This is a genomic window from Silvania confinis (assembly GCF_025564085.1).
GTDB lineage: Bacteria > Pseudomonadota > Gammaproteobacteria > Enterobacterales > Enterobacteriaceae > Enterobacter > Enterobacter confinis.
Genome location: NZ_JAMGZJ010000078.1, coordinates 1 through 56,925 on the forward strand (window position 1 = coordinate 1; position 56,925 = coordinate 56,925).

The 56,925-nt window shown below is 53.7% G+C and carries 55 protein-coding genes and 7 tRNA genes (1 of these 62 only partly in view); 14 read left to right on the forward strand and 48 right to left on the reverse strand.

What is annotated here, in order from left to right:
* Positions 1-152: 152 nt before the first annotated feature.
* The gene (gene mtnK / locus M8013_RS17695) at positions 153-1,352 is read right to left on the reverse strand and encodes an S-methyl-5-thioribose kinase (protein WP_271270145.1); all 1,200 of its coding nucleotides are present in this window, start codon (positions 1,350-1,352) and stop codon (positions 153-155) included.
* A gap of 105 nt (positions 1,353-1,457) precedes the next feature.
* Between mtnK and mtnA the strand changes: the two genes are divergently transcribed.
* Positions 1,458-2,477, forward strand: coding sequence for an S-methyl-5-thioribose-1-phosphate isomerase (gene mtnA / locus M8013_RS17700; protein ID WP_271269111.1), 1,020 nt, complete (start codon positions 1,458-1,460; stop codon positions 2,475-2,477).
* Between the two features lie 58 nt (positions 2,478-2,535).
* Here mtnA and M8013_RS17705 read toward each other — a convergent pair whose 3' ends face one another.
* From M8013_RS17705 to M8013_RS17715, 3 genes are read right to left on the reverse strand one after another with little or no spacing between them, the layout of a single operon-like run.
* Entirely contained in the window at positions 2,536-3,078 is a 543-nt protein-coding gene (locus tag M8013_RS17705) for a 1,2-dihydroxy-3-keto-5-methylthiopentene dioxygenase (RefSeq protein WP_271269112.1), read from the reverse strand.
* Positions 3,075-3,764 (reverse strand): acireductone synthase, encoded by a 690-nt coding sequence (mtnC, locus tag M8013_RS17710; protein WP_271269113.1) that lies wholly within the window; start codon positions 3,762-3,764, stop codon positions 3,075-3,077. The genes M8013_RS17705 and mtnC overlap by 4 nt, the downstream gene beginning before the upstream one ends.
* Positions 3,761-4,375 (reverse strand): methylthioribulose 1-phosphate dehydratase, encoded by a 615-nt coding sequence (locus M8013_RS17715; protein WP_271269114.1) that lies wholly within the window; start codon positions 4,373-4,375, stop codon positions 3,761-3,763. Before M8013_RS17715 ends, mtnC begins: the two co-directional genes overlap by 4 nt.
* Positions 4,376-4,500: 125 nt before the next feature.
* Here M8013_RS17715 and M8013_RS17720 point away from each other — a divergent pair, with 125 nt between their 5' ends.
* On the forward strand, positions 4,501-5,661 hold the full coding sequence (locus tag M8013_RS17720) for a pyridoxal phosphate-dependent aminotransferase (protein WP_271269115.1): 1,161 nt from the start codon (positions 4,501-4,503) through the stop codon (positions 5,659-5,661).
* Positions 5,662-5,763: 102 nt separating this feature from the next.
* Here M8013_RS17720 and citR read toward each other — a convergent pair whose 3' ends face one another.
* A complete protein-coding gene (gene citR, locus M8013_RS17725) occupies positions 5,764-6,678 on the reverse strand; it encodes a DNA-binding transcriptional repressor CitR (RefSeq protein WP_271269116.1) in 915 nt (304 codons plus the stop codon).
* Between the two features lie 364 nt (positions 6,679-7,042).
* Here citR and ahpC point away from each other — a divergent pair, with 364 nt between their 5' ends.
* On the forward strand, positions 7,043-7,606 hold the full coding sequence (ahpC, locus tag M8013_RS17730) for an alkyl hydroperoxide reductase subunit C (RefSeq protein ID WP_271269117.1): 564 nt from the start codon (positions 7,043-7,045) through the stop codon (positions 7,604-7,606).
* 119 nt (positions 7,607-7,725) lie between these two features.
* On the forward strand, positions 7,726-9,285 hold the full coding sequence (ahpF, locus tag M8013_RS17735; protein WP_271269118.1) for an alkyl hydroperoxide reductase subunit F: 1,560 nt from the start codon (positions 7,726-7,728) through the stop codon (positions 9,283-9,285).
* A 59-nt stretch (positions 9,286-9,344) separates the two neighbouring features.
* Here ahpF and uspG read toward each other — a convergent pair whose 3' ends face one another.
* Positions 9,345-9,773, reverse strand: a complete 429-nt coding sequence (gene uspG, locus M8013_RS17740) for a universal stress protein UspG (RefSeq protein ID WP_271270146.1) — start codon at positions 9,771-9,773, stop codon at positions 9,345-9,347.
* 216 nt (positions 9,774-9,989) lie between these two features.
* On the opposite strand from uspG, the gene M8013_RS17745 reads away from it, so the two are divergent.
* A complete protein-coding gene (locus M8013_RS17745) occupies positions 9,990-11,231 on the forward strand; it encodes a zinc-dependent alcohol dehydrogenase (protein ID WP_271269119.1) in 1,242 nt (413 codons plus the stop codon).
* 62 nt (positions 11,232-11,293) lie between these two features.
* On the opposite strand, the gene rnk is transcribed toward M8013_RS17745, so the two are convergent.
* Positions 11,294-11,704, reverse strand: a complete 411-nt coding sequence (gene rnk / locus M8013_RS17750; RefSeq protein WP_271269120.1) for a nucleoside diphosphate kinase regulator — start codon at positions 11,702-11,704, stop codon at positions 11,294-11,296.
* 289 nt (positions 11,705-11,993) lie between these two features.
* Here rnk and M8013_RS17755 point away from each other — a divergent pair, with 289 nt between their 5' ends.
* Both M8013_RS17755 and M8013_RS17760 read left to right on the forward strand, forming a co-directional pair.
* Entirely contained in the window at positions 11,994-12,824 is an 831-nt protein-coding gene (locus M8013_RS17755) for an alpha/beta fold hydrolase (RefSeq protein ID WP_271269121.1), read from the forward strand.
* 102 nt (positions 12,825-12,926) lie between these two features.
* Positions 12,927-13,544, forward strand: a complete 618-nt coding sequence (locus M8013_RS17760; protein ID WP_271269122.1) for a flavin reductase family protein — start codon at positions 12,927-12,929, stop codon at positions 13,542-13,544.
* On the opposite strand, the gene rna is transcribed toward M8013_RS17760, so the two are convergent.
* Positions 13,538-14,347: a ribonuclease I gene (gene rna, locus M8013_RS17765; protein ID WP_271269123.1), complete on the reverse strand. Its 810-nt coding sequence runs from the start codon at positions 14,345-14,347 to the stop codon at positions 13,538-13,540. The genes M8013_RS17760 and rna overlap by 7 nt on opposite strands.
* 89 nt (positions 14,348-14,436) lie before the next feature.
* Positions 14,437-15,810 (reverse strand): anaerobic C4-dicarboxylate transporter DcuC, encoded by a 1,374-nt coding sequence (gene dcuC / locus M8013_RS17770; RefSeq protein ID WP_271269124.1) that lies wholly within the window; start codon positions 15,808-15,810, stop codon positions 14,437-14,439.
* A gap of 196 nt (positions 15,811-16,006) precedes the next feature.
* Between dcuC and M8013_RS17775 the strand changes: the two genes are divergently transcribed.
* The 3 genes from M8013_RS17775 to cspE all read left to right on the forward strand — a co-directional run bounded on the left by M8013_RS17775 (position 16,007) and on the right by cspE (position 17,702).
* Positions 16,007-16,153 carry a hypothetical protein gene (locus tag M8013_RS17775; RefSeq protein WP_271269125.1) on the forward strand — a complete coding sequence of 49 codons (147 nt, stop codon included), beginning with the start codon at positions 16,007-16,009 and terminating at the stop codon, positions 16,151-16,153.
* 513 nt (positions 16,154-16,666) lie between these two features.
* On the forward strand, positions 16,667-17,302 hold the full coding sequence (gene pagP / locus M8013_RS17780; RefSeq protein WP_271269126.1) for a lipid IV(A) palmitoyltransferase PagP: 636 nt from the start codon (positions 16,667-16,669) through the stop codon (positions 17,300-17,302).
* 190 nt (positions 17,303-17,492) lie between these two features.
* Complete coding sequence (gene cspE, locus M8013_RS17785; protein ID WP_000034825.1) at positions 17,493-17,702, forward strand: transcription antiterminator/RNA stability regulator CspE; 210 nt, start codon at positions 17,493-17,495, stop codon at positions 17,700-17,702.
* 221 nt (positions 17,703-17,923) lie between these two features.
* Here cspE and crcB read toward each other — a convergent pair whose 3' ends face one another.
* A complete protein-coding gene (gene crcB / locus M8013_RS17790; RefSeq protein WP_271269127.1) occupies positions 17,924-18,307 on the reverse strand; it encodes a fluoride efflux transporter CrcB in 384 nt (127 codons plus the stop codon).
* Between the two features lie 66 nt (positions 18,308-18,373).
* Here crcB and M8013_RS17795 point away from each other — a divergent pair, with 66 nt between their 5' ends.
* Positions 18,374-19,162: a deaminated glutathione amidase gene (locus tag M8013_RS17795; protein WP_271269128.1), complete on the forward strand. Its 789-nt coding sequence runs from the start codon at positions 18,374-18,376 to the stop codon at positions 19,160-19,162.
* A gap of 127 nt (positions 19,163-19,289) precedes the next feature.
* Positions 19,290-19,493: a twin-arginine translocase subunit TatE gene (tatE, locus tag M8013_RS17800; RefSeq protein ID WP_271269129.1), complete on the forward strand. Its 204-nt coding sequence runs from the start codon at positions 19,290-19,292 to the stop codon at positions 19,491-19,493.
* An 85-nt stretch (positions 19,494-19,578) separates the two neighbouring features.
* Here the strand turns inward: tatE and lipA are convergent, their stop codons facing one another.
* The 14 genes from lipA to leuS form a co-directional block, all read right to left on the reverse strand.
* Positions 19,579-20,544: a lipoyl synthase gene (gene lipA / locus M8013_RS17805; protein WP_271269130.1), complete on the reverse strand. Its 966-nt coding sequence runs from the start codon at positions 20,542-20,544 to the stop codon at positions 19,579-19,581.
* 207 nt (positions 20,545-20,751) lie between these two features.
* Positions 20,752-21,705, reverse strand: coding sequence for a YbeF family transcriptional regulator (locus tag M8013_RS17810; RefSeq protein ID WP_271269131.1), 954 nt, complete (start codon positions 21,703-21,705; stop codon positions 20,752-20,754).
* Between the two features lie 285 nt (positions 21,706-21,990).
* A complete protein-coding gene (gene lipB / locus M8013_RS17815) occupies positions 21,991-22,635 on the reverse strand; it encodes a lipoyl(octanoyl) transferase LipB (RefSeq protein WP_271269132.1) in 645 nt (214 codons plus the stop codon).
* A 93-nt stretch (positions 22,636-22,728) separates the two neighbouring features.
* A complete protein-coding gene (gene ybeD / locus M8013_RS17820; protein WP_003022706.1) occupies positions 22,729-22,992 on the reverse strand; it encodes a DUF493 family protein YbeD in 264 nt (87 codons plus the stop codon).
* 106 nt (positions 22,993-23,098) lie between these two features.
* Complete coding sequence (gene dacA, locus M8013_RS17825) at positions 23,099-24,310, reverse strand: D-alanyl-D-alanine carboxypeptidase DacA (protein ID WP_271269133.1); 1,212 nt, start codon at positions 24,308-24,310, stop codon at positions 23,099-23,101.
* Positions 24,311-24,449: 139 nt separating this feature from the next.
* The gene (rlpA, locus tag M8013_RS17830; RefSeq protein WP_271269134.1) at positions 24,450-25,559 is read right to left on the reverse strand and encodes an endolytic peptidoglycan transglycosylase RlpA; all 1,110 of its coding nucleotides are present in this window, start codon (positions 25,557-25,559) and stop codon (positions 24,450-24,452) included.
* A gap of 10 nt (positions 25,560-25,569) precedes the next feature.
* Positions 25,570-26,682: a peptidoglycan glycosyltransferase MrdB gene (gene mrdB / locus M8013_RS17835; protein ID WP_271269135.1), complete on the reverse strand. Its 1,113-nt coding sequence runs from the start codon at positions 26,680-26,682 to the stop codon at positions 25,570-25,572.
* A gap of 2 nt (positions 26,683-26,684) precedes the next feature.
* Positions 26,685-28,586 (reverse strand): peptidoglycan DD-transpeptidase MrdA, encoded by a 1,902-nt coding sequence (mrdA, locus tag M8013_RS17840; RefSeq protein ID WP_271269136.1) that lies wholly within the window; start codon positions 28,584-28,586, stop codon positions 26,685-26,687.
* Between the two features lie 30 nt (positions 28,587-28,616).
* Positions 28,617-29,084, reverse strand: coding sequence for a 23S rRNA (pseudouridine(1915)-N(3))-methyltransferase RlmH (rlmH, locus tag M8013_RS17845; RefSeq protein ID WP_095281219.1), 468 nt, complete (start codon positions 29,082-29,084; stop codon positions 28,617-28,619).
* A 3-nt stretch (positions 29,085-29,087) separates the two neighbouring features.
* Positions 29,088-29,405, reverse strand: coding sequence for a ribosome silencing factor (gene rsfS / locus M8013_RS17850; RefSeq protein ID WP_271269137.1), 318 nt, complete (start codon positions 29,403-29,405; stop codon positions 29,088-29,090).
* Between the two features lie 270 nt (positions 29,406-29,675).
* Positions 29,676-30,329, reverse strand: a complete 654-nt coding sequence (gene nadD, locus M8013_RS17855) for a nicotinate-nucleotide adenylyltransferase (RefSeq protein ID WP_271269138.1) — start codon at positions 30,327-30,329, stop codon at positions 29,676-29,678.
* 1 nt (position 30,330) lies between these two features.
* Positions 30,331-31,362, reverse strand: a complete 1,032-nt coding sequence (gene holA, locus M8013_RS17860) for a DNA polymerase III subunit delta (protein ID WP_271269139.1) — start codon at positions 31,360-31,362, stop codon at positions 30,331-30,333.
* A complete protein-coding gene (gene lptE, locus M8013_RS17865; protein WP_271269140.1) occupies positions 31,362-31,931 on the reverse strand; it encodes an LPS assembly lipoprotein LptE in 570 nt (189 codons plus the stop codon). Before lptE ends, holA begins: the two co-directional genes overlap by 1 nt.
* A gap of 14 nt (positions 31,932-31,945) precedes the next feature.
* Positions 31,946-34,528: a leucine--tRNA ligase gene (leuS, locus tag M8013_RS17870; protein WP_271269141.1), complete on the reverse strand. Its 2,583-nt coding sequence runs from the start codon at positions 34,526-34,528 to the stop codon at positions 31,946-31,948.
* Positions 34,529-34,742: 214 nt separating this feature from the next.
* Between leuS and M8013_RS17875 the strand changes: the two genes are divergently transcribed.
* Positions 34,743-35,225 carry a zinc ribbon-containing protein gene (locus M8013_RS17875; protein WP_271270147.1) on the forward strand — a complete coding sequence of 161 codons (483 nt, stop codon included), beginning with the start codon at positions 34,743-34,745 and terminating at the stop codon, positions 35,223-35,225.
* A gap of 93 nt (positions 35,226-35,318) precedes the next feature.
* Here M8013_RS17875 and M8013_RS17880 read toward each other — a convergent pair whose 3' ends face one another.
* From M8013_RS17880 to miaB, 12 genes are all read right to left on the reverse strand, one after another.
* A complete protein-coding gene (locus tag M8013_RS17880) occupies positions 35,319-37,100 on the reverse strand; it encodes a two-partner secretion domain-containing protein (protein ID WP_271269142.1) in 1,782 nt (593 codons plus the stop codon).
* A gap of 64 nt (positions 37,101-37,164) precedes the next feature.
* On the reverse strand, positions 37,165-38,841 hold the full coding sequence (locus M8013_RS17885) for a ShlB/FhaC/HecB family hemolysin secretion/activation protein (RefSeq protein ID WP_271269143.1): 1,677 nt from the start codon (positions 38,839-38,841) through the stop codon (positions 37,165-37,167).
* Between the two features lie 336 nt (positions 38,842-39,177).
* Positions 39,178-40,113 carry a pyrimidine-specific ribonucleoside hydrolase RihA gene (gene rihA / locus M8013_RS17890; RefSeq protein WP_271269144.1) on the reverse strand — a complete coding sequence of 312 codons (936 nt, stop codon included), beginning with the start codon at positions 40,111-40,113 and terminating at the stop codon, positions 39,178-39,180.
* 119 nt (positions 40,114-40,232) lie between these two features.
* Positions 40,233-40,958 (reverse strand): amino acid ABC transporter ATP-binding protein, encoded by a 726-nt coding sequence (locus M8013_RS17895; protein ID WP_271269145.1) that lies wholly within the window; start codon positions 40,956-40,958, stop codon positions 40,233-40,235.
* A complete protein-coding gene (gltK, locus tag M8013_RS17900; RefSeq protein ID WP_271269146.1) occupies positions 40,958-41,632 on the reverse strand; it encodes a glutamate/aspartate ABC transporter permease GltK in 675 nt (224 codons plus the stop codon). The genes M8013_RS17895 and gltK overlap by 1 nt, the downstream gene beginning before the upstream one ends.
* Positions 41,632-42,372: an amino acid ABC transporter permease gene (locus M8013_RS17905; RefSeq protein ID WP_271269147.1), complete on the reverse strand. Its 741-nt coding sequence runs from the start codon at positions 42,370-42,372 to the stop codon at positions 41,632-41,634. The genes gltK and M8013_RS17905 overlap by 1 nt, the downstream gene beginning before the upstream one ends.
* Positions 42,373-42,528: 156 nt before the next feature.
* On the reverse strand, positions 42,529-43,437 hold the full coding sequence (locus tag M8013_RS17910) for an amino acid ABC transporter substrate-binding protein (protein ID WP_271269148.1): 909 nt from the start codon (positions 43,435-43,437) through the stop codon (positions 42,529-42,531).
* 395 nt (positions 43,438-43,832) lie between these two features.
* Positions 43,833-45,371 (reverse strand): apolipoprotein N-acyltransferase, encoded by a 1,539-nt coding sequence (gene lnt, locus M8013_RS17915; protein WP_271269149.1) that lies wholly within the window; start codon positions 45,369-45,371, stop codon positions 43,833-43,835.
* A 5-nt stretch (positions 45,372-45,376) separates the two neighbouring features.
* Positions 45,377-46,255 carry a CNNM family magnesium/cobalt transport protein CorC gene (gene corC / locus M8013_RS17920; protein WP_271269150.1) on the reverse strand — a complete coding sequence of 293 codons (879 nt, stop codon included), beginning with the start codon at positions 46,253-46,255 and terminating at the stop codon, positions 45,377-45,379.
* Between the two features lie 105 nt (positions 46,256-46,360).
* A complete protein-coding gene (gene ybeY, locus M8013_RS17925) occupies positions 46,361-46,828 on the reverse strand; it encodes an rRNA maturation RNase YbeY (protein WP_271269151.1) in 468 nt (155 codons plus the stop codon).
* Complete coding sequence (locus M8013_RS17930) at positions 46,825-47,871, reverse strand: PhoH family protein (RefSeq protein WP_271269152.1); 1,047 nt, start codon at positions 47,869-47,871, stop codon at positions 46,825-46,827. Before M8013_RS17930 ends, ybeY begins: the two co-directional genes overlap by 4 nt.
* Before the next feature lie 150 nt (positions 47,872-48,021).
* Positions 48,022-49,446 (reverse strand): tRNA (N6-isopentenyl adenosine(37)-C2)-methylthiotransferase MiaB, encoded by a 1,425-nt coding sequence (miaB, locus tag M8013_RS17935; RefSeq protein WP_271269153.1) that lies wholly within the window; start codon positions 49,444-49,446, stop codon positions 48,022-48,024.
* Between the two features lie 136 nt (positions 49,447-49,582).
* Between miaB and ubiF the strand changes: the two genes are divergently transcribed.
* Positions 49,583-50,758, forward strand: coding sequence for a 3-demethoxyubiquinol 3-hydroxylase (ubiF, locus tag M8013_RS17940; protein WP_271269154.1), 1,176 nt, complete (start codon positions 49,583-49,585; stop codon positions 50,756-50,758).
* Between the two features lie 82 nt (positions 50,759-50,840).
* On the opposite strand, the gene M8013_RS17945 is transcribed toward ubiF, so the two are convergent.
* The 12 genes from M8013_RS17945 to nagB form a co-directional block, all read right to left on the reverse strand.
* A tRNA-Gln gene (locus M8013_RS17945) sits at positions 50,841-50,915 on the reverse strand.
* A 41-nt stretch (positions 50,916-50,956) separates the two neighbouring features.
* A tRNA-Gln gene (locus M8013_RS17950) sits at positions 50,957-51,031 on the reverse strand.
* Between the two features lie 45 nt (positions 51,032-51,076).
* Positions 51,077-51,153, reverse strand: a tRNA-Met gene (locus tag M8013_RS17955).
* Positions 51,154-51,170: 17 nt separating this feature from the next.
* Positions 51,171-51,245 (reverse strand) — tRNA-Gln (locus M8013_RS17960).
* Positions 51,246-51,277: 32 nt separating this feature from the next.
* A tRNA-Gln gene (locus tag M8013_RS17965) sits at positions 51,278-51,352 on the reverse strand.
* 23 nt (positions 51,353-51,375) lie between these two features.
* A tRNA-Leu gene (locus M8013_RS17970) sits at positions 51,376-51,460 on the reverse strand.
* Positions 51,461-51,469: 9 nt separating this feature from the next.
* Positions 51,470-51,546, reverse strand: a tRNA-Met gene (locus M8013_RS17975).
* Between the two features lie 224 nt (positions 51,547-51,770).
* Positions 51,771-53,435 carry an asparagine synthase B gene (gene asnB / locus M8013_RS17980; protein ID WP_271269155.1) on the reverse strand — a complete coding sequence of 555 codons (1,665 nt, stop codon included), beginning with the start codon at positions 53,433-53,435 and terminating at the stop codon, positions 51,771-51,773.
* 250 nt (positions 53,436-53,685) lie between these two features.
* Entirely contained in the window at positions 53,686-54,438 is a 753-nt protein-coding gene (locus M8013_RS17985; RefSeq protein ID WP_271269156.1) for an HAD-IIA family hydrolase, read from the reverse strand.
* Between the two features lie 44 nt (positions 54,439-54,482).
* Positions 54,483-55,703: a DNA-binding transcriptional regulator NagC gene (gene nagC / locus M8013_RS17990; protein ID WP_271269157.1), complete on the reverse strand. Its 1,221-nt coding sequence runs from the start codon at positions 55,701-55,703 to the stop codon at positions 54,483-54,485.
* An 8-nt stretch (positions 55,704-55,711) separates the two neighbouring features.
* The gene (gene nagA / locus M8013_RS17995; RefSeq protein WP_271269158.1) at positions 55,712-56,860 is read right to left on the reverse strand and encodes an N-acetylglucosamine-6-phosphate deacetylase; all 1,149 of its coding nucleotides are present in this window, start codon (positions 56,858-56,860) and stop codon (positions 55,712-55,714) included.
* Positions 56,861-56,915: 55 nt separating this feature from the next.
* Positions 56,916-56,925, reverse strand: partial view of a glucosamine-6-phosphate deaminase gene (gene nagB, locus M8013_RS18000; RefSeq protein ID WP_271269159.1) — the 3' portion only. It continues 791 nt past the right edge of the window; 10 of the gene's 801 nt are visible here — the last part of the coding sequence; its start codon lies off the right edge, out of view; it ends in the stop codon at positions 56,916-56,918.

Consider the following 56,925-nt stretch of genomic DNA (forward strand, 5'->3'; position numbering starts at 1 on the left):
GTACGTAATGACATGGTATCTCTCGCATCCCACGGCATAAGCGACTCCATATACGGGTTCTTATGCCTTAGTTGTAAGTGTCTACCATGTCCCCGAACAAGCGTTCACTATGTCCCCAGTCTGTACACCCACGGGGAGAGGGAGAAAACCGGTTAACTGTACTGACGCACCCGCGCCAATAGGGCTTCCACGCTGTCGATCCGGTCGGCTATTACAATCAGCGCTTTGCCGAGTGTAATGGCATGGCGCAGGCATTCGTGGCGCATCTCGTCATCCTGAATGGTGTCGATATCCGCCACGTGTGACAGCCCCACGCTGCGGCGGATAAGCTCGGTGCCGCAGAAACCAATCGCGTCCTGCCACACTTTTTTCAGAAACTCGCTGGCGTAGCCCGGCACGCTGAGCGCGGCATCGCGGGACTTTTCTGCGGCCAGCGCCTGGAAGCGTTCAGCGAAGGTAGTCCACAGCTGCTGGATGTCGAGCAGCCGCTGTTCACGTCCGGCGGCGGCATCACGAATACCGAGATGGCCCGGCAGGCCACAGAAGTTAAGCAGCAGGTTGCCGATCGCGGTGCCAATATCAAAGCCAATCGGGCCAAAGTAGCCAAATTCGGCGTCAATCGCCTTCAGGCTGCCCTCAGCGACAAAAATCGACCCGCTGTGGATATCGCCGTGCAGCAGCGCCTCGGCCTGCGAGAAGAAGCGGTGCTTCAGGGAGGCGACGGCGATTTTGAGCTGGTCGTCATTGCGCAGGGCGGCAACGTCGTTTTCCAGCGCGGCCGGGTAGTTATTGCGCTCGTGGATCTGGTACGGATCGTTGAAGAACAGATCTTCGGTGATCTCGCACATCTCCGGGTTGATAAATTGCGCCACCCGCACTTTTTTGGTGTGCGGATGCAGATAAAAATCGCTGGTGTGGAACAGGGTATGTGCCAGGTATTCGCCCAGCTGACGCGCGGCTTGCGGGTAGTAAACATTGCCGATCAGCTCGCCGCGCCAGATTTTATGGCTGGAGAGATCTTCCATCACCATCACCGCCAGTTCGGGGTCGAAATGATGGATTTTCACCGTGTGCTGGGGGCTGTGCTGATAGTGCTCGACCAGCGTTTCAGCTTCAAGACGCGCGCGATCCAGCGTCAGTGGCCAGGATTCGCCCACGCAGCGCACATAGGGCAGCGCCTGTTTGACGATAATGCGGCTTACGCCCTGGCTGTCGAAAATTTTAAACACCAGATTGAGGTTGCCGTCGCCCACCTCCTGCGCCTCCACCAGTGACGATGGGTTTTCAAGGCCGCCAAACTGCTGGGCATACGCCACGGCGTCCTGAGCGGTAAAGGTACGGTATTGCGACATTGCCGGTTCCTCATGGGTTTTCATAATAAAGACATTCAGACGTCTATACATCTGGAATTCATCCTGACACAATGTGACACAACAACGCAACAGAGAATTAACGACATGCAGACATTACAGACGACCAGCCTGCGAGTGGCGAACAATCAGTTATTTATTCTCGATCAGCAGGCGCTCCCGCAGGAGAAACGCTGGCTGGATGCTTCAACCGTAGAGGCGCTGGTGGGGCATATTCACGCCCTGAGGGTGCGCGGTGCGCCGCTGATTGGTCTCTCTGCCAGTCTGCTGCTGGCGCTGCTGGCGGAAAATGGCCACAGCCGGGATGAGCTGGCGGTTGCGCTGGAGACGCTGCGTGCATCGCGCCCGACGGCGGTGAACCTGATGAACAACCTCGATCGCATGAAGCTGGCGCTGTGGCAGGAGGATTTTGTCCCTGAGCTGGTGAGCGAAGCGCTGCGCCTGATTGAAGAAGACAAACAGCTCTGCGAGGCCATTGCCCTGGCAGGCAGCGCGCTGGTGCAGCCGGGCAGCCGTCTGCTGACCCACTGCAACACCGGCGGGCTGGCGACGGCGGGCGTTGGCACCGCGCTGGGGGTGATTGCCCTCGCGCATCAGCAGGGCAAAGTCAGTAATGTCTGGGTGGATGAAACCCGTCCGCTGCTGCAGGGCGGCAGGCTGACGGCGTGGGAGCTGGGCGAGCTGGGCGTGCCGTATCAGCTTATCGCTGACTCGATGGCTGCCAGCTTAATGGCCAAAGGGCAGGTGGACGCCATCTGGGTGGGAGCGGACCGCATTGCCGCCAATGGTGATGTGGCGAACAAAATCGGCACCTATTCTCTGGCGGTGCTGGCGAAATTCCACGGTATTCCGTTCTATGTAGCCGCTCCGCAAACCACGCTCGACCCGCACTGCCCGAACGGCGATGCCATCCCGATTGAACAGCGCGATCCGCGCGAAGTGACCGGCGTGGCGGGGAGTTTCGGTGCGGTACAGTGGGCGCCGGTTGATGCCCAGGTCTATAACCCGGCGTTTGACGTTACGCCTGCGGCACTGATTAGCGGTTGGGTGCTGGATACGGGTGTGGTGTTGCCGGAAGCGGTAGAGCAGGGGATATTTGGGGGGTAGTGCGGTCTGATGCCCTCACCCTGGCCCTCTCCCACGGGGAGAGGGAACAAACGTTTATCTAGGGCAATCGTGGATACGCATCCGCAATGGCGTCACCGGTAAACTGAGCGACCCAGCCTTCCGGGTTATCGAAAATACGAATGGCGGTAAAGTTCGGCTCGGATCCCATATCAAACCAGTGCGGCGTTCCGGCGGGAACGGAGATCAGGTCGTTCTTTTCGCACAGCACCTGATACACCTGGTCGTCAATGTGCAGGCAAAACAGCCCGGCACCTTCAACAAAGAAACGCACTTCGTCTTCGCCGTGGGTGTGCTCATTAAGGAACTTCGCGCGCAGGGCGTCTTTCTGCGGGTTGTCCGCGCGCAGGCTGATCACATCCCAGCTCTGATAGCCTTTTTCTGCCACCAGCTTATCAATGGCGTGCTGATAGGCATTGATCACCGTTTCGGCAGCCGGATCACGGCCTAAATCGCGGTCCGCTTCCCAGCGTTCAAAACGCACGCCACGGGCGTTTAACTTCTCGGCAATCGCGGCGGCGTCAGTGCTGTGCCATTCGGGCTGGCTGGCTTCGTTATCAGAAAAAATGGTCAATGCGCTCATGAAGGGATCTGCTCCGGATTAATGTCATCGAACTGATGCACCTGGTGATGATGGCTGGCGCCGTCGTCGTCGCCGCGAATCAACTGCAGGGTGCGAAAACCTGCCTGTTCAGCGGCGTCCAGTTCCTGATAAACATCAGACAAAAACAGGATCTGCGACGGGGCAACGCCAATTTGCGTCGCAATATTCTGATAAGACTGCGTTTCTCGCTTGGCCCCGATGTGGGTATCAAAATAACCGCTGAACAGATGAGTAATATCACCTTCGTCGCTGTAGCCAAATAACAGTTTTTGCGCGGCAACGGAGCCCGAGGAATAAACATATAAATCAATACCCTGCGCTTTCCATTTCTCAAGAGAAGGCAGGACGTCCGGGTAGAGGTGGCCGGTGAAGTCGCCGTTGAGGTAGCCCTCCTGCCAGATGATGCCCTGTAACGCCTTGAGCGCGGTGGATTTGCGATCCTGGTCTATAAACGCAAACAGGGTCTCAACCAGGTCGCTGGCGCTGGCGTGCGGCTGGTCGATCTCTTCACGCAGATTGTCCAGAATGGTGTTGACCGGTTCGGCGTACTGTTGCGCACTGACAAACGCGGCCAGGCGTTCGCGCGCATAGGGGAACAGGACATTATGGACAAAACGGATATCGCTGGTGGTGCCTTCAATATCCGTCACAATCGCGCGAATCATACTCTCTCCAGTTGTCGTAAACGCATCTCGCACTCGAACAAGAATTCGAGGCCTTCAAGGTGACGCCGGGCTTCTGCCACATCGCGTCCCCAGCAGGTTAAGCCATGACCGCGCAGAAGAAAACCATAATTAAACGGATGCGTCTGTGCGTAATCGGCGATACGTGACGCCAGCGCGTCAATATCCTGGTCGTTATCAAAAACAGCGATGCTAAGGGTATCGAGATGGGTGGTCTGCCCGCTGAGCGATTTCTGCATTTCAAAGCCGCTGATCTGCAGTTCTGGCCCTTTGATTAACCGTGAGAGTACCGTCGCATTGACCGTATGGACATGCAGCACCGCATTGGCTTCAGGGAAGAGACGATAAACCAGCGTATGCAGCCCGGTTTCGGCCGAGGGCTTACGCCCGGAAGGGGCGCGGTTGGTGGCAATCTCAACCTGCAGGAAGTCATCGGTGGTCAGGCTGCCTTTATCTTTGCCCGATTCGCTGAGCCAGCACCAGCTGTCGTCCTGGCGGATGGACATGTTGCCGCCTGTCGCGGGCGCCCAGCCTTTGGCACCGATCCAGTGACAGGCGTCGACCAGGAATGTGAGTTGCAGGTTGTCTGTCATGGTCCTTATTACCTCTGTCGGTCAGGCATATCGTTATGGTTTAGACGTCTAAGCGTCTTGATTGCCAAATACTAACATCGTGTTATAGTGGCAGCAACATATGGATTACATACAGGCCCGGCATAATGACTAATAACGTATTGATTCCTGACAGTAAACTTCCCAATCTTGGTACCACCATCTTTACGCAAATGAGTGCGCTGGCCCAGCAGCATAACGCCATCAATCTGTCGCAAGGATTCCCGGATTTTGATGGCCCTGACTATCTCCAGCAACGGCTGGCTTATCACGTGGCCAACGGTGCGAATCAGTATGCGCCGATGACCGGCGCACAGCCGCTGCGCGAAGCGATTGCCGATAAAACCGCCGAACTGTATGGCTACAAACCGGATGCGAACAGCGACGTGACAGTCACCGCAGGGGCAACCGAAGCCCTGTTTTCGGCCATCACTGCGCTGGTACGCACCGGTGATGAGGTGATTTGCTTTGACCCAAGTTACGACAGTTATGCGCCCGCGATAGCGCTGTCGGGCGGCGTGGTGAAACGGGTGGCGCTGCAGCCGCCGCATTTCCGCCCCGACTGGCAGGCCTTTGCCGCCCTGCTGAGCGATAAAACCCGGGTGGTGATTTTGAATACCCCGCATAACCCGTCGGCCACGGTGTGGCGGCAGGACGACTTCGCCGCGCTGTGGCAGGCAATTGCGCAACGTGAAATTTATGTGCTGAGCGACGAAGTGTATGAGCATATCTGTTTTGCCGAAGAGGGGCATGCCAGCGTGCTGGCGCACCCGCAGCTGCGCGAGCGGGCGATCGCCGTTTCATCCTTCGGCAAAACCTTTCATATGACCGGCTGGAAAGTGGGCTACTGCGTGGCACCGGCGGCGATCAGCGCCGAGCTGCGCAAGGTGCATCAGTTCCTGACCTTCGCGGTCAATACTCCGGCACAGCTGGCAATCGCCGATATGCTGCGCAATGCGCCGGAACATTACCGCGAGCTGCCGGACTTCTATCGCGCCCGTCGGGATCTGTTTATTTCGGCGCTGGGTGCCAGTCGGCTGGAAGTGTTGCCCTGCGACGGGACCTATTTCCTGCTGGCGGATTACAGCGCGATTTCCGATCTCGATGATGTCCGTTTCTGCCAGTGGTTAACCACGGAGGTGGGCGTGGCGGCGATCCCGTTATCCGTATTCTGCGCTGATCCCTTCCCGCACAAGCTTATTCGACTCTGTTTCGCCAAGCAGGAAGCCACATTGCTGGCGGCGGCAGAGCGGCTTAAAACGCTGTAACGACAGGCCGAGGGTAATCATTTAAATACACTGGAGCAATACAATAGCTCCGGTGTACTTATTTTCTCTGGGAAATAAAATCAACTAAAATTATTTTTAGTGTCAATCATATTTAAACCCTTCCGTGCTTATTTGATTAATAAACCCGGCGAAAATCTTACTGTTTAACGCCGCACGGTTATACATCATATAAATATCTGCCATTGGTAACGTAAAGGGTGTATTGACTTTCTTCAGCTTTAAAATATCCCGATATTGTTGATATGCGACCTCAGGAATATATCCCAGTAAATTGGATGCGCTAATCATGGTAATCAGTGAGAAAAAGGAGTCGCAGCGAAAGCCAATTTTTCTGTCGGGTAAAGTTTGCTCTGCCGCGGCCTGGAACGTGATTAAACCGGGGGACAAGGATATAAACTGGGCGAATTTTTCCTCCCTCAGCTGTTCAAGTGTGGCCGAATCACCCATGCGCGGATGATCCTCCCGGCAGACAGTAACAATGGGCACGTTCATAAAGTGATTGCAAACAATTGAGCGATTCGAAACGGCGGACAGCGAAAACACCAGATCGGCTTTGCGGTAGGCCAGCAGGTCCTCAGCGGAGTCTTTGGAAAGCAGCAGATCGTGATATTCGACTTCGTAGTTGTGCTCGCGCATCAACAATTTCATCGGGGCCAGCAGCCGGTCAGGGGTCAGAATTTGTGGCGAGTAGATAACGATATTCTTCTCAAGCGTCGAGCCATGCATAACGTTAATCGTCTGCTCAATCTGATTGAGGTTCTCTTCGAGATGTTTATGCAGGTTCATGCCCACGGTTGTGGGGGTAATTCCTTTACCTGATCGAATAAACAGCGGATCGTTCAGCTGGTTGCGCAAGCGCTGTAACGACTGGCTAACCGCAGAGGGGGTAATAAAGAGCGTTTCAGCTGCCTTGCTGATGCTAAGGTGCTGATAAATGCATTCGAAGATAACCAGTAGATTAAGATGAAATTTTTTCAGATCGTAGAGATTAGCCATAATTCATCCTGATAAGCTGTGTCGCCATCGTGAAGAGATACACGATTACTATAGAAGTAAGTGAGTCATTCACAATCCCTTTAAGTGAATAACTTAACTAAATTTAAATTACAACTTAATATATCATGGCTGCAGATTAATGAAATAATCTATCAGTTGTTATTGGAATACTTTTATCCGAAATAAATGACGGCGGCTGTTGAAATTCTGCCTGCAGTCACGTATCAAGGCGGCCATTCCAGCGCTAATGGTGCGGTTCAGCGGTTGTAAGGTATTGCTGATTGATTTGATAATGAAAACGCATTAGCCCCGTTTCGGAAAGTTGGGTAACTTAGCCCTCAACGAAACCACGGAGGAAGTGCAGATGTCTTTAATTAATACCAAAATTAAACCTTTTAAAAACCAGGCATTCAAAAACGGTGACTTCGTCGAAATCACCGAGAAAGATACTGAAGGTCGCTGGAGCGTGTTCTTCTTCTACCCGGCTGATTTTACCTTCGTCTGCCCGACCGAACTGGGTGACGTGGCTGACCATTACGACGAGCTGCAGAAGCTGGGCGTAGACGTTTATTCTGTTTCTACCGACACCCACTTCACCCATAAAGCGTGGCACAGCAGCTCTGACACCATCGCCAAAATCAAATACGCGATGATCGGCGACCCGACTGGCGCCCTGACCCGTAACTTTGAAAACATGCGTGAAGACGAAGGTCTGGCCGATCGCGGCACCTTTATCGTTGACCCGCAGGGCATCATCCAGGCCATCGAAGTTACCGCTGAAGGTATTGGCCGTGACGCATCTGACCTGCTGCGCAAAATCAAAGCCGCACAGTACGTCGCTTCCCACCCAGGTGAAGTGTGTCCGGCGAAATGGAAAGAAGGCGAAGCAACGCTGTCTCCGTCTCTGGACCTGGTCGGCAAGATCTAAGACTGATAAAAACGGGTGCATCGCACCCGTTTTTCTTCCCAACACCATAATGCAAGCTTCATCCAGGTCGCCCGCGAGGCAGCTTGCATGATGATGTTTTAATTAGCAGGAGATTAACGATGCTCGACACCAACATGAAAACCCAGCTCAAAGCCTATCTTGAGAAGCTGACCAAACCTGTTGAGCTGATTGCCACGCTGGATGACAGCGCTAAATCGGCAGAAATCAAGGAACTGCTGGCGGAAATTGCCGAACTGTCACCAAAAGTGACCTTCACCGAAGACAACAGCCTGCCGGTGCGCAAGCCGTCTTTCTTGATCACTAACCCAGGCTTGAATAACGGCCCGCGCTTTGCCGGTTCGCCTTTGGGACATGAATTTACCTCGCTGGTGCTGGCCCTGCTGTGGACCGGCGGTCATCCGTCGAAAGAGGCGCAGTCGTTGCTGGAGCAGATCCGCGACCTCGACGGTGATTTTGAGTTTGAAACCTACTATTCGCTCTCATGCCATAACTGCCCGGACGTGGTGCAGGCGCTGAACCTGATGGCGGTGCTGAACCCGCGCATCAAACATACCGCGATTGACGGCGGCGTATTCCAGAATGAAATCACAGATCGTAACGTAATGGGCGTTCCGGCGGTGTTTGTGAACGGCAAAGAGTTTGGTCAGGGTCGCATGACGCTGGCGGAAATTGTCGCCAAAGTGGACAGCGGCGCAGAAAAACGCGCGGCAGCCGAGCTGAACAACCGTGAGGCTTATGATGTGCTGATTGTTGGCTCCGGCCCGGCGGGTGCGGCAGCGGCGGTCTACTCCGCACGTAAAGGGATCCGTACCGGCCTGATGGGCGAACGTTTTGGCGGCCAGGTGCTGGATACGGTGGATATTGAAAACTACATTTCAGTACCCAAAACCGAAGGGCAGAAGCTGGCTGGTGCTCTGAAAGCGCACGTCAGCGACTATGAAGTGGACGTGATTGACAGCCAGAGCGCCAGCAAACTGGTCCCGGCGGCGCAGGAAGGCGGCTTGCATCAGATTGAGACTGCGTCAGGCGCTGTGCTGAAAGCGCGCAGCATCATCATTGCCACCGGTGCCAAATGGCGCAACATGAACGTGCCGGGTGAAGATCAGTATCGCACCAAAGGTGTCACTTATTGCCCGCACTGCGACGGCCCGCTGTTCAAAGGCAAGCGCGTAGCGGTGATCGGCGGCGGTAACTCCGGCGTAGAGGCGGCAATCGATCTGGCCGGTATCGTTGAGCACGTCACCCTGCTGGAGTTCGCGCCAGAAATGAAGGCTGACCAGGTGCTGCAGGATAAAGTGCGCAGCCTGAAAAATGTCGATATTATTCTCAACGCGCAGACCACTGAAGTGAAAGGCGACGGCAGTAAAGTGACCGGGATTGAGTACCGCGACCGCGTGAGCGGCGATGTGCACAGCGTTCAGCTGTCCGGGATCTTTGTTCAGATTGGTTTGCTGCCGAATACGACCTGGCTGGAGGGCGCCATCGAGCGTAACCGCATGGGCGAGGTCATCATCGACGCCAAATGTGAAACCAGCGTGAAGGGCATTTTTGCGGCGGGCGACTGCACCACCGTGCCGTATAAACAGATCATCATTGCTACTGGCGAAGGGGCAAAAGCGTCTCTGAGTTCATTCGATTATCTGATTCGCACCCAATAACATAAGAAAGTAAGTCGACACCTGCAATGCAGAGGCTACCCGAGGGTAGCCTCTTTTTTTTATCTCACCACCAGCACCGGAATGTTGGCGTGGCGGACTACGCTGGAGGCATTCGACCCCAGCAGATGGGTGGAAATTGAAGGGTTACGCGAACCGATCACCACGATATCTGCATGCATTTCGGTAGCGAACTCGTTCACCACATCGCGCACATGGCCAAAACAGACATGGGTTTTAATGCGTGACGGATCGAGGCTGAAATGGCCGACCATCGACTGCAGCCGGGTCTTCGCTTCGTGCTGGATATGCTCTTCGAAACGGCGCATATCGGCGGCAAAGCGGTGCAAGCCAAAGCTGGCCGAGCCCGGCAGAACATGAATTAAGTGAATAATGCCATCCTGCTGTGCCAGAAATTCCGCGTGGCGAATCGCCTTATCGCTGAGCTCCATCTCAAAAACATCCACCGGCATAATGATTATCTGATATATACCCGTTTCTCCCTGTTTAGTTTCAATGAACCTATTCAATCACAAAACATTATTTGTTTTTGCAGGGTCGCTGGCAGTTTTTAACTTCGCCGCCTGACGATGCTCTCCGACGTCCTCCAGGAATAATCTCAAAGCCGACTCTTTCCCCGGCTTATCGCCGCAGATGGCTACCCTTTTAAGGTTAACACGCACTTTTCACTGTTATTCGGAGGTCGCATGAAAGCATTGACGTATCACGGTCCCCATAGCGTCCGCGTTGAAACGGTTCCCGATCCGATCATCGAGCACGCCGACGATATAATTTTGCGTATCACCGCCACCGCGATCTGCGGGTCGGATTTGCATCTCTACCGCGGCAAGATCCCGCAGGTAAAACATGGCGATATTTTTGGCCATGAATTCATGGGCGAGGTCGTAGAAACCGGGCGAGAGGTGAAGGATCTGCAGAAGGGCGATCGGGTTGTGATCCCCTTCGTGATTGCCTGCGGCGACTGCTTTTTTTGCCGTATGCACCAGTACGCCGCCTGCGAGACGACCAACAGCGGGCCGGGGGCGGCCCTGAATAAAAAACAGATCCCGGCACCTGCCGCGCTGTTTGGCTACAGCCATCTGTATGGCGGCGTGCCCGGCGGTCAGGCGGAGTATGTCCGGGTGCCTAAAGGCAACGTCGGGCCGTTTAAAGTGCCGCCGCTGCTGTCGGATGACAAAGCGCTCTTTCTGTCAGATATCCTGCCCACGGCCTGGCAGGCGGCCAAAAATGCGCAGATTGAAAAAGGCAGCAGCGTGGCGGTATTCGGTGCCGGGCCAGTCGGGTTGCTGACCATCGCCTGTGCGCGGCTGCTGGGTGCCGAACAGATTTTTGTTGTCGACCATCACGATTATCGGCTGCGTTTTGCCGAGCAGCGCTACGGTGCCATCCCTGTCAACTTTGACGTAGATAACGACGCGGCGGAAAAAATTATCGCCCAGACCGCAGGCCATCGCGGAGTGGATGCGGTGATCGACGCGGTCGGGTTCGAAGCCAAAGGCAGTACCACCGAAACCGTGCTCACCAACCTGAAGCTGGAAGGCAGCAGTGGCAAAGCCTTGCGCCAGTGCATTGCCGCCGTGCGGCGCGGCGGGGTCGTCAGCGTGCCCGGGGTGTATGCCGGATTTATCCACGGGTTTATGTTCGGCGATGCCTTTGATAAAGGGCTGACATTTAAAATGGGGCAGACGAACGTTCACGCATGGCTTGGGGAACTGTTGCCGCTGATCGAGCAAGGGCTGCTCACGCCGGAGGAAATTGTCACGCACTATCTGCCGTTTGAAGAGGCAGCCCGCGGGTATGAGATTTTTGAGAAGCGTCAGGAAGAGTGCCGGAAGGTGATTCTGGTGCCGGGGGCACAAAGCCCACAAGTGGCGAAAGAGCGGGTAACGGGGTTGGTCAATGCGATGCCGCCGGCCGCCACGCTCTGAAGGCAGCAAGAGGATGCAGATGCATCCTCTGGGCAAAGCGGGTTACCGCTTGTCAGATGGGACTAGCGCAGGTATTCACCGGCGGCTTCAGGTTGCCAGATAAGCTCCAGCACCTCGAGATGCGTGGCGGTACCGCCCGGCAGCTCCCAGTGAATGGTGTCGCCAGCGCGCAGGCCAATCAACGCTGCGCCTACCGGTGCCAGAACTGAAAGCTGAGTTGCGCTGTCGGTCATTTGATTTGGATAGACCAGCGTGCGGGTGCGTTCTTCGCCGGTGGTCAGATCGCGAAATCGCACCTGGCTGTTCATGGTCACCACGTTATGCGGCATGTCCTGCGGGGCGCACATCTGCGCGCGATCCAGTTCAGCGTTCAGCGCTTCGGCAACCGGCAGCGAGGCAAAGGCCGGTTGCTCCAGCAGGCGGTCGATACGTTCGGCATCGAGCTCGTTAATGATAATGGTGGGTCTGGACATTATTTACTCCATGTCGTTAATGCTGCGACAGCCGCAGTATAGAGGCCAAAAGAAAACCCTCGCCATCCGCTAGCGAGGGTTTAACTACTGTCGATGATACTGACTCTGCGCCCGGGTTTGAAGTGATGAATATCACATTCACAGCGTGGATTTTTCCCGTCGGCGAGAACGGGTACTTTTGTATGAATTTTAGTCAAAAAACGTGATCGTTGGCCGATTTGCATTATCCTTCTTAAGCGCCTGTTATCCTGCGCCCACCTGCGTGTTGTGTTCCGTTTTAGGAGATCTCATGAGCGATTACGACAAAGTTACCCTGAAAGACGGCAGCTATTTGCATTTCAAAGACTGGGGCAGCGGACAGCCAATTGTCTTCAGCCACGGCTGGCCGCTTACGGCGGATGCCTTTGAAGATCAGATGTTATTTCTGGGGTCGCAGGGTTTTCGCGTGATTGCCCATGACCGACGCGGGCACGGTCGCTCTGCCCAGCCGTGGGATGGCAACAACATGGATCAGTACGCGGACGATCTGGCAGAGCTGACGGCGCATCTGAACCTGAAAGATGCCGTCCACGTTGGGCACTCGACGGGCGGGGGCGAAGTGGCGCGCTACATCGGGCGTCACGGTACCGACCGGGTGGCAAAAGCGGTGCTAATTAGCGCCGTCACACCGATCATGATCAAGACCGATTTTAACCCGGACGGGGTGCCGAAAGAGGTGTTTGACGGTATCCGGGATGGGGTGGTGAAGGATCGCGGTGCCTTTTTCTACGAACTGAGCGCGGCGTTTTATGGCTATAACCGTTCCGGTGCCAGCGAGTCCATCGCCGTGCGCGAAAGCTTTACCGTGCAGGGTTTGCAGGGGTCAATCAAAGGGTTGTATGACTGCATTGCGGCATTTTCGGAAACCGATTTGCGGGAAGACCTGCGCAAAATGACTATCCCGACGCTGGTTATTCATGGCGATGACGATCAGATTGTGCCGTTCGAAACCTGCGGCAAAGTGGCGGTGACGCTCCTGCCTGACGGCCAGCTAAAAGTGTACCCCGGCGCATCGCACGGAATTTGCACCACTCACAAACAGCAAATTAACGAAGACTTGCTGCACTTTATTCAGTCTTAATTTTCTACGGATTGCGTTACGCTGATCCTCCTGGGGCAGGGGGATGAGCGAAGCGTAATCCGTGCCTGCCAGTGTTAATCCGTTATCCTTCCCGAGAGCACTATGTACTTCTACCAACCTTCCCAGGGGCACGGCCTGCCGCACGATCCGTTAAACGCCATTATCGGTCCACGTCCTGTCGGCTGGATTGCCTCGTGCGATACCGAAGGTCGCCCAAACCTGGCGCCTTACAGCTTTTTCAACTGCTTCAATTATCATCCGCCGATCATTGGTTTTGCCAGCACCGGCTGGAAAGACAGCGTGCGCAATATTGTGGAAACCGGCGAATTTGTCTGGAATCTCACGACCCGTGAGCTGGCCTGCGCCATGAACGAAACTTCCGCCAGCCTGCCGCACGGTGAGGACGAGTTTATCCGCGCCGGTCTGAATAAAGCCGAAAGCCGGGTGGTCAAGGTGCCGCGCGTTGCCGAAAGCCCGGTGAACTTTGAATGTCGCCTGTCGCAATGCATCCAGCTGACGGCTGCCAGCGGAACGCCAATCGACACCTGGCTGGTGCTGGGGGAAGTGGTCGGGATCCACATTGACGAAAGCCTGCTGCAGGATGGCGTTTATCAGACCGCTAAAGCGCAGCCAGTGCTGCGTGCCGGCGGCCCAACGGCGTACTTTACGGTGAGCGAGGATCAGCGCTTTGATCTGGTGCGCCCGGATGTCCGTCAGTAGCCGATTTTATCGATCACAAACTGTTTGCCGCAGTTACCCGGATGCGGCTGTGGCGCAAAGGAGTCGGTCGCCAGCGGAACGTTGATGCTGGCGGCAGTGAGCGACATCTGGACTTCGGTGAGATACGCCGGGTTGCCGCTGCAGCTGAGTTTGACGGCTTTGACCGTCTGCGGGCCCCAGCTTCTGGCGACGGCAGCATCGAAAGCGCTGCGGGTGACGGTTTTACCGTAGTTTTCCGCTAAAAATTGCCCCAGCGGGCTGGCTTTGACTTCCTGGTTCATGCGCACCATGGTGCCAAAGTAAGCATCCGGATCGAAGCCGAAACAGACGCCGTGTTTAGCATATTCGTAGCGTTCCAGGCAGGAGTTACCGCCTGCGCCAGGCATCACGTCATTCAATTTTGCCGCGCCCGTCAGCGACAGGCCGGTTTCTGCTGCATCACATTTACGGCTGGCTTTTGCTTCCGGCATATTCGGGATCGGGCGCGTGGCGCAGCCGTAGCGAATCCAGCGACGCTCATCGACACCGCGAGCGGCGATAGATTTCGGTAAACCCGGCCACAGACCATGCACGGTCAGAATAGAGGTTTTGTCAGCGCGCTCTTTTTGCAGGCGGCACTCATCGGGGGCATCGCGGTTGCGGTCATGCAGGCTCTGGCAAAATCCAGACTGCCATGAGAGCGCCAGCACATAGCGGTCAAAATCCGCGTACTGCGTTGCCTGAAGCGGGTCTGCCTGCGCGGGGAGCGCGCACAGCGCTATCGCGGTTGCGCTGATAGCGAAAACGAAATCTTTCCTGATCATGTGAAGTCCTGGTGGTTGAAAGCAGAGTCATGCTGGAGCTTATTAAAGCACAAAAAGCGCCCGTAGGCGCTTTCTGAGAGGAGGGGGGGTTAACTGACAGCGGTGCCGGGCACCAGCACTTCGGTGGCGATAATCACGATCAGCAGCCCAACCAGCACCGGAACAGAGGTGCGTTTCACCACTTCAAACGGCGAGATTTTTGCCATACCGGCAACCGCCACCACCACGCCTGATACCGGCGAAATGGTACGACCCAGGTTAGAGGCTTGCAGCATCGGGATGGTCAGGTAAGCCGGGTTGATACCGGAGGAGTGCGCCAGTTTCGGGATCATCTCCACGAAGGCATAGAACGGCGCGTTACCGGAGCCGGTAGTCATTGCCGCCAGCATGGTCAGGACAACCAGTACCAGCATCAGGATGATACTCGCCGAACCGAACGAGGTGGCGATGGCGATCAAACTTTGAATGAAGCCGATGGTGCTCAACCCCTGGGCAAAGACCCCGGCGGCAACCAGCAGCATCACCACGCCGGCGAAGGCATCCGCCATCCCGCGATAGGCCACTTCCAGCCCGCTGAACACCTTCTGGGTATTGAAGCCACGCACAAATTCCAGAATCGCCGCCAGCAGCATACAGATCACCAGAATGGTGATGATGTGCAGTTCCGGGCCCCATTTACCGTCAAAAATCAGCACCCCGATAATCGGGGTAAACGGCATGATGGCGTAGAACGACGGTGCGGTGGTGGTGATTTCGCTGACGTCGAGTCTCTCGTGAGAGATGTTCTCTTTTTTATCGAGATATCGCTGCCAGAAGAAGTGCGCCACGGCCATGCCAATAATGGCCGCGATGGAGATCGGCAGGGTGGTTTTGAAGGCGAAGTCGATCAGCGGCATCTCGGCCGCTTTGGCCGCGAGCACCACGTCACCGGAGGTCGGAGAGAGGATAATGGCTGCCGGGGAGGCGCAAATTGCCGCCGCCGCGCCACGGCTGATGCCGACGTTAACCATGACCGGGAACAGGGTCGCCATCAGCAATACGCCAAGGCCGGTTGCTGAGGAGACGGCCAGCGACATCAGGCAGGCGACGAAATAGGCGGCAATCATCAGCAGATAAGGGGAGTTGATGTAGCTCAGCGGCTTTGAAGCCAGCTTCACGACCATGTCATTGGCGCCGATATGGGTCATGTAGGCGGCAAACCCGCAGAGCATCATGATCATCATCCCGAGATCGCCACCGCGGCTCATCAGCAGAATTTTGATGTATTCAACGATATCCGTTGCGGTGTAGCCGGTGCTGGTGGCGCTGGCTGGCAGTACCTTATGACCCATCAGGGCGCTGACAATCAGTAACGCCAGACCGCCGACGAACAATACGCCGGTCGCGGAATAGCCTTTGATGATATAGCGCGCGACGCCGACAATAACCACTACCCCAATGAGCAGTTCGATAAAGATTTGCATGAATTCCCCTGTCTCCCGACGCCCAGGGCGCAAGGATAAATAAGCAATGAAAATAAGGTGTCAAAATGTGCCCAAATATCGCGCCAGCATTGCTGACTAAAATCAATAAATCTACTACTAAAGGGGAGTTAGCCAATAATTTACACTGCAAAACGGCCTGGCTCCAGAGTCAGCCCGGAAAGAGAGGCTGCAGGGTATGGCGGAGCAGGTGGCGTTGCTACTGGCGGAGGGGTCGGTCAGTTTTGAATATCGTGAGTGGGCAACGGCGACGCTGATAATATTTCCGCTGATCGCTTTGATGATTATTTTTGTGCTGCAGTGGTTAACCCTCAGATGTATTTAAGATGGGTTTGTGATTATGGGGGGATTACCTTTTCGCTGATGGGTAGTGTGTGGTTGCTATGACTGTTTAATTATAATTTATCGATGGTGGGAGTTGTCATGTTTATTGCCTTTGCCGGTGTCTCTGCGGGGGCGAAGTTATTATCATGCTACATCTCTTCAGGCGTTGGATAAAACATATTCCTGAGATCCCTTTGAGGAAATTGAGCAGTTAATGGTTGCGATTCTCGACGGAGACACCCTGCGCATACGGGTCGAAAGTGATGACCACTGTCACCATCATTGCAGGGTTACTGCCCGTTGGGCGGTGTCGACAGCAGCAAAGAGGTGAGACGGCGGATTGCTTAACAGACGATCGGCGATTTGTTCATTATCTTCCCACGCTGGATAAGTTGTTGCCTCAGCGTTAATTTTTATCTTATATGCCGTCGCTATTTACGGCTCAAGCCGACTCTCCCAGGAATATTCTGATTAACCACGCTGAATAATTCAGATTTCAACCAGTGGTAGATCAATGGCATTACAACTACGCTATGCCGGTATAGGTACCGTTTATAAAAGTGGTAATGGTATTGTGACAATAATTAATAAATGCTTACTGATTTTTACTTTAATTTTAGGTCCGCTGACTTTCCCGGCTCATGCTATTGCGGATAAAGTTCAGCCTTTAAAAGACTGGGTAAAAACCGTCGGTAATAATGCAAAAACAACGTGGGAACAGCCCCAGCATTACGATCTGTATGTGCCCGCAATCACCTGGCACGCTCGCTTTGCCTATGATAAAGAGAAAACCGATCGCTACAACGAGCGCCCCTGGGGCGCGGGGTTTGGTCAATCGCGCTGGGATGAAAAAGGCAACTGGCACGGCCTGTACGTAATGGCATTCAAAGACTCATACAACAAGTGGGAGCCGATCGGCGGCTATGGCTGGGAAAAAACCTGGCGTCCACTGGCCGATGAAAATTTCCATCTGGGTGCGGGTTTTACCGCGGCGGTGACAGCGCGTGATAACTGGAATTACATCCCTGTGCCGGTGGTTTTACCGCTGGCCTCCGTGGGGTACGGTCCGGCAACCTTCCAGATGACTTACATACCGGGAACCTATAACAACGGTAACGTCTTCTTTGCCTGGATGCGCTTTCAGTTTTAACTGAAAAAACTTTACGTTTTGGTGATTTAATAGCCACACTTTGAATAGTAAAGAATAAAAATTGGGGGCTGAAAATTAACGCGACTTTTGTCACTTTTCTTCAAAAAGGCGCTTTACAAAACCGCTCACAATTGTTGTACTGATACCCGACACAGCATTTGTGTCCATTTTTCATGTAAAGGTAATTTTGATGTCTAAGATTAAAGGTAACGTTAAGTGGTTTAATGAATCCAAAGGATTCGGTTTCATTACTCCGGAAGATGGCAGCAAAGATGTGTTCGTTCACTTCTCTGCAATCCAGACTAATGGTTTCAAAACCCTGGCTGAAGGCCAGCGCGTTGAGTTCGAAATCACTAACGGTGCCAAAGGCCCTTCTGCTGCTAACGTCATCGCTCTGTAATTCAGACGAGACCAGCAAGAATTTCAAAACCCGCTCACTGAGCGGGTTTTTTTCTTTCTGCATCAGCCAAACAGATAAATTTTCAAAAAGCTGGCGACTATTAATACACTTAACAACACCATTCCTGCGCTGGCCATATTCTCTTTCATTACGTCACCCTCTCGTTATATTGCCTCAAGAGTGCCAGAGAAAAATTAAGCTAACATTAACGGCTGGCCATTTTAATGGGCATTCGTCGCAGAAATTATCCAGAATGCGAGCGCGGTCATCATCAACGACCCTAGCAGGTTAAGCGCAATATTCAGTAACGCCCAAGCAGCTCTTCCTTCCTGCAGTAAAAACACCACTTCAGCCGAGAAGGTAGAAAATGTGGTCAGGCCGCCGCAGAAGCCGGTGGTGATCAGCACTTTCCACACCGGGTCGATGTGGGTCATTCGATTGAACCATGCCAGCCCCAGGCCGATGATAAAGGCGCCGATAAGGTTGGCCGTCAGCGTGCCGATGGGGATCATTTGATGTATGGGGTTAAAGCGCATGCTCAATAGCCAGCGCGCGACGCTTCCTGTGCCCCCGCCGATAAAAACGGCTAAAAGTAGTTGAAACACGAACATTACCTGCTGTTTGATGTGTAAGAGCGATAAGTGTAACGCCGAATAAGGCAGGGTGAAAATATGTACGTTGCGGTTGGACAATTTGCGGTAACGGCGGACTGGCAAAAGAATGCTGAAACCTGTATCTCGCTGATGAGCCAGGCCCATCAGCAGGGTGCATCGCTACTGGTGCTGCCCGAAGCGCTGCTGGCGCGTGATGACAATGATCCAGATTTGTCAGTGAAATCGGCGCAGCTGCTCGACGGTGGTTTTATGACAATGCTGCTGGAAGAAAGTGCGCGAAATCAACTGACGACGGTGCTGACCGTGCATGTCCCGTCAACCACGGGCCGGGCGATCAATACGCTGGTGGCGCTGCGGGCCGGGAAAATCGTAGAGCAGTACGCCAAACTGCATCTTTACGATGCGTTCAACATTCAGGAGTCGAGGCTGGTAGATGCCGGGACGATCGTTGCGCCACTGATTGAGATTGACGGGATCCATCTGGGGTTAATGACCTGCTACGATTTGCGTTTCCCGGAGATGGCCCTGAATCTGGCATTGGCCGGTGCTGAGGTGCTGGTGCTGCCCGCAGCGTGGGTCAGGGGGCCGCTCAAAGAACATCACTGGGCCACACTGCTGGCAGCCAGAGCACTGGATACCACTTGCTACGTGGTCGCTGCAGGGGAGTGTGGCAATAGGAATATCGGTCAGAGCCGCATCATTGACCCACTGGGCGTGACGGTGGCGGCCGCAGCAGAAGCGCCTGCGTTGTTGATGGCTGAGATAAGCCGGGAGCGCATTGCACTTGCGCGTAGACAGTTACCGGTGCTGCGCAACCGACGCTTCGCCCCACCGCAATTATTGTGACGTTTTTTAAACAGGGCTTGATTCACCTTGTTACAGATTGCTATTGTGTGCGGGCGTCAAATGACCGTTAATACTCTCAGGTTTTTACGGCACGAAACGCAGCCTGTTCTAAGTCAAGAAGGTATCTATGGGTGAGATTAGTATTACCAAACTGCTGGTAGTGGCCGCATTGGTCGTTCTGCTGTTTGGTACCAAAAAGTTACGTACGCTGGGCGGAGACCTGGGTGCAGCCATCAAAGGCTTCAAAAAAGCCATGAATGATGACGATGCAACGGCCAGGAAAACAGCCGATGCTGATATTGCCGCCGAAAAACTCTCTCACAAAGAGTAACGGTAACGTCTCGCGGCGTGCAAAATAAAAAAAACCGGCTCAGGCCGGTTTTTTTATGGGTGAACTGTAAGCGTATGTGACGGGCTTACTTCACTTCTTCACCCTTCGCCTGCATGTCGGCGTGGTAAGACGAACGCACGAACGGACCGCAGGCAGCATGGGTAAAGCCCATCGCCATTGCTTCGGCTTTCATTTCGTCGAACTCTTCCGGGCTCACGTAACGTTGAACCGGCAGGTGGTGACGGCTCGGCTGCAGGTACTGGCCCAGCGTCAGCATGGTCACGCCATGGCGACGCAGGTCGCGCATGACTTCAACGATCTCTGCATTGGTTTCACCCAGACCAACCATCAGACCGGACTTGGTTGGGATCTCTGGATGCGCTTCTTTAAAACGCTCCAGCAGTTTCAGGGACCAGTTGTAATCGGCACCTGGACGAACCTGGCGATACAGACGCGGTACGTTTTCCAGGTTGTGATTGAACACGTCTGGCGGTGTGGCAGTGATAATATCCAGCGCGCGATCCATACGGCCACGGAAGTCAGGGACCAGTGTTTCGATTTTGATGGTCGGACTTTTTTCACGAATGGCTGCGATACAGTCAGCAAAATGTTGAGCACCGCCGTCGCGCAGATCGTCACGATCAACGGAAGTGATCACCACATAGCGCAGTGCCATATCGGCAATCGTCTGCGCCAGCTTCTGCGGCTCATTGGCATCAGGGGTAACAGGACGACCATGGGCAACGTCACAGAATGGGCAACGGCGAGTACAAATAGCGCCGAGGATCATGAACGTTGCAGTACCGTGGTTAAAACATTCAGCAAGGTTAGGGCAGGAGGCCTCTTCACAAACGGAGTGAAGGCCGTTTTTGCGCATCGCCGCTTTGATTCCCTGAATACGCGAAGAGTCCGCCGGAAGTTTGATTTTCATCCATGCCGGTTTTCTTAACAGCGCTTCGCGCTCCGTAGCCACGTTTTTAACCGGGATTAGGGCCATTTTATCGGCGTCGCGGTATTTAACACCGCGTTCCATCACAATGGGTTTACTCATAGCGTGCGTGTTCCAGTTGCGAATATCGAAGGAAAGCGTTTCAATTCAAGGGAATGTTGTATTTATCAACTATATTTGAATGAACGACAGGCAGTATATCATTGATACGGCCGATAAAGCAGCCTGCCGGGTCGCCAAATTGTAAAATAGTTGTTGTTTAGTGCCTTTCGGCCCGCGCAGCGCAGGCTCTCAGGTAAAAGGGGCGTTTCAAAACGCCCCTCGAATGACATTGATGACGTTTTCGAGGACCGGATCGCGAAGGCTTAGCTTGTTGTAATACAGCGAAATATCGACAGTTTCTTCATTCAATGATGTATAGGGGATCTGCTCCAGCGGCCAGCAGTGGCGTAGTAGAGTGAACAGGCGTGCCGGGATGATACCAATCAGGTCGCTGCTGCCGATCAGGGCGGCAATCGTAAAAATATTGTAACTACTGAAGGTGACCTGACGTTCCGGGAAAATCTCGTTAATGCGCATACGTAATGCATTCAGATTCTGTCCTTCCAGCACCAGCAGAGTCTGTTCATACTTCTGCAGATTTTCCACCGTCGCCGTCTGGCTGAGGGCGGGGTGTTGCTTGCGGCACACCAATAGCAGCCGATCGGTAAACAGGACATCGTGGCTTAACGCGCGCGTATTCAGGACATTGCTGTCCACGATCAGATCGGTCTGGAACTGGCCCAACTGCGTTTCGCCATCGCCGATTGAAATGTTGCGCAGCAGTAACTGTGGCGCACTAGCCTTCACCGCCTGATAAATAATCGGCATGACGAGCGCGCCGATCGAAGGGGTGGTACCGATGGTGATGGTGCGCTGCTTATCGTAGCTGCCGGTGAGATCAAGAGCGCCAAGAATAGACTCTAGACCCTGGCTAATGTACTCGTGCAGGTGAGTGGCATAGGCGGTAGGCGTCACGCCCTGACCTTTACGAATAAACAGGGGATCGGGGAATATTGCGCGCAGTTTTTGAATGGATTGGCTTATTGCTGAAGGCGTGAGATTAAGAATTTTCGCAGCATTAACGATTCCTTTGTGAACATAGACGGCCTCAAAAATTGTCAGTAAATTGAGATCAATATTGCGCAAAGTCCGAAAGATTTGCGGCTTTGCCTCACCGCCTGGCTCACTTAACCGTTTTGCTGGAAATTCATTAGGATCCACGCTGATACTCCATATTTATTCACAATAATGATATTAGTCGAAATTAAATATTGTGCTTATTGTTATATTTTGAACTGTTATCCAATAATTACTCACCTGACACTATTACTTTGTTGTCAGGCTACTGTGCCAGCCTGTCTCAGCAGGCGTGTCGATATGCCAGGCTGAGAAGATTACACGCGGATACACAGGGGTTTTGAAAATATAGAATGCGGGGAATATTGTAAAGGATAAATACCGTGAAATAAGAATGGCTCATCAGATAAATGAGCCATTCAGGTCGAGTTATGAAGCAGTGATATATTCATGGGGTGGATTGTTTAGCAGTGCTAAAAAAGCATGTACTAAATGTGGTCGCGCAATATCAGGCGTGATGTTCTCTACCCACTGGCTCATTTGCGCCATTTCCATGCCCGCGTAGCCGCAGGGGTTGATGCGCCGGAAAGGGGCTAGATCCATATTAATATTCAATGCAAGGCCGTGGAAAGAGCAGCCCTTACGAATACGTAAACCGAGTGAACAAATTTTCATTTCACCGACGTAGACGCCAGGCGCATCCGCACGGGGATGGGCATCGATATCAAATTCTGCCAGCGTGTTGACCACGGTCTGTTCAAGCAGCGTCACCAGTTCACGCACGCCGAGTTTTCTGCGCTTCAGGTTGAGCAGGACGTACATCACCTGCTGGCCCGGCCCGTGATAAGTCACCTGCCCACCACGATCGCTCTGGATCACCGGGATATCACCCGTCATCAGCAGATGTTCTGCTTTTCCTGCCTGACCTTGGGTAAACACGGGAGGATGCTCGACCAGCCAGATTTCATCCTGAGTGTTTTCGTCACGCGTGTCGGTGAAATCATGCATGGCCTGGGAAACGGGTTCATAGGGCTGAAGCCCAAGATGGCGGATAAGGAGGGTATCCTGATACAAAACGACATCTCCGAAACGAAGGAACTAAGTGTGGCAGGGAGTATATCACAGAGGGGAAACGGGTTACCCGGCGATGCGGGTAACCGAAAGACGTTACAGCACCATACGCACGATATCGATGTTACCGAGCTCTTCGTACAGCGTCTCGACCTGCTCAATATGCGTGGCAGTAATGGTGATGGAAACCGAGTGGTAATTCCCTTTGCTGCTCGGTTTAACCGTCGGGGAGTAATCACCCGGCGCATGGCGCTGGACCACTTCAACCACCTGATCAACCAGCTCAGGCAACGCCTGCCCCATTACTTTGTAAGTAAATGGCGTAGGGAATTCAAGCAGTTCGTTAAGTTTGGTTTTCATGTCAACTCCGGCAGTACGTCAAAAAAGAATAACTCCCACATCGGGTGGGAGTTATCAGGTTATCTAGTATATGGGGATGGAAATCACACTTTCAAGTGCTCAATTTTTAACCAAACCAGTGATGGAACATCAATTTAATGTAATCAATGATTTTGCCGAAGAAATTGCCTTCCGGGATTTCGTCCAGTACTACCAGCGGACGCTGATCAATGGTTTTTCCGTCGAGCTGGAAGTTGATGGTGCCCACAACCTGGTTTTTCTGCAGTGGTGCATGCAGCTCACTGGCGGTCAACACGTAGCTGGCTTTCAGATCTTTCATGCGGCCGCGTGGGATAGTCAGATAAAGGTCTTTATCGACGCCCAGTGAAGCACGATCGTTATCGCCAAACCAGACCGGCTCAGAAGCGAACTCTTTGCCTGCTTTCAGCGGGTTAACGGTTTCGAAGAAGCGGAAGCCCCAGGTCAGCAGTTTCTTGCTCTCGGTTTCACGTCCTTTGAAGGTTCGTCCGCCCATCACGGCAGAGATCAGGCGCATCTGGCCTTCGGTGGCAGAGGCCACCAGGTTGTAACCGGCTTTATCGGTATGACCCGTTTTGATACCGTCAACTTTCAGGCTGTTGTCCCACAGCAGACCATTACGGTTGGTCTGGCGGATGCCGTTAAAGGTGAATTCTTTCTCTTTGTAGATGGTGTACTCGTTCGGCACGTCACGGATCAGCGCCTGGCCAATCAGCGCCATGTCGCGCGCGGAGCTGTACTGACCGTCTGCGTCCAGGCCGTGCACGGTCTGGAAGTGGCTGTTCTTCAGGCCCAGAGCATTCACGTAGCTGTTCATCAGACCCACGAACGCATCCTGGCTGCCGGCCGCAAAATCGGCCATCGCCACACAGGCGTCGTTACCGGACTGCAGATTGATACCGCGGATCAGCTGCGAGACGGGTACCTGCATTCCTGGCTTCAGGAACATCAGCGAAGAGCCTTTGAACACCGGGTTGCCGGTTGCCCACGCATCGTTACCGATGGTGACCAGATCGGTCTCTTTGAATTTACCTGCTTTCATGGCCTGACCGATGACGTAGCTGGTCATCATTTTAGTCAGGCTGGCCGGGTCGCGTCGTGAATCAGCATTCTGCTCAGCCAACACTTTGCCGGAGTTGTAGTCGATCAGGATGTAGGATTCCGCGTCGATCTGCGGAACGCCAGGGATCATGGTCTTGATATTCAGGTCATCGGCATGCGCGACTGAGAGCGAGGCTGCGCAAAGCGCCGTAGCGAGCGCCATGCGCTGCATAAAACGAGCGGAGAAAGTGGTCTTCATGGTCAGAACAACGACATCCGTGATGGAATTAAAAAAAGTGCCTTACTATAGCAAATGCTATAGGGGCAGGCATCCGACTTTCAGCATGAGAGTGTGAATCCCTATTACAAATACTGACAATTCGGATACCGCTGATTAATCATTTCATTACAGCAATAAAGGACTGCAGCTGTGCTTCGCTTTGTAAACGTTGTTGCACGGATGCCGCCTCAGATTTGCTGGCAAAAGGACCGAGCTGGATACGCCATACGGCACCATTCTGCTCAAGCCGACCCGGCACGCCAAACTGCTGGCTCAGGCGCTGTTGATACTGCCGGGCACGCGCTTGATCGCTAACGGCACCCACCTGAACGACAAAGCTGCCGTTGGCGGAAACCGGCGCGGCCACAGGTGTTTGGGTAGAGCCTGGCGCGGTGACAGGTGCATTTTGGGTCACGGGTGCGGCAACGACCGGTTGTGGGGCAGGGGGTTCGCTGCCTTCCAGGACGCCAGAGGCGAGGGTCGTCGGTGCACCGAGGAAACCGCTGCTATTGACCGGTGCGCCCATACTGTCTTCGCTTTTCAGCGTGTCGTTACTGATGGCGCGTACGTCTCCCTGCACCGGCATCGGATCAGGCGCTGATGAGGCGCTGCCCATGCCGCTGTTGAGGTCCGGACGAGCAGGCAGGGCATAGGTTTGTTTAGCCACGGTGGTACAGGCCATACCCGGACCGGACAGGCTGCCGTCCTGGGCGACAATAATCGGATCGATACGCACTTTGGTGTTGTTCGACGTGTTCAGACGATCGGCCGCCGCACGGGACAGGGAGATAGCACGATCGTTACCGTATGGACCACGATCGTTAATGCGCACCACGATCATCCGGCCATTCGCCAGGTTGGTGATACGCGCATAGCTCGGGATCGGCAGCGTCGGATGGGCGGCGGTCAGCTGCATCGGGTCGAAGGGCTCACCGCTGGCTGTCAGGTTGCTGCCCGGTTCGGCGTCATAAATGGCCGCCAAACCGGCCTGGCTAAAGCGTGAAGGATCCTGCACGATTTTAAAACTTTTACCGTCGCGCTCGTAATCCTGATTGGCGGTTGCGCTCAGCGGTTCGAAACGCGGATCGGCCCCGCTAATCTCAACAATTGGACCATTACACACGGCCGGCTGCGGCGGTGCGACGGTGGCCTGCTGCTGACCATCGTCAGTTGTACAGGCTGCCAGTAAACTCGCGGCGATGCAGATCCCAATCCACTGCTTGCGCATTGCGTTCCCCTTATACGCTTTTCGACAACATTTTTCTGTGGGTATGAATCGACATCACGATCCCAAACCCGGCCATTAGCACGATCAGTGCCGAGCCTCCGTAACTCACCAGCGGAAGCGGTACGCCTACAACAGGCAGAATTCCGCTCACCATACCAATATTTACGAAAACATAAACGAATAAAATCAACATCAAGCCGCCAGCCATGACGCGGCCAAAGGTGGTTTGCGCGCGCGCGGCAATCCACAATCCACGCATGATTAACAGTACGTACAGCGCCAGCAGAATTAAAATGCCGACCAGGCCGAGCTCTTCTGCCAGAACCGCAAAGATAAAGTCGGTGTGACGTTCAGGCAGGAATTCGAGCTGCGACTGGGTACCGTGCAGCCAGCCTTTACCGCGTAGGCCACCGGAACCGATCGCAATCTTCGACTGTATAATATGATAGCCTGCCCCGAGCGGATCGCTCTCGGGATCCAGCAGCATCATCACGCGCTGACGTTGGTAGTCGTGCATCAGGAAGAACCACAGGATCGGGATAAAGGCGGCCAGCAGCACCACCGCAATACCAATCAAGCGCCAGCTCAGCCCGGAAAGGAACAGTACGAACAGGCCGGACAAGGCGACCAGGATAGAGGTCCCAAGGTCAGGCTGTGCGGCGACCAGCAGCGTAGGCATGAAGATCAGCACCAGTGCAATCCCGGTGTTCTTCAGCGATGGCGGACAGACGTCACGGTTTATAAAGCGTGCCACCATCAGCGGTACGGCGATTTTGGCGATTTCTGACGGCTGGAAACGGATGATGCCGAGATCGAGCCAGCGCTGGGCGCCTTTTGAGATTGCGCCGAAGGCATCTACAGCGACCAGCAGAATAATACAGATAATATAAAGATAGGGTGCCCAGCCTTCGTAGACGCGCGGTGGGATCTGCGCCATCACCACCATCACCACCAGGCCCATCGCAATCTGGCCGATCTTACGCTCCATCATGCCGATGTCCTGACCGCTGGCGCTCCAGATGACCAGCGCGCTGTACACTAACAGGGCCAGCAGGATCAGCAGCATAGCCGGGTCGATGTGGATTTTGTCCCACAGCGATTTCTTATTTGGATTATCCGTCACGATTATTGGTCCTCCGCGCCGGCGGCTGCCGGGCCTTCGCTCGGCAAGTCAGTGTTATTGTCACCCAGCATAATGTGGTCAAGGATCTGGCGCATGATGGTACCGACCGCCGGGCCGACACCGCCGTTTTCCAGAATAATTGACACCGCCACCTGCGGGTTATCATAAGGAGCAAACGCGATCATCAGCTTATGGTCACGCAGACGTTCAGCAATTTTGTGCGCGTTATAGGTTTCATTGGCCTTCAGGCCAAAGACCTGCGCCGTACCGGATTTCGCCGCAATTTTATACGGTGAACCGGCAAAATATTTGTGTGCCGTACCGTTGGCGCGGTTTGCCACGCCGTACATCCCGTCTTTGGCAATTTCCCAGTAGCCGGAATGGATATCACCTACCGGTGGCTCATGCGGCTGCGACCATGGCACTTTTTTGCCATTTTCGACCGTGCTCATCAGCAGGTGTGGTACTTTAACGACGCCGTCGTTAATCAGGATCATCAGCGCTTTGCTCATCTGTATCGGGGTGGCAGTCCAGTAACCCTGGCCGATCCCAACCGGGATGGTGTCACCCTGATACCATGGCTTCTTAAAGCGTTTTAGCTTCCACTCGCGGGTTGGCATGTTGCCAGAACGTTCTTCTGCCAGATCGATGCCGGTGTAGTGACCGTAGCCAAATTTGCCCATCCATTCGGACAGGCGATCGATGCCCATATCGTAGGCGACCTGGTAGAAGAAGGTATCGGCGGATTCTTCCAGCGATTTGGTAATATTTAGATGACCGTGGCCCCACTTCTTCCAGTCACGATAGCGTTTTTCTGATCCCGGCAGCTGCCACCAGCCCGGGTCGAAGAGACCGGTGTTGCGGGTGATCACCCCGGCGCTCAGCGCTGACACTGCCACATAGGGTTTCACCGTCGATGCAGGGGGATAGACGCCCTGAGTCGCGCGGTTGATCAGCGGTGTGTTGGGGTCGTTGAGTAGACCAGCATAATCTTTGCTGGAGATGCCATCGACAAACAGATTCGGGTCGTAGCTCGGGTTCGACACCAGCGCCAGAATGCTGCCGGAGCGGGGATCGGTAACAATCACCGCCGCACGACTGCCTGTCAGCAGGGTTTCGACATACTGCTGGAGTTTGAGATCCAGCGTCAGGTAAATATCATGCCCGGCCTGCGGTGGCACCTCTTTTAGCTGGCGGATCACCCGACCGCGGTTATTGACTTCAACTTCTTCATAACCGGTCTCGCCGTGAAGGATGTCTTCGTAATAGCGCTCAATGCCGAGTTTGCCAATATCATGGGTTGCCGCATAGTTGGCTAACTTGCCGTCTTTATCCAGCCTCTCGACATCTTTATCGTTGATTTTAGAGACGTAGCCGATGACGTGCGTCAGCGCCGAGCCATAGGGATAGAAACGGCGTTTGTAACCTTTAACTTCGACACCGGGGAAGCGGTACTGGTTAACGGCGAAGCGGGCGACCTGGACTTCGGTCAGGTTGGTTTTCACCGGAATTGACGTAAAGCGATGCGATCGCGCACGCTCTTTTTTAAAGTTCGCAATATCGTCGTCGTTCAGGTCGACCACGCCGCGCAGCGCGTCCAGCGTCTGTTGAACGTTATCCACCTTCTCCGGCATCATCTCTATTTGATAGATCGTCCGATTGAGCGCCAGCGGAGTGCCGTTACGATCGTAAATAATGCCGCGACTGGGGGCGATAGGGACGAGTTTGATACGGTTTTCGTTGGAACGTGTCTGATAATCGGTGAAGCGGACAATCTGCAGATTATAAAGGTTGGCGATCAGCACGCCAGTCAGCAGCAAAATCCCCGTAAAGGCGACCAGCGCCCGGCGCACAAACAGCGCAGACTCAGCCGTATAGTCGCGAAAAGAATTCTGTAGTTTCATCCGCTGCTTAATCTACCCAAGACTTAATGATTACTCACGGTGATAAGGGTGGTTGGTCGTGATGCTCCACGCGCGATAAAGACTTTCTGCCACCAGCACCCGAACCAGCGGGTGGGGCATTGTCAGCGCGGAGAGTGACCAACTTTGTTCTGCTGCCGCTTTGCAGGCGGGGGATAATCCCTCTGGACCGCCAATCAACAGACTGACGTCGCGACCGTCCTGCTTCCAGCGCTCAAGTTCCAGCGCCAGCTGCGGGGTATCCCAGGGTTTGCCCGGAATATCGAGAGTGACAATGCGGTTTTTGCCTGCGGCGGCCAGCATCAGTTCACCCTCTTTATCGAGAATGCGTTTGATATCTGCGTTCTTACCGCGCTTACCGGCAGGAATTTCCACCAGTTCAAACGGCATATCTTTTGGAAAACGACGCAGATATTCAGTAAACCCGGTTTGTACCCAGTCGGGCATTTTCGTGCCGACGGCTACCAGTTGCAGCTTCACGCATCAACCCCAGAGTTTTTCCAGCTCATACAGGCGACGGCTCTCTTCCTGCATGACGTGGACAATCACTTCGCCAAGGTCAACAACGACCCAGTCAGCAATGGCTTCACCTTCTACACCCAGCGGCAGCATGCCGGCGGCGCGTGATTCCTGAACCACATGATCAGCAATGGAGGCGACGTGGCGAGTGGAGGTGCCGGTGCAGATAATCATGCAATCGGTGATGCTTGATCTGCCCTGTACGTCGATAGTGATGATGTCCTGACCTTTCAGGTCATCAATTTTGTCGATAACGAAATCCTGGAGTGCTTTACCCTGCAAGTTTTCCCCCTGGGGAGTGAGATTGAGTAACTGTAAATTTGTAGCCAGACAGTATACCTGAACTGGCCGCAGTGTCGGGACAAATGTCACCGGACGGGCTGGTGAAGGCGGGTATCATCCCACCCTCTGCCGGAGATTGCATCGCCATTTTTGTAAAACAGTTTTTGTAAAACAATGCATGGCGGGCAGTCTGGCTGCGGAGGATATCAGCCTGGATGGGGGTGTCAATGGCGAGAATGCGAATGGCGCGCTTTTTCTGCCAACCGCCGCTCAGTTGTCGCTTTTGTGATACAACCCCTGCTGTTGAATGTAACTCAATACCGCTATGGGTAACATCTCGTCACAGGGGAGCCCCTGCTGTAAGCGCTGGCGAATCTGCGTCGCTGAGATATCAAACCACGGCGTTTCCGCCAGGTAAATTTTACCGGCGGGCAGGCTATGCAGATCCTCAGATTGATACGTTAGGTGTTGTTCCAGCCACTGCTGATGTTGTTCTTCTTTCATCGCCAGCGGATAGCCGGGACGGCGACAGACGATCAGATGGCTGTTATCAAGGATGGTGTGATACTGATGCCAGCTCGGGAAAGTGAGCAGCGAATCCTGGCCGATAATAAACGCCAGCGGTGTCTCAGGCCCCTGTTCAAGACGCCATTCCTGCAACGTTTGCGCCGTGTACGACGGCGTGTCTCGCCGGAGTTCACGCTCATCAAGACGAAACAGCGGTTTATCGGCTATCGCCAGTTCCAGCATGTGTTTTCGCTGTGCGCTGCTGGCGTCTGGCTGCGGGCGGTGCGGCGGCACGTTGTTGGGCATGATGGTGACGCGCTGCAGGCCAATCTGATTTGCCAGTATTTCGACCGGTTTCAGATGACCATAGTGCACGGGGTCAAAGGTGCCGCCAAACAGTGCCTGGAGCTTATGCATCTCAACCTTCTATAAAGATATCAGCCAGTGCCTTGTGGCACAGCAGCAGAGAAAGACTTTCCAGCTCAGACCACACCGACTGACCATAATCTTGCTTCAGGGTTAGCTCGGTACGCGTCAAAAGCTGAACGGCCTGGCGCAGCTGTTCCGGGCTGAGGCGGTTCAGAGCCTCGGTGGTCATACCGCGACGGTTCTGCCAGACGCGATGCTTATCAAACAGGGCGCGCAGGGGCGTATGCGATGACTGGCGTTTCAGGGTCACCAGCAGCAGCAGTTCGCGCTGTAAGGTTCTGAGCAGGATAACCGGCTCGCCACCCTCAAGACGCAGCTGTTGCAAAATATGCAGAGCGCGTTTGCTCTTCGCCGACAGCAGGGCATCAACCCAGTGGAAAGGCGTGAAATGCGCGGCATCGCTGACGGCCTGCTCCACGCGGGGTAGGGTTAATTTACCGTCCGGCCACAGCAGCGACAGACGTTCCAGCGCCTGGGCAAGGGCCAGCAGGTTGCCTTCGTAGCAGTAGCACAGCAGTTGGTTGGCGGCATCGTCCAGCTGGAGATTATTCTGTTTTGCCCTTGCCGCAACCCATTTGGGCAGGTGCGCCTGCTCGGGGGTCTGACAGGTCACCAACACTGAACTGGCGGCCAGCGTGCTGTACCAGGCCGCGTTCTCCTGCGCTTTGGTCAGCTTGTTCCCGCGGATAATCAGCAGCAGATCGTTGTGCAGCAAGCTAACCAGCGTCGCCAGCTGTTCGTTGATCGCCGCATTCGGGCCATTCTCCGGGAGCTGGATAAGCAGGGTCTGTCGTGCGGCAAACAGGCTCATCGCCTGACAGAGCGCGAAGATCTCCTGCCAGTCGGTGCTGTTGTCGAGGGTGAAGCTGTGGTGCTCGTCAAAGCCCTGAGTCGCAGCCACCTGGCGCACGGCATCCTGGCTTTCTTGCAGCAGCAGCGGATCGTTGCCGAGAAGCAGATACGCCGCGCGCAGCCCTTCATTGAGCTGCGCGCGGAGTTGTTCAGGGTACAACCTGAGCATTACTGACCCAGCGTCGAGGTGACGCGAGGCGAGGATGCCGCCGCAGGTTTATCCTGCTCGGCATGCTCTTTTTCAGCGGTATGGACACTCGGCAACTTACGGATCAGCTGTTCCGCTGCCTTGTCGTACATTTCGTTGACGATGATTGTCTGTTCAGCATCTTTTGCCAGCGCAGTCTGCGGGTTATCGAAGAACGAACGATAAACCTTGGTGGAGATCGGGTAAATGTCGCTTCCCGGGATCAGCACCGCAGCATGCACTTCCATCACCATCTGGTATTCCGCAGTACGACCATCCTGGAAGATGGAAGCAGTATCCTGGCCCAGACTCGAGCTTAAGATACGGAATGACGGGATATCCTGGCGCAGGGATCCTTTCTCGACCAGTTCAACGCCGTTAAGACGCAGCTGATTACGAATGGCCCGGCTAAGCGGACCATTTGGATCGCCAGAATCGAAAATCATTTTTTTCATCTGTTCCGGAACCTGCGTGGTATTACGCAGGTGCCAGCCACAGCCAGCGGTGATTAACACCGCCAGCCCTAACAGTAATGTTGCCAGTTGTCGCACGCTTCCTCCCGCGCTTAGCCAACGACCATGTTCAGCAGTTTACCGGGCACGTAGATCACTTTACGTACGGTAACGCCATCAAGATACTTCGCCACCAGATGTTCCTGGCCAGCGCGTTCGCGAACCTGTTCTTCGGTTGCATCAACCGGAACTGTGATTTTACCGCGCACTTTGCCGTTAACTTGCACGACGACCAGGGTGGTGTTTTCCACCATCGCAGATTCGTCCGCGACCGGCCACGGTGCGTTGTCGATATCGCCTTCGCCCTTCAGCTCCTGCCACAGGGTAAAGCTGGCGTGTGGAGTGAACGGGTTCAGCATACGCACAACTGCCAGCAGCGCTTCACGCATTAAGGCGCGATCCTGCTCGCCGTCCTGCGGGGCTTTCGCCAGCTTATTCATCAATTCCATAATAGCCGCAATTGCGGTATTGAAGGTCTGACGACGACCAATATCATCGGTCACTTTGGCCATCGTTTTATGCACATCACGGCGCAGCGCCTGCTGATCTTCGCTCAGGGCCGCAACGTCGAGGGCCGGAGCATCGCCCTGAGAGGTGTGTTCGTACACCAGTTTCCAGACGCGTTTCAGGAAGCGGTTAGCCCCTTCAACGCCGGATTCCTGCCACTCGAGGGTCATGTCGGCCGGAGATGCAAACATCATGAACAGACGCACGGTGTCGGCACCGTAACGTTCAACCATCACCTGCGGGTCAATGCCATTGTTTTTCGACTTCGACATCTTGCTCATGCCGGTATAAACCAGCTCGTGACCCTGTGCATCTTTCGCTTTTACGATACGACCTTTCTCGTCACGCTCGACGATGGCATCTACCGGGGAGACCCAATTACGCTCGCCGTTGACGCCAACGTAGTAGAACGCATCGGCCAGCACCATGCCCTGGCACAGCAGCTGTTTAGCCGGTTCGTTGGAATTTACCAGGCCTGCGTCACGCATCAGCTTGTGGAAGAAACGGAAGTACAGCAGGTGCATGATGGCGTGTTCGATCCCGCCAATGTAGATATCAACCGGCAGCCAGTAGTTCGCCGCTTTCGAATCCAGCATGCCTTCCTGATGCTGCGGGCAGGTATAGCGCGCATAGTACCAGGAGGACTCCATAAAGGTGTCGAAGGTGTCGGTTTCACGCAGCGCAGGCTGACCGTTAACTGTGGTCTTCGCCCACTCCGGATCGGCTTTGATAGGGCTGCTGATCCCGTCCATCACCACGTCTTCTGGCAGAATGACCGGCAGCTGATCCTCCGGGGTTGGCAGCACGGTGCCATCTTCCAGGGTCACCATTGGGATTGGCGCGCCCCAGTAACGCTGACGGGAAACACCCCAGTCGCGCAGACGGTAGTTAACTTTACGCTCACCCACGCCCAGCGCAGCCAGTTTGTCTGCAATGGCGTTAAAGCCCGCTTCGAAGCTCAGACCGCTGAATTCGCCGGAGTTGAACAGGGTGCCTTTTTCGGTCAGCGCTTGTGCAGACAGATCCGGTTCAGAACCGTCGGCTGCAAGGATAACCGGTTTGATGTCCAGGCTGTATTTGCTGGCAAACTCGTAGTCGCGTTGGTCGTGACCTGGAACGGCCATCACCGCACCGGTGCCGTATTCCATCAGCACAAAGTTGGCTGCCCAAACTGGGATCGCTTCGCCAGTCAATGGGTGTGTTGCGTAGAATCCGGTGGCAACGCCTTTTTTCTCCATGGTCGCCATGTCGGCTTCAGCCACTTTGGTGTTGCGGCATTCGTCGATAAATGCGGCCAGTTCCGGGTTGTTCTCTGCTGCTTTCTGCGCCAGCGGGTGACCTGCAGCCACGGCCAGGTAGGTCGCACCCATAAAGGTGTCTGGACGGGTGGTGTAAACAGTCAGCGTTTGATCGTAGTTTTCAACGTTAAAGGTGATTTCAACGCCTTCTGAACGGCCGATCCAGTTGCGTTGCATGGTCTTAACGGTGTCAGGCCACTGGTCCAGGTTATCCAGATCGTTCAGCAATTCGTCGGCGTAGGCGGTGATTTTGATAAACCACTGTGGGATCTCTTTACGCTCAACTTTGGTATCACAGCGCCAGCAGCAACCGTCGATAACCTGCTCGTTCGCCAGTACGGTCTGGTCATTCGGGCACCAGTTAACGGCGGAGGTTTTTTTGTAGACCAGCCCTTTTTTGTAGAGCTCGGTGAAGAATTTTTGCTCCCAGCGGTAGTATTCCGGGGTGCAGGTCGCCAGCTCGCGGCTCCAGTCATAGCCAAAGCCCAGCATTTTGAGCTGGTTTTTCATGTAGGCGATGTTGTCGTAGGTCCATGGCGCCGGGGCGGTGTTGTTTTTGACCGCAGCACCTTCAGCAGGCAGACCGAACGCATCCCAGCCAATTGGCTGCAGGACGTTTTTGCCCAGCATGCGCTGGTAACGGGCAATCACATCACCGATGGTGTAGTTACGCACGTGGCCCATGTGTAGTCGGCCAGAAGGATAGGGAAGCATCGACAGGCAGTAATACTTCTCTTTACTCTCGTCTTCGGTGACTTCAAAAGTGCGCTTCTCGTCCCAGTGTTGCTGGACTTTCGATTCTATCTCTTCCGGGCGGTATTGCTCTTGCATGGCTGCCAGTGGTCCTGTGTTCATTACTGCTACAAACGTAGCCAATGGATGTGGTATTTCAGATCCGCATAGCATAGCCCAAACGTCCGCGTCAAAACAGCCTTTACCTTAAAAGCCCCTTGCAGGAATTTACGCAGAGTGTGGCTGACCTGACACAGCGGTAAGGAAATAAGGTCTATCATTAGAGAGAGTTACTTACCCGGGAGGCAAGATGATGAACAAGGTTGCTCAATTTTACCGTGAACTGGTCGCCACACTGACTGAACGTCTGCGTAACGGCGAGCGTGATATCGACGCGCTGGTCGAACAGGCGCGAGCCAGGGTCATCCAGACGGGTGAGTTAACGCGAACCGAAGTGGAAGAGGTGACCCGCGCGGTTCGCCGCGATCTGGAAGAGTTTGCCCGCAGCTACGAAGAGAGCCAGGATGAGGTCACTGACAGCGTGTTTATGCGGGTGATTAAAGAGAGTCTGTGGCAGGAGCTGGCGGATATTACCGATAAAACGCAGCTGGAATGGCGTGAGGTGTTCCAGGATCTCAATCATCACGGGGTGTATCACAGTGGCGAGGTGGTGGGGCTGGGGAATCTGGTTTGTGAGAATTGCCATTTTCTTCTGGCGGTATATACGCCGGACGTGCTGCCAGCCTGCCCGAAGTGTGGGCATGACCAGTTCCAGCGTCGGCCATTTGAGCCGTAATTGATATGCCCGGTGAAACTGATATTCACCGGGCATGATTTACTGACAGGTAATACCAGTAGTCAGTATTCTACAAAGACACTAGCAAACGTATTAATTTGAAATCTTGTTGATTTCAGCACTCTTAAATTGTTGATTGCCGCCCATATTAGAGGCATAAGAGTGAGACGAGTTAAGAATCAGTTTGTCGGTTTTAATCGTACCAACATTACACGTCTTGAAGTTCATAAACCCACACTTATAACCGCCATTCTCAACCTTGCGGGCATTGAGTGTCATTACTCCACCTGCCTGGAGGGTATTATAATTAGTAATATCACTCCCATTTGTTGCACTTAAGGTTAAATTATTTGAGGCATTAAATATACCTTCATTATGAATGCCCTGCTGTGAAGAGATATCTAAATTGTTACCTGAAATTGTTGCCATATTTCTGGTGTGGTTGCTAACAATGTTTAGCTCAGGTGCAGAGATATAATAAGTATTATCGACTGTGCCGCTTTTAATCGATAGTGATTTGTCAGCGACAAGATTACCATGCTGCTTCAATGCGGCTTTTGTCTGAATCGTTAAATCCCCACCAGAAATACTTCCGTTGTTATATATTGCTCCTGTACCGACAGTTCCATTTTGCAAGGATGTGATGGCCAGGCCAGAGTTACCCGACAGGTTTCCTGTCACGTTGAGGCTACTGCCACCGAAGTTCACCGTAGTATATTTAGCGCTCGTAGAGCCACCGTTGTTAACATTACCCAGTGTTGAAATAGCAAGTTGCTCACCCGCCTGCAGCCAGGAACCAGATTTGGTGTTGAGGTCACCATTGGTATTGACTATCAGCGTTTTGGCAGATTTGATTGTGCCTGTGTTTTCAATGCTACCGCCGGCGGAAATGCCCATTTGTAAATTATTGACGATGTTGCCGCTGTTGTTGAGTGCGCCATTTGCGGTGATCATGGCGATATTATTAGTGGTGATGTTACCGCTGTTTTTCAGCTCACCGGCGGTGGCAATCTGCGCAACAAAACCGTTGTTGGTAATGGAACCCTCGTTGATCAGGTTACCGTTGATGCTCATCGCCAGGCTGGTATTAGTAATAATTGAACCTTTATTACGTACGCCAAATCCCAGGTTATTACCCATCATAGTGATATTGTTCGCTTTGATACCGCCAATATTTGAAATATCGAGGCTGTATTCAGGAATCAGTGTCTGAATCAGCGTTGCGCTTTTGTTATGAGACGTCACGGTACCAGCAGCGTCGTCATAGCTGAAATTACCCACGCTAACCACGGCGTTTTTAGCATGAACCCCACCGTTCAGCCTGATGGTGTCAGCCATCAGCAGTACCAGGCTGTCGTTGGCAAACATGCCGTATGCATCTACGCTAATATTGCCACCGGTAACGTCATAGCTCTTCAAAGAACCATCGTTGCCAAGGTTGACTTTACCGGTAGTCATTGTGACCTTGTCGGTATTGATGAAGTTACAGCCTGAACAACTGATACCGTTCGGGTTAGCGATCACCACGTCGGCTTTCTGACCGTTAACTTCGATAAAGCCGTTCAGCGCACTTGATTTATTCGAGATGACTTCATTAATAATGACGGAAGCGGCGCCATTAATCAGATTATTGTTCTTTGCAATATTGCCCAGCTTGTCATGATTAACATCCACGCCGCTGTTATTCAGCACCATGCCTTTATCGCTGACGTTGAATTCACGGTACAGGTTATGAGATACACCCGCTGCGTTCGGTGCTTCAATATCCACAACGTTGGCACCCGAACGGTGAGTATAAGAAACTGGATCAGCAAAGACGCAGGTTGAGGTTAACGCTGCTGCCAGAGCAACATAAGAAAGTTTGAATTTAAACATTTAATAGAGTCCTTTAAATAAAATGAAATAAAAAATGGATGAAGCGCTGTTTAACTATGTGTGACTAATACCTCCACTGTAATGAGAAACCCATATTAAGCGCATCGGTATGATAGCTTTCGGGCTTGGATAATGGCGTGCCGATGAACAAATCGTATTGCGTGGAAAGAACTTCTCCGCGCAAACCGGCTACCGTGCCTGATAAAACTTTTCCCTTTTGGTATTGATCGCTGCCAATAATCTTGCCGACATCCAGGCCTAAATAGAATTGCTGGTTTGGCAAAGGGATGTCCCAGATGAAATCGTTACGCATATACCAACCTTCGCTACTGGAGAGCGAACTTTCGCCATCAAAGCCGCGAACAGACCAGCGGCTACCGATATTAAAATTATTATCTGAAGACAGCTTGTCAGGACTAAGCTGTACGCTTAATTGCGGCGCATAGGTGAAGTTATCTCCAGTGCTGGCGAATTTCATTAAAGCTTTAATGTCGGCGCGTACAACCCGTGCCTCGTTATCAAAAAGATGGGCTTTCTCTTCAGGGGTCGGCATGGAACTTAGCCAGCCTAAGCGGCGCTGCATGCTGATGCCGGCATCGATTACTTTGTTATTGAAATAATGCTGATGGCGCAGACTCAACTCCCAGGCGGGGTTCTGTTTGCGCATCACGGACATTTCGATGCCGCCAAAATAGTAACGTGAACGACTTTTGAACACTCTTGCGCTCAGGCTGGTTTTTTGGGTTCGGGTTTGAGACAGCAGTCGTTCTAGCGTTGCGCTGAAATAACGGTTTTTACTTTCATAATCGGTGGTGGAGTATCTCCCTTTAACCTGTTGAAGATATTCGCTTTGTGATGCATACAGGCTGGCGTTCCAGTAACCGAAAGGTATGGAGTAATAGATGCTGGCGTTATTGTTGCCGTCATTATGCTCGTTGTATTCAACGTCACCACCTGCGGCGATATAGAGGGTGTCGTCAAGGGTCGTGAGATCGTACAGGTACAAGGACGCACCTCCCTGGTAACGTCCGCTGGCGCGACTGCCGGCGTCATCCAGCCAGGCGGCGACTTGCCATTTTTTGCCCATCTTGCGGGTGAGACGGATGTCAGTCTCACCATCCTGCTTTCCCGGCTCGAGCTTCATGTGTGCGGTAGATCCCGGAAGGCGCTGGAGATTGGCCATCCCCTGTTCCAGATCGGAAAGTTTCAGCACGTCGCCTTCCGAAAAGGGAAGGGTATTCCACAGGCGGGTCTCGCTGTTTTCCTTTGTTGCATCATAAGCGACGCTGCCGACTTTACCGTAAGTCAGGGTTAATCTTAAAATGCCGTCCGCCATTTCCTGCGCGGGGACATCCAGCAAAGAGGTAATATATCCCTTGAGGATAAGCTCATTCTGTAATGCGCGTGCAAGTAAAGTCACACCTTTAATGCCAAGACATTGCGAATTGGCCTGGCTCGCCATTTTACCCAGTAATTTTTGCGTGAGTTTATCGTTTTCGGATTCAATGATTACGCCATTAATATATTTACAAACATCCTCTTTCGGGAAATTAATGGTTTGGCTATTCGGTGAAGTTCTATTAGATTTGAATGCCTGCTGCTGCGGTGCAAGAGAGGCCTGGCGAGCTTTATCCTGTTCTGTTTGGCTGGCTGATGGCTGGATAGAGCTTGCACCCGCGGTGAAGCTTAAAGACAACAGTGCGAGAAAACCAGTCACCGACGGTAAAGCGATTTTAAGCATAAAGAAGTTCCATTTCTCTATAGGTTTTAGTGCAGCACCATTATGAGAATCCTTCTCATAATAATTTTTCTGGCGATTGTTGAATAATATCGAATTAACTAAAATCGTAAAATTAAATATATTTTTAGAAAAGGTTAATGAGTATTCCAGACCCTCTCTTGAGAGAGGGTAGTTTTTTAAAGAGGCGGGATGCTACAGGAGGTAAAGGCGCGAAGTCCATATTTGTTTATCTCAATTCTATGTGAATTAAGAACTGAAATTATGATGTCAAGTGTGTACCATGAATTCATATTGGGTTTAACGGTGCGCCTCATGGCATATCGAGGCGCAATACGGTTAAGAATAAAAATTCAGCCGTTCCGCCAGCAAATCAACGAAAGCTTCACGCTGGACATCAATCATCACGAGTGTATTGGGTTTATTTCCACTCAGGCCATAATAATCTACAACAGTCATGCCCTGGGTATATTTTCCCTGCGTTTCTACCCCAACCCACCGTTCAATGGTGGTGAAAATTTCTGGCTTCAGCAGCCAGGCAATAGTGCAGGGATCATGCAGCGGCGCGCCCTGGAATCCCCATTTTTCCCCTTTGTGATACTCCATGAAGAAATCGAGTAACTCCGCCACGACGGTGGCGACAGGGTTGCCTGTCTGGCGAAAACGCGCAATATCCTCAGCCATAATCTGCGCCCGATGGGTGACATCCAGACCGGCCATCACTACCGGTATTCCGGACTGAAAAACAATTTCGGCGGCTTCAGGATCGACAAAAATGTTGAATTCAGCGGCCGGCGTCCAGTTGCCCAGTCCCATCGCGCCACCCATCATGACGATGCGCGCAATTTTAGCGTGCAGCTCAGGGTGGCTATTCAGCAACAGCGCAACGTTAGTCTGTGGACCAGTAGCGACAAGCGTCACGGGGGTGTGACTTTCACGCAGTACCTTGGCCATCAGCTCCACGGCAGTGCAATTCTGTGGAGCGAAATCCGGCTCAGGCAGGGCAGGGCCATCAAGGCCGCTTTCACCGTGTACGTTATCGGCGATGATCAGATCGCGCATCAGGGGTTTTACTGCCCCTCCAGCCACCGGGATATCGCTGCGCTTTAACAGCGTCAGCATCCGTAGCACGTTGCGCAGGGTTTTATCCGGGGTCTGGTTTCCGGCAGATGAGGTTACCGCCTTGAGTTCCAGTTCGGGTGAGGCAAGAGCGAGGACGAGGGCGATCGCGTCATCATGACCCGGATCGCAATCCAGAATAATCGGTAGTGCCATAGCGTTCTCCATTCACAGCATATGTGTGACAAGGTTAACGCTGGCATTGCGTATCGACGAGAAGAAGCGGTGTAAAACGTGAGCAGGTGCGCAATCTGAGCGATTGCGCACCGGGGAGATTAATGCAGGATTTTGGCGAGGAAATCTTTGGCGCGGTCGGACTTCGGGTTGGCAAAGAACTCTTCTTTGGCAGAGTCCTCCACAATTTTACCCTCATCCATAAAGATCACGCGGTTGGCTACCTTGCGCGCAAAGCCCATTTCATGGGTGACAACCATCATGGTCATGCCTTCCTGGGCCAGCTGCACCATCACATCCAGCACTTCGTTGATCATCTCAGGATCGAGCGCAGACGTCGGCTCATCAAACAACATCGCCACCGGATCCATACACAGCGCACGGGCAATGGCCACGCGCTGCTGCTGCCCACCTGAAAGCTGGGCCGGGTACTTGTCGGCATGTGCGGTCAGGCCCACGCGCTCCAGCAGCTTGAGCGCCTTTTCACGGGCAGCCGCTTTGTCGCGCTTAAGCACTTTAACCTGTGCCAGCGTAAGGTTCTCGATGATCGACAGGTGGGGGAACAGCTCAAAATGCTGGAACACCATCCCAACGTTAGAACGCAGCTTTGCCAGGTTGGTTTTTTTGTCGTTCACTCTGGTGCCGTTGACGACAATTTCGCCCTGCTGCACCGGCTCCAGGCCGTTAACGGTTTTGATCAGGGTCGATTTGCCGGAACCGGAAGGCCCACAAACCACCACAACATCACCTTTTTTCACTTCCGTGGAGCAGTCGGTCAGCACCTGAAAGTGCCCATACCATTTAGAAACATTTTTCAGGGAAATCATTACACGGTCCTTTTCTTCAGCCAGCTGACCAACAGCGACGCGCTTAAACTAATTGCAAAATAGACCGCCCCTGCGAACAGGATCATCTCGACCTGAGTACCATCGCGCTCGCCGATGGTGGAGGCGGTACGGAAGAAGTCTGCCAGGCTCAATACATAGACCAGAGAGGTGTCCTGGAACAAAACAATACCCTGTGTCAGCAGCAGCGGAACCATAGCGCGGAACGCCTGCGGCAGAATGATGAGCTTCATCGATTGCCAGTGGGTCATGCCTAACGCCAGCGCAGCACTGGATTGTCCGCGCGAGATACTCTGGATCCCGGCACGAATAATTTCTGAGTAGTAGGCCGCCTCAAACATGGAGAAAGCCACCATCGCTGAGATCAGGCGGATATCGCTTTTCGGCGACAGGCCGAGAACATTCTGCAGCAGACCCGGCACAATCAGGTAGAACCACAGCAGCACCATCACCAAAGGGATGGAACGAAACACGTTAACGTAAGCAGTCGCAAACCAGGCGATCGGCTTAAAGGTCGACAGGCGCATCACCGCCAGCAGGGTGCCCCAGACAATCCCGATCACCACCGCCGTGAGGGTGATTTTCAGGGTAATGATCAGCCCGTCCAGCAGGTACGGCAGGGAAGGAACAATGGAACTCCAGTCAAATTCGTGCATTATTTGCCCCCCAAGTTGCCCGGCAGGCGAGTTTTACGTTCGACCAGGTTCATCACCAGCATAATCACAGTGTTAATCAGTACATACGCCAGGGTAATGGCGGTAAAGGATTCCCACGCATGAGCGGAATAATCCAACAGTTTGCCCGCCTGCGCGGCCATATCAACCAGGCCGATAGTGGAAGCAATGGCCGAGTTTTTTACCAGGTTCATCATCTCCGAGGTCATCGGGGGGACGATCACTCGATAGGCGTTTGGCAGTAAGACATAACGGTAGGCTTGCGGTAAGGTCAGACCCATCGCCAGGGCGGCATTTTTCTGCCCGCGTGGCAGAGACTGAATACCCGAACGAACCTGTTCACAGACACGCGCGGCGGTGAACAGACCCAGACAAAGCATCGAGGAGACAAAGAACTGAATATTCGGATCCAGTTCAGCTTTGAACCACATGCCGATATCTTCTGGCAGCAGTTCCGGAATGACCAGATACCAGGTAAAGAACTGCACAATTAACGGAACGTTACGGAACAGTTCGACGTAACAAGTTCCCAAAGAGGAAAGAAAGCGGTTGGGTACGGTACGCAGGATACCGAACAGTGAGCCGACGAGAAACGCGATGATCCAGGCGGTGATCGACAGGGCGACCGTCACCTGAAAACCGCTCCACAGCCAGCCCAGATAGGTGGTGTTGCCGAACGGGGCTTGCTGCAGAAAAATGCCCCAGTTCCAGTCGATTGACATAATAAACTCCGGAAAAAAAAGGGTAGCAGCGCTACCCTCGAAGATTGGTGAGAAGCAAATTTTCACGCCCAGTGGGGAACGACCACTCAACGTTTAGTCTGTCCGCGCTTCCCGACAATCGAGAGGGCAGGAGATCCCGCCCCTTAATGGTTCTAATTAGTTAAGTGCCTTGTCGTTCGGTTCTTTAAACAGGGCTTTCATATCGGCAGACAGTTCAAAGTTCATGTTCAGATTTTTTGGCGGGATTGGGTTACTGAACCATTTTCCGAACCATTTTTCTGCTTCACCGGAGGTCTGAACCTGAGCGATGGTGTCATCGACCAGTTTCTTAAATTCCGGGTCGTCTTTACGCATCATGCAGCCATAGGCTTCTTTGGATTGCGCAGTGCCAACGATTTCCCAGTTGTCCGGTTTCTTCGCTTTTGCACGTTCGCCAGCCAGCAGGGCATCATCCATCATGAAGGCAACGGCGCGGCCGCTTTCGAGAGTCCGGAAGGAGTCGCCGTGGTCTTTCGCGCTGATAATGCGCATATCCATTTTCTTCTCTTCATTCAGCTTGTGCAGCAGAACTTCAGAAGTGGTACCGGAGGTGACGACCACCGCTTTGCCCTTCAGGTCAGCGAAGTCTTTAATGTCGCCGCCTTTTTTGGTCAGCAGACGAGTACCAACTACGAAGATGGTATCGGAGAAGGCAGCTTGTTTCTGACGCTCAAGGTTATTGGTGGTAGAGCCGCACTCAAAATCGAAGGTGCCGTTTTGCAGCAGCGGGATACGGTTTTGTGAAGTGATTGGGATTAACTTCACATCCAGATCGGGTTTATTCAGTTTCTTCTTCACCGCATCAACGATGGCGTTGGAATAAGCCTGAGAGTAGCCCACGACTTTCTGCGTATTGTCATAATATGAGAACGGGACAGAAGACTCACGGTGGCCGACCACAATGACGCCGTTTTTAGCAATCTTTTCCAGGGTGCTGCTAGCGGCCGGGGCTGCGTCTTCAGCGTGTACTACGCCTGCAGAGAGTCCCATCACCAGCATTGCTGTGGCCAGTTTACGTAATTGCATACCCAACTCCTTTTTTATCAGCGTCAGAGACGCATTGATACCCAGTGTGATGTTGTTATTGCTCGCGCTAAACGAGTGCAGTGTTATGCGTGTTTGTTAACATTTAGTCTGGCTTAATGTAAAGATTTTGCTGCGTTATTGTTTATTTTTGCGAAGCGCGCCGCACCATTCAGAGGCAATAAACGCTGTTTGCACCGAAAAGGTGCTACCGCTGAACCGCGCTGGTGCGACCAGGTTGCACGTTAAACCAAACCGCGTTCATACGAGTAAATAAAGCAATAGACGTGCCAGATATGTTAATAGAAGGGGATTGCCGGGTAGCGACTGCGCCTTATCGGACCGATAAAATCGTATGCCCGGCAAGCATAGCGCCGCCGGGCAAAGAGGTGAGGGGATTACTTACGACGTTGACGAAGGCTCATCAACACGGCGCCAAAGCCAAACAGCGCGGTCAGGATCCACAGCGGCCAGTTGCCGGTACGGGCATAAGGCGTTAACCCGGTTGTCGGAGTGACGCTGGTGGTCAACACCTGGCGGGTAAACTGCGGGATCATGGCCTGAATTTCGCCCTGCGGTCCAATCACGGCGGTAATGCCGTTGTTGGTGCTGCGCAGCAGCGGGCGGGCCAGCTCCAGGGAACGCATCCGCGCCATCTGGAAGTGCTGCCACGGGCCAATCGATTTACCAAACCACGCATCGTTAGAGATGGTCAGCAAAAAGTCTGTATCCGGGCGGAAATTATCCCGCACCTGTTCACCGAGGATAATTTCGTAGCAGATGGCGGCGGTCAGCAAAAAGCCGTGCGCACTTAACTGGGGCTGAACGTATGGGCCACGGCTAAAGGAGGACATCGGCAAATCGAAGAACGGGGCCAGCGGGCGCAGAATCGATTCCAGCGGAACAAATTCACCAAACGGCACGAGGTGATTTTTATTGTAGCGGTTATGCGATTCATAGCTGTAAGGGTTGTCTTTCCCCAGCGTAATGATGCTGTTGTAGGTGTCGTAACGATTTTGCTTATTCAGGCGCGCATCAACGATACCGGTGATAAGCGTGGTGTTACGCGCCCGCAACAGATCGTCCATCATGCTGAGAAAACGCTGCTGGTTGATCTCCAGATCCGGGATGGCTGACTCCGGCCAGATAATCAGCTGTGATTTGCCCATTTCTGTCTGGGTTGCATCCAGGTAGATTTTCAGGGTATTCACCAGCTGATTTTCATCCCACTTGAGCGACTGGGGAATGTCGCCCTGCACCATCGACACCTGGGTGGTGCGTTCCGGTTCGAGAGTAAACCACTGGATATAACGTAGCGGGAAGGGCAGAGCGAACAGCACCAGCGCCATTACCAGCGGACGCCAGTTACGCTGAACCAGAGCCAGCACCAGCAGGCCGCTCACCACCATCAGCAGGAAGTTGATCGCCTCGACGCCCATTACCGGCGCCAGGCCTTTCAGCGGGCCGTCAATCTGGCTGTAGCCAAACTGTAGCCAGGGAAAACCGGTCAATACCCAGCCGCGCAGGAATTCGCTTATCTGCCAGACTACCGGGGCGGCAATCGCTACGCGCATCCAGCTGGTTTTCGGCCACAGGCGCGAAAGGATCCCGGCGAACAGACCGGTATACAGCGAGAGATACGCTGCCAGCAGCACCACAAGGAAGACGTTAACCGGACCCGGCATACCACCAAACTGAGCAATACTGACGTACACCCAGTTAATGCCGGAGCCAAACAGGCCAAGCCCCCAGAAATAACCAATTGCCGCCGCCTGTACAGGCCGTCGGTTAAGGGTCAGGCCCTGGAGCCCCATCAGGGAGAGAAGTGCGGCAGGCCAGAAGTCATAAGGAGAAAAAGCCAGCGTACCGCTGGCTCCGAGTAACAGCGCCAGCAGCAGACGTACGCGCTGGCGTTCAAGCAATGGGGCAAATGCCATTTAAATCATTCATCCAGTGTAGGTTGCGGCGCATCGTCCGGCATTTTTACATGAACCTGAATAATACGTCGACTGTCAGCCATTGCGACCTTGAATTGGTAACCGTCAATGTCCACGGTTTCGCCACGCGCTGGAAGGTGGCCAAATGCCTGCATCACCAGACCGCCAATGGTATCCACTTCATCATCGCTGAAATGGGTGCCGAAGGTATCGTTAAAATCTTCGATCGGCGCAAGGGCACGCACCGTCCAGGTGTGACGGCTCAACTGACGGAAGTCGATATCTTCTTCTTCGTCATATTCGTCTTCGATTTCACCGACAATCAGTTCAAGAATATCTTCGATGGTCACAAGGCCGGAAACGCCGCCAAATTCATCGATAACAATCGCCATGTGGTAACGCTGAGAGCGAAACTCTTTCAGCATGCGGTCGACCCGCTTGCTTTCCGGGACAACAACCGCCTGGCGTAACACTTTTTCCATGCTGAAAGCTTCCGATTCGCTGCGCATAAACGGCAGCAGATCTTTGGCCATCAAAATCCCTTCGATGTGATCTTTGTCTTCGCTGATGACCGGGAAACGCGAGTGGGCGGACTCGATAATGACATCGAGGCACTCTTCCAGCGTCTGGTTGCGTTTCAGGGTAATCATCTGTGAGCGGGGGATCATAATGTCGCGAACGCGCTGGTCGGCGATGTCCATTACCCCTTCGAGCATTTCGCGCGTATCTTCATCGATAAGCTCGTTCTGCCCGGAATCACGGATCAGCTCCAGAAGTTCGTCACGGTTTTTGGGTTCACCGTGGAAAAGCTGGCTCAGAAGGAGGGAGAAAAATCCCTTTTTGCTGTTTGGTGTGTCGCTACTGTGTGAATTGTCGTCGCTCATGGCGTTTGTTAAGGGTTCTCTTGTTGGTGAACTGTCAGCCGCTGCGGACGAAGGTCAACGCGACGGCATGTGATGTTGATACGGCGGAACACCGCCGTATACAGACTACTCTTTCTCGGCAATGTACGGATCCTGATAGCCCAGAGCAAGCATTATCTCTGTCTCAAGGGATTCCATCTCTTCCGCTTCGTCGTCTTCAATATGATCGTAGCCCAGCAGATGCAGGCTACCGTGTATCACCATGTGCGCCCAGTGGGCGTCGAGCTGCTTTTGCTGCTCCTTCGCTTCCTGTTCAACCACCTGGCGACAGATGATCAAATCGCCCAGCAGCGGCAGCTCGATACCGGGCGGTGCTTCAAACGGGAAGGAGAGCACGTTGGTGGGTTTATCTTTCCCGCGATAGGTCAGGTTCAGCTCGTGGCTTTCGGCCTCATCCACCAGGCGAACGGTGACTTCTGACTCTTCCTGAAACTGCGGGATCACCGCATCCAGCCACGTCTGGAACTGGCTCTCTTCCGGCAAACCGGAATTGTCTTCACATGCCAACTGTAAATCGAGAATCACCTGACTCATTTCTGCTCTTGCTCCTGGGCTTCGCGTTTGCGAACCGCTTCCTGTTCTGCTTTACGTTTCTGGTCGGCTTCTTCCCATGCCTCATAGGCAGTTACGATGCGGGCTACCACCGGGTGGCGCACCACGTCTTCGCTGTGGAAGAAGTTAAAACTGATTTCATCGACATCTGCCAGCACTTCAATGGCGTGACGCAGACCAGATTTAGTGCTGCGCGGCAGGTCGATCTGGGTAATATCGCCGGTGATGACCGCTTTCGAGTTAAAGCCGATACGGGTCAGGAACATCTTCATCTGTTCAATAGTGGTGTTCTGGCTTTCATCAAGAATGATAAACGCATCGTTCAGTGTGCGTCCGCGCATGTAGGCCAGCGGAGCCACTTCGATGACGTTACGTTCAATCAGCTTCTCGACTTTCTCAAAGCCGAGCATCTCGAACAGCGCATCGTACAGCGGGCGCAGGTACGGGTCGACCTTCTGGCTCAAATCACCGGGTAAAAAGCCCAGCTTTTCGCCGGCTTCGACGGCCGGACGGGTGAGCAGAATTCGACGGATTTCCTGACGCTCCAGCGCATCCACGGCAGCAGCAACGGCAAGATAGGTTTTACCGGTCCCCGCTGGGCCCACGCCGAAGGTGATGTCATGGTCGAGGATGTTGGCGATGTACTGCGCCTGATTTGGCGTACGCGGTTTAATCACGCCACGCTTGGTTTTGATATGAATAACTTTGCCGTACTGCGGCACGCTCTCTGCGCTTTGCTCAAGCACGCGGGCTTCTTTGATGGCCAGATGAAGTTGGTCCGGTTCAATATCCTGCGTTTGACCGCGCATCGGGGCGGTATCGACGTACAGACTGTGGAGAATATCCGCCGCGGCGTTGACGCAAATGGTGCGCCCGGTGAGTTTGAAGTGGTTATCGCGACGATTAATTTCGATACCCAGACGTCGCTCCAGTTGTTTGATGTTGTCATCAAACGGCCCGCAGAGGCTCAGCAGGCGAGCGTTGTCTGCTGGCTCAAGGGTAATTTCACGCGTATCTATATTCAAACCATTCCTCTTCTGTCTCGGTTGCCTGAAAGCAAAGGGTCTGTCCCATGAAATTATTCACGCCAGAGAATAAAGGCGCAAGCATTGCGAAATATATGGGGGGTCAAAGGGGGAAATACAAGGCCTGCCAGAAATGGCAGGCCTGAGGCATTACGGCTGATAAACGCTGACGCCCAGATCGTTTTCTTTACGGGTCCGTGCGATAACCGATTCTGGCGTTTCTGCCACGCGCAGGCCCATCTCATCTTCGGTCCGCACCAGCTTGCCGCGCAGGGAGTTGGTGAGCACTTCGAGGATTTCGATATCGACGAATTTGCCGACCAAATCCGGCGCGCCTTCGAAGTTCACCACGCGGTTGTTTTCGGTACGGCCAGACAACTGCATGATGCTCTTCCGCGACGTGCCTTCGACCAGTACGCGTTGTAGGGTGCCGAGCATACGACGGCTCCAGGCGGTGGCCTGTTGGTTAATGCGATCCTGCAGAATATACAAACGCTGCTTTTTCTCGTCGTCAGGCACGTCATCAACCATATCGGCAGCTGGCGTTCCCGGACGCGCAGAGAAGATGAAGCTATAGCTCACGTCGAAGTTCACTTCACCGATGATCTTCATGGTGCGCTCGAAATCATCGGTGGTTTCGCCAGGGAAGCCGACGATGAAGTCGGAGCTTATCTGAATATCCGGGCGGGCATCACGCAGCTTACGGATGATTGATTTGTATTCCAGTGCGGTATGGGTGCGGCCCATCAGGTTCAGCACGCGGTCGGATCCGCACTGGATCGGCAGGTGCAGGAAGCTCACCAGCTCTGGCGTATCACGATACACATCGATGATGTCATCTGTGAATTCAATCGGGTGGCTGGTGGTAAAGCGAATACGGTCGATGCCATCGATGGCCGCCACCAGACGCAGCAGGTCGGCGAACGAGCCGGTGCTGCCGTCGTAGTTCTCACCGCGCCAGGCGTTGACGTTCTGGCCGAGTAGATTCACTTCGCGCACCCCCTGAGCCGCCAGTTGGGCTACTTCAAACAGGATGTCATCGCAAGGGCGACTCACTTCCTCACCGCGGGTGTAAGGCACCACGCAGTAAGTGCAGTATTTGTTGCAGCCTTCCATAATCGAGACGAAGGCGGTTGGGCCATCCGCACGCGGTTCCGGCAGACGGTCAAATTTTTCAATTTCCGGGAAGCTGACATCGACCACCGGGCTGCGATCGCCGCGAACGGAGTTGATCATCTCTGGCAAGCGATGCAGGGTCTGCGGGCCAAAGACGATGTCCACGTAGTGCGCGCGGGTACGAATCAGTTCACCTTCCTGCGAGGCAACACAGCCGCCCACGCCAATGATGATGTCCGGATTTTTCTTTTTGAGAAGTTTCCAGCGACCTAACAGATGGAAGACTTTTTCCTGCGCTTTTTCACGGATTGAGCAGGTATTAAGCAGCAGCACATCGGCTTCTTCTGCATGTTCAGTCAGTTGATATCCGTGGGTAGCATCCAGCAGATCGGCCATCTTCGATGAATCGTATTCGTTCATCTGACAGCCCCAGGTTTTTATATGGAGTTTTTTAGTCATCGACTTGCTCGGGCTCAGGATTGCAAGCCGCATAGTGTAATGCTTTGGTCTGGTTGTGACCAGTATGAAGGTTGTCAGACGCAAGGTGATAAAAATCCGGTAAACTTAAGGGATTCTCTTATAAGGATTATTGACCATGACACTCCAACAAACCGAAATTGCCGTTGTCGGCGGCGGTATGGTCGGCGGCGCATTGGCGCTGGGGCTGGCGCAACACGGGTTTGACGTGACGGTGATTGAACAGGCTGCACCGCCTGCATTTGATGAGACACAGCAGCCGGATGTGCGTATTTCCGCAATCAGTGCGGCCTCTGTCGAGCTGCTGCGCGGGCTGGGCGTGTGGGATGCGGTGCTGGCAATGCGCGCGCACCCTTATCGTCAACTGGAGACCTGGGAGTGGGAAAACGCGCATGTGGTGTTTGATGCCGCAGAGCTTAAGCTCCCGCTGCTGGGCTATATGGTTGAAAATAACGTTCTGCAGCAGGCGCTGTGGCAGGCCTTGGCCGCGCATCCTAAGGTCACCCTGCGCGTGCCTGCGTCAGTGAAGGCGATGCACCGCCACAACGATCGGCATCTGATCGCGCTGGATAACGGCGATGAATTGTCAGTGAAGCTGCTGATTGGGGCCGACGGAGCCACCTCCCGGGTACGAGAGATGTCCGGTATTGGCATTCACGCCTGGCAGTATCAGCAATCCTGCATGCTGGTTACCATCGCCTGCGAGAACGATCCGGGCGACAGCACCTGGCAACACTTCACCCCGAACGGCCCGCACGCGTTTTTACCGCTGTTTGACCACTGGGCCTCTCTGGTGTGGTATGACACACCGGCACGCATTCGTCAGCTGCAAGGGTTGACGATGGAACAACTGCAGCGAGAGATTGCCCTCTATTTCCCGGCTCGGTTGGGTAACGTCAAACCGGTTGCTGCAGGGGCATTTCCGCTTACCCGTCGGCATGCACTGGAGTATGCGCGTGAGGGACTGGTACTGGTGGGCGACGCCGCGCATACCATTCATCCACTGGCAGGGCAGGGGGTGAATCTGGGTTATCGCGATGTAGAGGCGCTGTTGGATGTATTAAGTCGCGCCCGCAGTCACGGTGAAGCCTGGGCCAGTCAGCAGGTGCTTAAACGCTATCAGACCCGACGGATGGCGGATAATTTCCTGATGCAATCCGGTATGGATCTGTTTTACGCCGGATTCAGCAATGACCTGGGACCGCTTCGCCTATTGCGCAATATGGGATTGATGGCAGCACAGCGTGCAGGCGGCCTGAAACGTCAGGCGTTGAAGTATGCGTTAGGGCTGTAGAGAGAACACCGGGCGGGTAGCAGCATCGCCCGGTTATAAACGCAGAAAAGCAAAAAGCTCGCCGAAGCGAGCTTTTTTAAGGTGGCTGGGGTACGAGGATTCGAACCTCGGAATGCTGGTATCAGAAACCAGAGCCTTACCGCTTGGCGATACCCCAACAGGTGCGTTAAACAAACACATTCAACGACTTTTTAAAATTGGCTGGGGTACGAGGATTCGAACCTCGGAATGCTGGTATCAGAAACCAGTGCCTTACCGCTTGGCGATACCCCAACAATTTTTTTTGGTGTTGTCGACCGAAATCAACACAACCTAATATGGTGGCTACGACGGGATTCGAACCTGTGACCCCATCATTATGAGTGATGTGCTCTAACCAACTGAGCTACGTAGCCAGTACTGCTTTCTTCGATGGCTGGGGTACCTGGATTCGAACCAGGGAATGCCGGTATCAAAAACCGGTGCCTTACCGCTTGGCGATACCCCAAAAACAACAGAGAACCGCAAAATCGAAGAAAATGGCTGGGGTACCTGGATTCGAACCAGGGAATGCCGGTATCAAAAACCGGTGCCTTACCGCTTGGCGATACCCCATCCGTGCAACGCTTATCTGGAAATGGTGCGGGAGGCGAGACTTGAACTCGCACACCTTGCGGCGCCAGAACCTAAATCTGGTGCGTCTACCAATTTCGCCACTCCCGCAAAAAAAGATGGTGGCTACGACGGGATTCGAACCTGTGACCCCATCATTATGAGTGATGTGCTCTAACCAACTGAGCTACGTAGCCATCTTTTTTTCGCGTTACCTTATCGGCGTTGCGGGGCGCATTATGCGTATAGACCCTTGCAGCGTCAACACCTTTTTCATCGAAAATAACGGGAATGTGACTGTTTGGTTAGGTTGCGAACAGCCTGGCCGATTATTCGGCAATTATTGGTTATTAATCGTTTTTGTTCAGCGAAACGCGAGACAAAAAAAAGGCCCCGGAGGGCCTGATGAGGATTTTTTCTGTTACTTGTAGGCGGACTGATGCACGCCGACGGCACGGCCTGATGGATCGTTCATGGATTTGAACGATTCATCCCACTCAATCGCTTTTGCAGAAGAGCAGGCGACGGAAGGGCCACCCGGAACACACTCTGCGGCGCTCGGCAGTGGGAATTGCTCTTCAAAGATCTCACGGTACAGATACGCCTCTTTAGAGGATGGCGTGTTGTACGGGAAGCGGAAGCTGGCTGTTTCCAGTTGTTGGTCAGAAACCTGCTTCGCTGCTACCTCTTTCAGGGTATCGATCCAGCTGTAACCCACACCGTCTGAGAACTGCTCTTTCTGACGCCATGCGACGCTTGCCGGCAGGTAGGATTCAAAACATTCACGCAGGACATGTTTTTCCATCTTGCCGTTGCCGCACATCTTGTCCTGCGGATTAATGCGCATGGCCACATCGAGGAACTTCTTGTCCAGGAACGGTACGCGGGCTTCCACGCCCCAGGCGGACATCGCTTTGTTGGCACGTGCACAGTCGAACATGTGCAGCGCCTGCAGTTTACGCACGGTCTCTTCATGCAGTTCTTTGGCGTTTGGCGCTTTATGGAAATAGAGGTAGCCGCCAAACACTTCATCAGAACCCTCGCCCGACAACACCATTTTAATGCCCATCGCTTTGATTTTGCGGGACATCAGGTACATCGGCGTTGAGGCGCGAATGGTGGTCACATCGTAGGTTTCAATGTGATAGATAACGTCGCGGATCGCATCCAGCCCTTCCTGCACGGTAAAGTGAATTTCATGGTGCACGGTGCCGAGATGGTTGGCCACTTCCTGCGCGGCTTTCAGATCCGGGGATCCTTCCAGGCCGACAGCAAAGGAGTGCAGCTGCGGCCACCAGGCTTCGGAGCGCTCTTGATCTTCCACGCGGCGGGCGGCGTACTTTTTGGTGATCGCCGAGATAACGGAAGAGTCCAGACCGCCAGAGAGCAGCACGCCATAAGGCACGTCTGACATCAGGTGGCTTTTTACCGCATCTTCCAGCGCCTGAGCCAGCTCGACTTTGTCGGTGACGTTGTCTTTAACGGCATCGTAATCGAACCAGTCGCGTTGATAGTACGAGCGGATCTCGCCGTCTTTGCTCCACAGGAAGCTGCCTGCCGGGAACTCTTTAATGGTGCGACAAACAGGCACCAGGGCTTTCATCTCAGAGGCAACATAGAAGTTGCCGAATTCGTCGTGGCCCATATACAGCGGGATAATACCGATATGGTCGCGGCCAATCAGATAGGCGTCTTTTTCGCTGTCGTACAGGGCAAAGGCAAACATCCCCTGCAGTTCGTCGAGGAATTCCGGGCCTTTTTCCTGATACAGGGCGAGGATCACTTCACAGTCTGAGCCGGTCTGGAAGGCATAGCGATCGCCATATTCCGCGCGCAGCGCCTGATGGTTATAGATTTCACCGTTGACCGCCAGCGCATGGGTTTTTTTCTCGTTATACAGCGGCTGGGCACCGGCGTTGACGTCGACAATCGACAGGCGCTCGTGCGCCAGAATGGCTTTATCGCTGGCATAGACGCCGGACCAGTCCGGGCCGCGGTGGCGCATCAGACGGGACAGCTCGAGTGCTTTTTTACGCAGTTCGACCGCGTCAGTTTTAATATCCAGTACGCCGAAAATTGAACACATAACCTTCTCCGTTAACCCTGTTGCAGTGTGATGTTGCTTGCTTAAGAAAATGCCGTAAAAGGGCAGGAGCGGCAAGCGTTTTGCAGGTAAAAACTGAAAAAGCGCAATGGTGATTGCTGAATGTTGAAAAAAGCGTACGCCTGAGACGGTTTTATTGATGATTATTCAATGAATGACGGTTTTTATTAGAGTGGAATGGTTTTTTGGCGCAGTAGAATGAAGAAACCACGTCCGGGGACGTGGCTTTGGCTTACAGGACATCGATTTCCGCGACCGAGGGATAAATCCAGCTCGGCCGGAAGGGCATCGCATCAATATCATCCAGGGTCGAAACACCTGACAGCACCAGAATGGTTTCCAGCCCGGCCTGGAAGCCCGCCAGAATATCGGTACGCAGGTTGTCGCCGACAATGACAGTGTGCTCGGAGTGGGCCTGCATTTTGTTTAGCGCCGCGCGAATGATCCATGGGCTGGGCTTGCCGACATAAAATGGAGTACGGCCTGTCATCTTCTCGATCCCCGCACAGAGCGCGCCGCATGCCGGGTAAAAGCCGCGACCGTGGGTATCCGGATTGGTGGCAATAAAGCGCGCACCGTTAGCCACAAAGAATGCCGCCTTGTGCATCATTTCCCAGTTATAGGAGCGCGTTTCACCGACGATCACAAAATCAGGGTTAACGTCCGTTATGGTGAAACCGGCTTTGTACAATTCATGAATCAGCGCGCCTTCACCGACGACATACGCTTTTTTGCCTTCCTGACGCTTGAGGAAGTCCGCCGTCGCCATCGCAGAGGTATAGAACACGCTGTCAGGAACATCGACGCCGGCAGTTGCAAAACGGTTGGCCAGATCCTGCCCGGTCTGGGACGGGAAGTTGGTAAGCAGAACCAGCGGCATGCCTTTTTCGAGGATGCGGTTAAGAAATTCTGCTGCGCCCGGCACGGCAACGTTGTCGTGCATCAGCACGCCGTCGATATCACAAATAACATTCTTAATGGTCATGGACTACCCGACATCAAAAAAAGAGGCGTAACTATAAAACGCTGTCAGCTTTCCAGCAAACGCTGCAGCAGGATGCCGTTAAGCATTGCGCGTTTTACCAGCGCAAAAGCGCCGATCGCGGAGCGGTCGTTCAGCGTGGAGCGTACAACCGGTAAATTCTGGCGAAATGCCTTCAGTGCCTGGGTATTAATGCAGCCTTCAATGGCGGGCAGCAGCACTTTTTCGGCCTCGGTAATTTCACCGGCAATTACAATTTTTTGCGGGTTAAACAGGTTGATGGCTATCGCGATGGTTTTGCCCAGCTGACGGCCAACCTGCTCGATCACTTCGCAGCTCAGAGCATCACCTTTGTTTGCCGCTTTACAGATGGCGCCGATTTTACAGTCATCCAGCGTTACCCGACTCTGATAGCCCTGTTCAAGCATGTGCTTAACACGGTGCTCGATGGCGGCATTGGCGGCGACTGTTTCCAGGCAGCCAAAGTTGCCGCAGTGGCAGCGTTCGCCCAGCGGATCGACCTGAATATGGCCAATCTCGCCGACATTGCCGTTACGGCCAATAAAGATGCGCCCGTTAGAGATGATTCCGGCACCCGTTCCGCGGTGGACACGCACCAGAATGGAGTCTTCGCAATCCTGACTCGCCCCAAAATAGTGCTCAGCCAGCGCCAGGCTGCGGATATCGTGGCCAACAAAGCAGGTCACCGCAAAGCGTTTTTCCAGCGCGTTGATTAAACCCCAGTTTTCAACCTGGATATGCGGCATATAGCGGATCACACCGCTTTCCGGATCGACAAGCCCAGGCAAGATCACCGAGATGGCGATCAGCTCGCGGATTTTGCGCTGGCAGGATTCGATAAACAGTTCAATCGCATTGAGCAGGGCGTGTTCAAGCGTCTCCTGGGTGCGTTCCGGCAGGGGATAATGCTCTTCCGCCAGGGTTTTGCTGCTGAGATCGTACAGGGTAAGCGTGGCATCATGGCGGCCAAGGCGTACGCCGATGGCATGGAAATGACGGGTTTCGGTGATTATCGAGATGGCGCGACGGCCTCCGGTGGAGGCCTGCTGATCAACTTCTTTAATCAGTCCGCGCTCAATGAGCTGACGGGTGATTTTCGTCACGCTGGCGGGGGCAAGCTGGCTCTGTTCTGCAATTTGAATGCGCGAGATGGGACCATGCTGGTCAATCAGTCGATAAACGGCAGCGCTGTTCAGCTGCTTAACCAGATCCACATTACCAATTTGAGCGTGTCCGCCAGGTGTCATACGTTTGCTTACTCTGTGACGACCTCGTTACCGTTAACGATGGTCTTGATGATTTTATAATCGTGCGTGAATGCGGTGAGGTTAGCAACCATGCCCGGAGCAATGGCACCCAGCTGTTGGTCGACGCCAATCGCGCGGGCCGGGTAGAGCGTGGCCATACGCAGCACTTCATCCAGGGCAATGCTGCAATGTTCGACCAGATTGCGTACGCCTTCGATCATGGTCAAAGCCGAACCGCTCAGCGTGCCGTTCTCGTCCACACACAGTCCATCCCGGTAGTATATTGTTTTACCAGCAAAAATGAACTGTTCAATGTGTGCCCCTGCGGGTGCCGTAGCATCGGTAACCAGACACAGCTTATCGCCTTTCAGGCGTTTGGCGTTACGCACGTTGGCGTAATCCACGTGTAAGCCGTCAGCAATAATGCCGCAATACACGTCCGGTTCGTCAAAGATCGCCCCGACCAGACCGGGTTCGCGTCCGGTAATATACGGCATGGCATTGTACAGATGGGTGGCGAAGGTGATACCAGCGCGGAAGCCGGTTTTGGCCTCTTTCAGCGTGGCGTTGGAGTGCCCGGCAGAGACCACAATCCCGGCGCCTGCCAGTTTGCGGATGATTTCAGGGTCGACCATTTCGGGGGCGAGGGTCACTTTGGTGATCACGTCTGCGTTGGCACACAGGAAATCAACCAGTTCCCCGTCAGGCTGGCGCACGAAGCCTGGGTTATGCGTCCCTTTTTTGACAATATTCAGCCACGGACCTTCAAGATGCAGGCCCAGTGCCTGGTGCGGATACTTCGCCAGATACTCGCGCATCACGCGAACACCTTGTTTCATCAGGTCGTCGCTGGTGGTGATAAGCGTCGGCAGGTAGCTGGTGCAGCCCGATCTTTCGTTGGCGTGCTGCATAATTTCCAGCGTCTCAACGCTGACGGCTTCTGCCGTATCATTGAACTGGACACCGCCGCAGCCGTTAAGCTGTACGTCGATAAAACCGGGGGAGATGATTGCTCCATTGAGCGAGCGTTGTTCAATACCCGTTGGCAGTTCAGCCTGTGGGCAAACACGTTCAATCAGGCCATTGGCGATAACAATCGCATGGTCATCCAGAATTTCATGGCCGGTATAAATCCGACCGTGGGTTAAAGCATACATAACGACCCCCGGTTTAAAAAAAAGCATTCCGTCTCTCGTAAGAGACGGCGTCAGATTACAGACCT

Bases quoted from the DNA above. Each gene is read 5' to 3' on its own strand.
- mtnK (WP_271270145.1), bottom strand. From the start codon at position 1,352: ATGTCGCAATACCGTACCTTTACCGCTCAGGACGCCGTGGCGTATGCC.
- mtnA (WP_271269111.1), top strand. From the start codon at position 1,458: ATGCAGACATTACAGACGACCAGCCTGCGAGTGGCGAACAATCAGTTA.
- M8013_RS17705 (WP_271269112.1), bottom strand. From the start codon at position 3,078: ATGAGCGCATTGACCATTTTTTCTGATAACGAAGCCAGCCAGCCCGAA.
- mtnC (WP_271269113.1), bottom strand. From the start codon at position 3,764: ATGATTCGCGCGATTGTGACGGATATTGAAGGCACCACCAGCGATATC.
- M8013_RS17715 (WP_271269114.1), bottom strand. From the start codon at position 4,375: ATGACAGACAACCTGCAACTCACATTCCTGGTCGACGCCTGTCACTGG.
- M8013_RS17720 (WP_271269115.1), top strand. From the start codon at position 4,501: ATGACTAATAACGTATTGATTCCTGACAGTAAACTTCCCAATCTTGGT.
- citR (WP_271269116.1), bottom strand. From the start codon at position 6,678: ATGGCTAATCTCTACGATCTGAAAAAATTTCATCTTAATCTACTGGTT.
- ahpC (WP_271269117.1), top strand. From the start codon at position 7,043: ATGTCTTTAATTAATACCAAAATTAAACCTTTTAAAAACCAGGCATTC.
- ahpF (WP_271269118.1), top strand. From the start codon at position 7,726: ATGCTCGACACCAACATGAAAACCCAGCTCAAAGCCTATCTTGAGAAG.
- M8013_RS17745 (WP_271269119.1), top strand. From the start codon at position 9,990: ATGAAAGCATTGACGTATCACGGTCCCCATAGCGTCCGCGTTGAAACG.
- rnk (WP_271269120.1), bottom strand. From the start codon at position 11,704: ATGTCCAGACCCACCATTATCATTAACGAGCTCGATGCCGAACGTATC.
- M8013_RS17755 (WP_271269121.1), top strand. From the start codon at position 11,994: ATGAGCGATTACGACAAAGTTACCCTGAAAGACGGCAGCTATTTGCAT.
- M8013_RS17760 (WP_271269122.1), top strand. From the start codon at position 12,927: ATGTACTTCTACCAACCTTCCCAGGGGCACGGCCTGCCGCACGATCCG.
- rna (WP_271269123.1), bottom strand. From the start codon at position 14,347: ATGATCAGGAAAGATTTCGTTTTCGCTATCAGCGCAACCGCGATAGCG.
- dcuC (WP_271269124.1), bottom strand. From the start codon at position 15,810: ATGCAAATCTTTATCGAACTGCTCATTGGGGTAGTGGTTATTGTCGGC.
- M8013_RS17775 (WP_271269125.1), top strand. From the start codon at position 16,007: ATGGCGGAGCAGGTGGCGTTGCTACTGGCGGAGGGGTCGGTCAGTTTT.
- pagP (WP_271269126.1), top strand. From the start codon at position 16,667: ATGGCATTACAACTACGCTATGCCGGTATAGGTACCGTTTATAAAAGT.
- cspE (WP_000034825.1), top strand. From the start codon at position 17,493: ATGTCTAAGATTAAAGGTAACGTTAAGTGGTTTAATGAATCCAAAGGA.
- M8013_RS17795 (WP_271269128.1), top strand. From the start codon at position 18,374: ATGTACGTTGCGGTTGGACAATTTGCGGTAACGGCGGACTGGCAAAAG.
- tatE (WP_271269129.1), top strand. From the start codon at position 19,290: ATGGGTGAGATTAGTATTACCAAACTGCTGGTAGTGGCCGCATTGGTC.
- lipA (WP_271269130.1), bottom strand. From the start codon at position 20,544: ATGAGTAAACCCATTGTGATGGAACGCGGTGTTAAATACCGCGACGCC.
- ybeD (WP_003022706.1), bottom strand. From the start codon at position 22,992: ATGAAAACCAAACTTAACGAACTGCTTGAATTCCCTACGCCATTTACT.
- dacA (WP_271269133.1), bottom strand. From the start codon at position 24,310: ATGAAGACCACTTTCTCCGCTCGTTTTATGCAGCGCATGGCGCTCGCT.
- rlpA (WP_271269134.1), bottom strand. From the start codon at position 25,559: ATGCGCAAGCAGTGGATTGGGATCTGCATCGCCGCGAGTTTACTGGCA.
- mrdA (WP_271269136.1), bottom strand. From the start codon at position 28,586: ATGAAACTACAGAATTCTTTTCGCGACTATACGGCTGAGTCTGCGCTG.
- nadD (WP_271269138.1), bottom strand. From the start codon at position 30,329: ATGCATAAGCTCCAGGCACTGTTTGGCGGCACCTTTGACCCCGTGCAC.
- holA (WP_271269139.1), bottom strand. From the start codon at position 31,362: ATGCTCAGGTTGTACCCTGAACAACTCCGCGCGCAGCTCAATGAAGGG.
- leuS (WP_271269141.1), bottom strand. From the start codon at position 34,528: ATGCAAGAGCAATACCGCCCGGAAGAGATAGAATCGAAAGTCCAGCAA.
- M8013_RS17875 (WP_271270147.1), top strand. From the start codon at position 34,743: ATGAACAAGGTTGCTCAATTTTACCGTGAACTGGTCGCCACACTGACT.
- M8013_RS17880 (WP_271269142.1), bottom strand. From the start codon at position 37,100: ATGTTTAAATTCAAACTTTCTTATGTTGCTCTGGCAGCAGCGTTAACC.
- M8013_RS17885 (WP_271269143.1), bottom strand. From the start codon at position 38,841: ATGCTTAAAATCGCTTTACCGTCGGTGACTGGTTTTCTCGCACTGTTG.
- rihA (WP_271269144.1), bottom strand. From the start codon at position 40,113: ATGGCACTACCGATTATTCTGGATTGCGATCCGGGTCATGATGACGCG.
- M8013_RS17895 (WP_271269145.1), bottom strand. From the start codon at position 40,958: ATGATTTCCCTGAAAAATGTTTCTAAATGGTATGGGCACTTTCAGGTG.
- gltK (WP_271269146.1), bottom strand. From the start codon at position 41,632: ATGCACGAATTTGACTGGAGTTCCATTGTTCCTTCCCTGCCGTACCTG.
- M8013_RS17905 (WP_271269147.1), bottom strand. From the start codon at position 42,372: ATGTCAATCGACTGGAACTGGGGCATTTTTCTGCAGCAAGCCCCGTTC.
- M8013_RS17910 (WP_271269148.1), bottom strand. From the start codon at position 43,437: ATGCAATTACGTAAACTGGCCACAGCAATGCTGGTGATGGGACTCTCT.
- lnt (WP_271269149.1), bottom strand. From the start codon at position 45,371: ATGGCATTTGCCCCATTGCTTGAACGCCAGCGCGTACGTCTGCTGCTG.
- corC (WP_271269150.1), bottom strand. From the start codon at position 46,255: ATGAGCGACGACAATTCACACAGTAGCGACACACCAAACAGCAAAAAG.
- ybeY (WP_271269151.1), bottom strand. From the start codon at position 46,828: ATGAGTCAGGTGATTCTCGATTTACAGTTGGCATGTGAAGACAATTCC.
- miaB (WP_271269153.1), bottom strand. From the start codon at position 49,446: ATGACTAAAAAACTCCATATAAAAACCTGGGGCTGTCAGATGAACGAA.
- ubiF (WP_271269154.1), top strand. From the start codon at position 49,583: ATGACACTCCAACAAACCGAAATTGCCGTTGTCGGCGGCGGTATGGTC.
- asnB (WP_271269155.1), bottom strand. From the start codon at position 53,435: ATGTGTTCAATTTTCGGCGTACTGGATATTAAAACTGACGCGGTCGAA.
- M8013_RS17985 (WP_271269156.1), bottom strand. From the start codon at position 54,438: ATGACCATTAAGAATGTTATTTGTGATATCGACGGCGTGCTGATGCAC.
- nagC (WP_271269157.1), bottom strand. From the start codon at position 55,703: ATGACACCTGGCGGACACGCTCAAATTGGTAATGTGGATCTGGTTAAG.
- nagA (WP_271269158.1), bottom strand. From the start codon at position 56,860: ATGTATGCTTTAACCCACGGTCGGATTTATACCGGCCATGAAATTCTG.